46 protein-coding genes, 1 tRNA gene and 1 pseudogene (1 of these 48 running past the window's edge) are annotated in these 57671 nt (G+C 61.4%); 14 read left to right on the top strand and 34 right to left on the bottom strand.

Annotated elements, in window-relative coordinates; genetic code table 11:
- Positions 1-408 carry the 3' portion of an AsnC family transcriptional regulator gene (locus JO015_01805; GenBank protein MBV9997824.1) on the top strand. 171 nt of this gene lie to the left of the window's left edge, so 408 of the gene's 579 nt are visible here — the last part of the coding sequence; the start codon falls outside the window, past its left edge; the stop codon is at positions 406-408.
- 274 nt (positions 409-682) lie between these two features.
- Here the strand turns inward: JO015_01805 and pheA are convergent, their stop codons facing one another.
- From pheA to JO015_01750, 11 genes and pseudogenes are all read right to left on the bottom strand, one after another.
- Positions 683-1765, bottom strand: a complete 1083-nt coding sequence (gene pheA / locus JO015_01800; protein ID MBV9997823.1) for a prephenate dehydratase — start codon at positions 1763-1765, stop codon at positions 683-685.
- Positions 1725-2393, bottom strand: a complete 669-nt coding sequence (gene scpB, locus JO015_01795; GenBank protein MBV9997822.1) for an SMC-Scp complex subunit ScpB — start codon at positions 2391-2393, stop codon at positions 1725-1727. The genes pheA and scpB overlap by 41 nt, the downstream gene beginning before the upstream one ends.
- 36 nt (positions 2394-2429) lie before the next feature.
- The gene (locus JO015_01790) at positions 2430-3158 is read right to left on the bottom strand and encodes a segregation/condensation protein A (GenBank protein ID MBV9997821.1); all 729 of its coding nucleotides are present in this window, start codon (positions 3156-3158) and stop codon (positions 2430-2432) included.
- Between the two features lie 55 nt (positions 3159-3213).
- Complete coding sequence (gene acpS, locus JO015_01785) at positions 3214-3597, bottom strand: holo-ACP synthase (GenBank protein ID MBV9997820.1); 384 nt, start codon at positions 3595-3597, stop codon at positions 3214-3216.
- Positions 3594-4331 carry a pyridoxine 5'-phosphate synthase gene (locus JO015_01780; GenBank protein MBV9997819.1) on the bottom strand — a complete coding sequence of 246 codons (738 nt, stop codon included), beginning with the start codon at positions 4329-4331 and terminating at the stop codon, positions 3594-3596. Before JO015_01780 ends, acpS begins: the two co-directional genes overlap by 4 nt.
- A 362-nt stretch (positions 4332-4693) precedes the next feature.
- Positions 4694-6223 (bottom strand): bifunctional phosphoribosylaminoimidazolecarboxamide formyltransferase/IMP cyclohydrolase, encoded by a 1530-nt coding sequence (purH, locus tag JO015_01775; protein MBV9997818.1) that lies wholly within the window; start codon positions 6221-6223, stop codon positions 4694-4696.
- A gap of 370 nt (positions 6224-6593) precedes the next feature.
- Complete coding sequence (locus JO015_01770) at positions 6594-7385, bottom strand: SDR family oxidoreductase (protein ID MBV9997817.1); 792 nt, start codon at positions 7383-7385, stop codon at positions 6594-6596.
- 359 nt (positions 7386-7744) lie between these two features.
- Positions 7745-9256 (bottom strand): annotated as a pseudogene (locus JO015_01765) (regulator).
- Positions 9257-9287: 31 nt separating this feature from the next.
- Positions 9288-9983: a cysteine hydrolase gene (locus tag JO015_01760; protein ID MBV9997816.1), complete on the bottom strand. Its 696-nt coding sequence runs from the start codon at positions 9981-9983 to the stop codon at positions 9288-9290.
- 323 nt (positions 9984-10306) lie between these two features.
- Entirely contained in the window at positions 10307-10756 is a 450-nt protein-coding gene (locus JO015_01755; GenBank protein ID MBV9997815.1) for a winged helix-turn-helix transcriptional regulator, read from the bottom strand.
- Positions 10757-11147: 391 nt separating this feature from the next.
- Positions 11148-12110, bottom strand: coding sequence for an OmpA family protein (locus tag JO015_01750; protein MBV9997814.1), 963 nt, complete (start codon positions 12108-12110; stop codon positions 11148-11150).
- A gap of 172 nt (positions 12111-12282) precedes the next feature.
- Here JO015_01750 and prpB point away from each other — a divergent pair, with 172 nt between their 5' ends.
- Together prpB and prpC are read left to right on the top strand one after the other, a co-directional pair.
- Positions 12283-13164, top strand: coding sequence for a methylisocitrate lyase (prpB, locus tag JO015_01745; protein MBV9997813.1), 882 nt, complete (start codon positions 12283-12285; stop codon positions 13162-13164).
- Positions 13165-13167: 3 nt separating this feature from the next.
- Complete coding sequence (gene prpC, locus JO015_01740; protein MBV9997812.1) at positions 13168-14310, top strand: 2-methylcitrate synthase; 1143 nt, start codon at positions 13168-13170, stop codon at positions 14308-14310.
- A gap of 32 nt (positions 14311-14342) precedes the next feature.
- Here prpC and JO015_01735 read toward each other — a convergent pair whose 3' ends face one another.
- A complete protein-coding gene (locus tag JO015_01735) occupies positions 14343-15098 on the bottom strand; it encodes an SDR family oxidoreductase (protein MBV9997811.1) in 756 nt (251 codons plus the stop codon).
- Between the two features lie 245 nt (positions 15099-15343).
- On the opposite strand from JO015_01735, the gene JO015_01730 reads away from it, so the two are divergent.
- Together JO015_01730 and JO015_01725 are read left to right on the top strand one after the other, a co-directional pair.
- On the top strand, positions 15344-16267 hold the full coding sequence (locus JO015_01730) for an SMP-30/gluconolactonase/LRE family protein (GenBank protein MBV9997810.1): 924 nt from the start codon (positions 15344-15346) through the stop codon (positions 16265-16267).
- Positions 16268-16281: 14 nt separating this feature from the next.
- Positions 16282-18135 carry a glycoside hydrolase family 2 gene (locus JO015_01725; GenBank protein MBV9997809.1) on the top strand — a complete coding sequence of 618 codons (1854 nt, stop codon included), beginning with the start codon at positions 16282-16284 and terminating at the stop codon, positions 18133-18135.
- Between the two features lie 856 nt (positions 18136-18991).
- Here JO015_01725 and JO015_01720 read toward each other — a convergent pair.
- From JO015_01720 to JO015_01695, 6 genes are all read right to left on the bottom strand, one after another.
- Positions 18992-19825 (bottom strand): carbohydrate ABC transporter permease, encoded by an 834-nt coding sequence (locus JO015_01720; GenBank protein MBV9997808.1) that lies wholly within the window; start codon positions 19823-19825, stop codon positions 18992-18994.
- Positions 19822-20763 (bottom strand): sugar ABC transporter permease, encoded by a 942-nt coding sequence (locus tag JO015_01715; GenBank protein MBV9997807.1) that lies wholly within the window; start codon positions 20761-20763, stop codon positions 19822-19824. The genes JO015_01720 and JO015_01715 overlap by 4 nt, the downstream gene beginning before the upstream one ends.
- A 109-nt stretch (positions 20764-20872) precedes the next feature.
- A complete protein-coding gene (locus JO015_01710) occupies positions 20873-22183 on the bottom strand; it encodes an extracellular solute-binding protein (protein ID MBV9997806.1) in 1311 nt (436 codons plus the stop codon).
- A 111-nt stretch (positions 22184-22294) separates the two neighbouring features.
- Positions 22295-23800, bottom strand: coding sequence for an alpha-N-arabinofuranosidase (locus JO015_01705; GenBank protein ID MBV9997805.1), 1506 nt, complete (start codon positions 23798-23800; stop codon positions 22295-22297).
- A gap of 188 nt (positions 23801-23988) precedes the next feature.
- Complete coding sequence (locus JO015_01700) at positions 23989-24747, bottom strand: putative 4-mercaptohistidine N1-methyltransferase (GenBank protein MBV9997804.1); 759 nt, start codon at positions 24745-24747, stop codon at positions 23989-23991.
- 60 nt (positions 24748-24807) lie between these two features.
- Positions 24808-25977, bottom strand: a complete 1170-nt coding sequence (locus JO015_01695; protein ID MBV9997803.1) for a hypothetical protein — start codon at positions 25975-25977, stop codon at positions 24808-24810.
- Positions 25978-26551: 574 nt separating this feature from the next.
- Between JO015_01695 and aroC the strand changes: the two genes are divergently transcribed.
- The 3 genes from aroC (at position 26552) to gatB (ending at position 30246) form a co-directional block, all read left to right on the top strand.
- Complete coding sequence (gene aroC, locus JO015_01690) at positions 26552-27637, top strand: chorismate synthase (GenBank protein ID MBV9997802.1); 1086 nt, start codon at positions 26552-26554, stop codon at positions 27635-27637.
- Positions 27638-27648: 11 nt separating this feature from the next.
- Positions 27649-28488 carry a hypothetical protein gene (locus JO015_01685; GenBank protein MBV9997801.1) on the top strand — a complete coding sequence of 280 codons (840 nt, stop codon included), beginning with the start codon at positions 27649-27651 and terminating at the stop codon, positions 28486-28488.
- A gap of 300 nt (positions 28489-28788) precedes the next feature.
- A complete protein-coding gene (gene gatB / locus JO015_01680) occupies positions 28789-30246 on the top strand; it encodes an Asp-tRNA(Asn)/Glu-tRNA(Gln) amidotransferase subunit GatB (GenBank protein MBV9997800.1) in 1458 nt (485 codons plus the stop codon).
- A 72-nt stretch (positions 30247-30318) separates the two neighbouring features.
- Here gatB and JO015_01675 read toward each other — a convergent pair whose 3' ends face one another.
- The 5 genes from JO015_01675 to JO015_01655 form a co-directional block, all read right to left on the bottom strand.
- Positions 30319-32967 carry a M1 family metallopeptidase gene (locus JO015_01675; GenBank protein MBV9997799.1) on the bottom strand — a complete coding sequence of 883 codons (2649 nt, stop codon included), beginning with the start codon at positions 32965-32967 and terminating at the stop codon, positions 30319-30321.
- Positions 32968-33260: 293 nt separating this feature from the next.
- A complete protein-coding gene (locus JO015_01670) occupies positions 33261-33701 on the bottom strand; it encodes a 23S rRNA (pseudouridine(1915)-N(3))-methyltransferase RlmH (GenBank protein ID MBV9997798.1) in 441 nt (146 codons plus the stop codon).
- Positions 33698-34807: an Lrp/AsnC family transcriptional regulator gene (locus JO015_01665; protein ID MBV9997797.1), complete on the bottom strand. Its 1110-nt coding sequence runs from the start codon at positions 34805-34807 to the stop codon at positions 33698-33700. Before JO015_01665 ends, JO015_01670 begins: the two co-directional genes overlap by 4 nt.
- 173 nt (positions 34808-34980) lie before the next feature.
- Entirely contained in the window at positions 34981-35319 is a 339-nt protein-coding gene (locus tag JO015_01660; protein ID MBV9997796.1) for a P-II family nitrogen regulator, read from the bottom strand.
- Positions 35320-35375: 56 nt separating this feature from the next.
- A complete protein-coding gene (locus JO015_01655; protein MBV9997795.1) occupies positions 35376-36854 on the bottom strand; it encodes an ammonium transporter in 1479 nt (492 codons plus the stop codon).
- Between the two features lie 323 nt (positions 36855-37177).
- Between JO015_01655 and JO015_01650 the strand changes: the two genes are divergently transcribed.
- Positions 37178-37252: transfer RNA gene (locus JO015_01650), tRNA-Val, on the top strand.
- Positions 37253-37271: 19 nt separating this feature from the next.
- Positions 37272-37817 (top strand): peptidoglycan-binding protein, encoded by a 546-nt coding sequence (locus JO015_01645; protein MBV9997794.1) that lies wholly within the window; start codon positions 37272-37274, stop codon positions 37815-37817.
- Here JO015_01645 and JO015_01640 read toward each other — a convergent pair.
- The 6 genes from JO015_01640 to nusA form a co-directional block, all read right to left on the bottom strand.
- The gene (locus tag JO015_01640) at positions 37745-38704 is read right to left on the bottom strand and encodes a bifunctional riboflavin kinase/FAD synthetase (protein MBV9997793.1); all 960 of its coding nucleotides are present in this window, start codon (positions 38702-38704) and stop codon (positions 37745-37747) included. The two genes, JO015_01645 and JO015_01640, sit on opposite strands and share 73 nt — an antisense overlap.
- Positions 38705-38741: 37 nt before the next feature.
- Positions 38742-39464, bottom strand: a complete 723-nt coding sequence (truB, locus tag JO015_01635) for a tRNA pseudouridine(55) synthase TruB (protein MBV9997792.1) — start codon at positions 39462-39464, stop codon at positions 38742-38744.
- The gene (locus JO015_01630; protein ID MBV9997791.1) at positions 39442-40401 is read right to left on the bottom strand and encodes a bifunctional oligoribonuclease/PAP phosphatase NrnA; all 960 of its coding nucleotides are present in this window, start codon (positions 40399-40401) and stop codon (positions 39442-39444) included. The genes truB and JO015_01630 overlap by 23 nt, the downstream gene beginning before the upstream one ends.
- An 11-nt stretch (positions 40402-40412) precedes the next feature.
- Entirely contained in the window at positions 40413-40775 is a 363-nt protein-coding gene (rbfA, locus tag JO015_01625) for a 30S ribosome-binding factor RbfA (protein MBV9997790.1), read from the bottom strand.
- A gap of 83 nt (positions 40776-40858) precedes the next feature.
- Entirely contained in the window at positions 40859-43156 is a 2298-nt protein-coding gene (gene infB / locus JO015_01620; GenBank protein ID MBV9997789.1) for a translation initiation factor IF-2, read from the bottom strand.
- Positions 43157-43194: 38 nt separating this feature from the next.
- Positions 43195-44457: a transcription termination/antitermination protein NusA gene (gene nusA / locus JO015_01615; GenBank protein MBV9997788.1), complete on the bottom strand. Its 1263-nt coding sequence runs from the start codon at positions 44455-44457 to the stop codon at positions 43195-43197.
- Between the two features lie 184 nt (positions 44458-44641).
- On the opposite strand from nusA, the gene JO015_01610 reads away from it, so the two are divergent.
- Positions 44642-45379 carry an HAD-IA family hydrolase gene (locus tag JO015_01610; protein ID MBV9997787.1) on the top strand — a complete coding sequence of 246 codons (738 nt, stop codon included), beginning with the start codon at positions 44642-44644 and terminating at the stop codon, positions 45377-45379.
- Positions 45380-45440: 61 nt separating this feature from the next.
- On the opposite strand, the gene JO015_01605 is transcribed toward JO015_01610, so the two are convergent.
- Positions 45441-45761, bottom strand: coding sequence for a hypothetical protein (locus JO015_01605; protein MBV9997786.1), 321 nt, complete (start codon positions 45759-45761; stop codon positions 45441-45443).
- 1154 nt (positions 45762-46915) lie between these two features.
- Here JO015_01605 and rnhA point away from each other — a divergent pair.
- The 3 genes from rnhA (at position 46916) to JO015_01590 (ending at position 49060) form a co-directional block, all read left to right on the top strand.
- Positions 46916-47404, top strand: a complete 489-nt coding sequence (gene rnhA / locus JO015_01600; GenBank protein ID MBV9997785.1) for a ribonuclease HI — start codon at positions 46916-46918, stop codon at positions 47402-47404.
- Positions 47405-47561: 157 nt separating this feature from the next.
- The gene (locus tag JO015_01595) at positions 47562-47903 is read left to right on the top strand and encodes a hypothetical protein (protein ID MBV9997784.1); all 342 of its coding nucleotides are present in this window, start codon (positions 47562-47564) and stop codon (positions 47901-47903) included.
- 53 nt (positions 47904-47956) lie between these two features.
- Positions 47957-49060: a galactitol-1-phosphate 5-dehydrogenase gene (locus JO015_01590; GenBank protein MBV9997783.1), complete on the top strand. Its 1104-nt coding sequence runs from the start codon at positions 47957-47959 to the stop codon at positions 49058-49060.
- Positions 49061-49144: 84 nt separating this feature from the next.
- Here JO015_01590 and JO015_01585 read toward each other — a convergent pair whose 3' ends face one another.
- From JO015_01585 to JO015_01570, 4 genes are all read right to left on the bottom strand, one after another.
- Complete coding sequence (locus JO015_01585; protein ID MBV9997782.1) at positions 49145-51283, bottom strand: DEAD/DEAH box helicase; 2139 nt, start codon at positions 51281-51283, stop codon at positions 49145-49147.
- On the bottom strand, positions 51277-52605 hold the full coding sequence (brxD, locus tag JO015_01580; protein MBV9997781.1) for a BREX system ATP-binding protein BrxD: 1329 nt from the start codon (positions 52603-52605) through the stop codon (positions 51277-51279). The genes JO015_01585 and brxD overlap by 7 nt, the downstream gene beginning before the upstream one ends.
- A 488-nt stretch (positions 52606-53093) precedes the next feature.
- Positions 53094-55823, bottom strand: a complete 2730-nt coding sequence (gene pglZ / locus JO015_01575; protein MBV9997780.1) for a BREX-2 system phosphatase PglZ — start codon at positions 55821-55823, stop codon at positions 53094-53096.
- 18 nt (positions 55824-55841) lie between these two features.
- The coding region (locus JO015_01570; protein ID MBV9997779.1) for a hypothetical protein at positions 55842-57671 on the bottom strand (1830 nt) is incomplete at its 5' end.

Raw genomic sequence — 57671 nt, 5'->3', positions numbered from 1 at the left:
TTATCGCAGGCGGGCGCGCAGCAGTTCAATGCCCGTCAACTGTACATCGTTAAGTTCCGGGTAGGGATCACCTATCGTCAACTGGTGGAGGAAATCCGCCAGGAACCCAAGAAGACCACAGTGTTCACAGAGCGGATCTTCGAAAGCCACATCGCCGAAATCGACGGCAAGGTAGCGCTGCTGCTGTTTGTGGACGGCCATAACGACGTGGACATCGTGCAGCGGACCCATGAGGACCTCATTCCCAACCTCATCAGGAACCACGGTCCGGATTGCATTGAATCGGTGTCGACGATGCGCCTGCTGACGCCGGTTCGGATGATGCGTAATTACCTGCCGCTGGTGAACATGCGTGACGGCTATCTTGTGTCCGAATGGCCGGATGAGGGGATATATGTAGGAATGTGACGGGGGGTGTCGAGTAGAGTTCGGAGTTCGGGGTTCGGGGTTCGCCGTTCGGCGTTCGGAGTTCGGAGTTCGGAGCGGCATCCTGGGGATGCGGGTGCGAGTGTCAACCTTTGAGTTGCCGCCTGCTCCTCCCGCTCCTCTTAATCTGTGTCAATCTGTGTAATCTGTGGACGTGTTCTCTTTTCTGCGTCCTTCTGCGTGTTCCGCGGAAAGGTTGGACCGGGCTCTACGACGCCTCCGAACTCCGAGCTCCGAACTTAGCTGGCCCCGCCCGCTACCCGCTGCCGGTTTCCCCTTTCGGGTAGCTTCCCAGGACTTTTACGAACGTGCAATGGCGCTGCAGTTCCTGGAGGGCGGTGGTGACAACGTCGTCCTCGCAGTGGCCTTCCACGTCGACGAAAAAGAAGTACTCCCAATTTTTCCGCTTGGAGGGCCGGCTCTCGATCTTGCTCATGCTCAACTTAAGGCGGTTGAACGGTTCGAGCGCGGAATAGAGCGCGCCTGCCTTGTCCTGCACGCAAAACATCAGTGAGGTTTTGTCGCTACCGGTTCGCGGGCACGTCGTGTGCGAGATGACGAGAAAACGGGTGGTGTTGTTAGGACTGTCCTGGATCGAGCGCTCCACGATCGGCAGGTCGTAGAGTTCCGCCGCCATCGCTCCGGCCAAGGCGGCCGAGCCTGGTTCCTTGGCGGCAATCTCGGCGGCGCGCGTGGTGCTGGAAACTTCGATCAGCTCAACGTCATGCGCATTGTTTTGCAACCACTTGCGGCATTGACCAAAAACCTGCGGGTGCGAATAGATCCGGCAAATCTCAGAGGTCGGCGATTTTGAAAGCAGGTTGTTCTCAATTCTCAGCAGGATCTGGGCGCAGATCTTCAATTCGGAATCCACAAACACGTCGTGCGTATGGTTTACGGCGCCCTCGACCGAATTCTCGATCGGCACGACCCCGTAATCGGCGCGACGCCGGGTGACCTGGTCGAACACGTCGCCGATGTTGGCCTGAGGAAGGTAGCGTACCGACGCCCCGAATTTCGAACGGGCCGCCTGATGGGTCCACGTTCCCTCCGGGCCCAGGTACGCGATGAGCAGGTCTTTTTCGAGCGCCAGGGAGGCGGACATGATTTCGCGGTAAATCGCACGGATGGAGTGGCTCGGCAGGCGGCCCCGGCTCTTTCGGACCAGTCCCTGGAGGAGGCTTTCCTCCCGTTCGGGTGCGTAGATCGAGAGGCCGGCTTCCTTCTTTACGAGCCCGATCTCGTGCACCAGATCCGCGCGCTCGTTAAGCAGGCGGATCAGTTCGGTATCGATGCGGTCAATTTCTTGCCGGATTTTCGACAGCTTCGGTTCTTCCACTCGTCGTTTCCTCGTTCGGGTTTGATGCGGCGGCAGCCTCCTCCGGCTTCATCACGGGCAAAGGCAACTGCCTCAGCTCCGTCGCGTTCGGAAGTTCTTCCAGCGTTTTGAGGCCGAAATGTTCCATGAAATGCTGCGTGGTCTCATACAGGAGCGGGCGCCCGGGAATGTCGGCCCGTCCGGAAATCTTTACGAGGCCGGCGTCCAGCAGCTTCTGCATCAGACCATCCACCGCGACCCCGCGAATGGCCTCGATATCGGCCCGGGTGATCGGCTGCCGGTAAGCGATGATCGCCAGGGTTTCCAAAGCCGGCGCGCTCAGGCGCGCGGGGCGGAGTTCAGGAAAGAGCTGGCGTACCCAGACCTGGTATTCGGGCCGGGAAGTGAGCTGCCAGCCTGCCACTTGCTCGACCAGCTGGAAGGCACGGCCGAGTTCGGTGTACTCCCGGGCCAGGCCCGCCAGAATCGCTTTGATCTCCGGTTCCTGGATCTGGTTCAGCTCGGGAAGCGGGTTTTCTTCCTCCAAATATTCCGCTCCCGCTTTCAACACCTGCAGCATCTCTTTGGTCGACAGAGGTCGGGGCGCGCTGAAGAGCAGGGCTTCGACGACTGCTTTCAAAGGGATCATAACCTGATTTCGCGTAACGCCCGTAAAACTCAAGACTCAACCCATCCGCGCGATGAGGATCTCGGAAAAGGGTTCCCGTTGAACCACCCGGAGCTGCTTTAAGCGGATCAATTCAAGGAGCGCCAGAAACGTCACCGCGATTTCGGTCCGGCTCGCCGCAAAAGCGAAGAGGTCCGAGAATGCGACGGACTGCTCCCGGCGGGTGATGACCATAATATGTTCAATCTTGTCGGAAACCGTAAAATTCTCCTCGAAAATCTCCCGCAGATCTTCGCGTTTACTCTCGAGTCGCTTGAGAACCTTCCGGAACGCGTTGATCAGGTCGAAAATGCTTACCTCCTGCTTGAGCAAGGCATCCGGTGCGGCCGGGTTGGGTTTTTCCAGGATTCGCGGGATGAGTCCTTCCTGATCGAGTTCCCGCTGCTGAAGTTGCGCGGCGGCGTCCTTGAACTTCTTGTATTCTATCAACTGCCGGATCAGGTCCCAGCGGGGGTCTTCCTCTTCGGCATCCTCCTCGGCTGGTTGCTGGTGAACCGGGAGCAGGCTTCGGCTCTTGATATAGATCAGGTTTGCCGCCATGACCACGAACTCGCCGGCCACCTCGAGGTCCAGCATCCGAAACGTGTCGACGTACTCCAGGTATTGCCGGGTGATCCGTTCAATGGAGACGTCGTAAATGTCGACCTCCTCTTTTTTGATGAGGTAAAGCAGGAGGTCCAGTGGTCCTTCGAAAACCTCGAGCCTAACCTTGTACTCACTCTCCATAGTTCAGGTGCAGGTGCAGGTGCTGCTGCCGGGGCGCGCCCGCCGGTTCGCCGGTTTAGTCCTTCATGAGGAGCGCGTTGGCAACTGCATACCCTTCCGAATGGCTCAGGCTGATCAGCACCGTGTGGACGCCGAGCTGCGTGGCGAGCGCCGCTGCGCCGTTGTGGAGGACGACAAACGGTTCACCGCTGGCTTTGCGGCGGATCTCGATGTCGCGCCAGGTCACCTGGCCCGCGAAGCCGGTTCCAAAGGCTTTCGAGACCGCTTCCTTGGCTGCAAAACGCGCCGCGAAGTGCGGGTGCGGGTCGCGCATGGAGCGGCAATATTCCGCTTCGCCCGGATGAAAGATTCGTTCCACGAATCGTTCCCCATGCCGCTGAATGGCCTCGGCGATCCGGTGGTTCTCGACCACGTCAATCCCTATACCGAACACGGTCACGGGCGGGCGAGGAGCTGGAGCATCTCGCGCGCGGCAGCTTCCAGACCGATAGAAAGTGCTCGGGACACGATCGAGTGGCCGATGTTGAATTCGTTCCAGTGTGGGATCGCCAGTAACAGGTGCACGTTCGCGTAATTCAGGCCATGCCCGGCATTCACAATCAAACCTTTTTCGGACGCGTGACGGGCGGCCGCCTCCAACCGGGCAACCTCATCCGCGCGGAAATCGGGCATGACATTGGCAAACCGGCCGGTGTGAAGCTCGACCGCATCGGCCCCGAGTTCCACGCAGGCGTCGATCTGCTCCGGCGCCGGTTCGATGAACATGCTGACGCGGATGCCGGCGGCTTGCAACCGTTCGACCGTGCGGCGCAAGTTCTTGACGTTTCGGGCCACATCCAGGCCGCCCTCGGTCGTGACCTCCTGGCGGTGTTCCGGCACGAGGCACACGTCATCCGGTAACACCTGCAAAGCCGTTTCGAGGATCTCGGGCGTGTTGCCCATCTCCAGGTTGAGCTTCGTAATCAAACTGCGACGCAGCCTGAAAACATCACGGTCCTGGATATGCCGGCGGTCCGCACGCAGGTGGACCGTGATTCCCTGCGCGCCGGCCCGTTCGCAGGCGGATGCCGCCGCCAGAACGTCCGGCTCAACGTTCGGTGCGTCCGGCATCCCTACGTACCGGGCCTGCCGTAACGTTGCGACGTGATCGATGTTGACTCCGAGCTTAATCATGAGTGCGGAACGAGTAACGGGTAACGGGTAAAGTTCGGAGTTCGGGGTTCGGGGTTCGGAGTTCGAAGTTCGGGGTTCGGAGTTCGGAGCGGCGGCATGGGGGTTGGGTGCGAGTGTCAGCCTCAGAGTCGCCGCCAGGTCCTCTTAATCTGTGTCAATCTGCGTAATCTGTGGATGTTTCTCTTTTCTGCGTCCTTCTGCGTGTTCTGCGGATGATTCTGTCTTCCCGGCACGCCTCCGAACTCCGAGCTCCGAGCCCCGAACTCCGAACTCTCTCCCCCTCTTTCCGCCGTGGTCGCCGTGGCTCGCCGTGTGAACTCAGTCGTTGTGCCCGCCCTCCTCGCGGTGCCCGCCGTGTGCCGCTAGTGCCGGAAGTGGCGGATACCCGTGAACACCATCGCTACGTCGTGATCGTTCGCTGCGCGGATCACCTCTTCGTCGCGAACCGATCCGCCCGGTTGAATCGCGGCGGTCGCGCCGGCTTCGGCGGCTGCGATCAGGCTGTCCGGAAACGGGAAAAAAGCATCGCTGGCGACCGCGCTGCCTTTGAGTGAAAGCCCGGCTTCGTTCGCCTTCCAGATGGCGATTTTGGAAGAATCCACCCTGCTCATTTGTCCCGCCCCGATGCCCAGGGTGCGATCCTTGCCGGCGTACACGATCGCGTTCGACTTCACGTGCTTCACCACGCGCCAGCCAAAAAGCATCGCCTTCATTTCATCTGCGGTCGGCGGCCGGGCCGACACCACCTGGCGTTCGGGTTCCTGGACTTTAGCATTGTCCCGATCCTGCACAAGAAGGCCGCCGAGAACTGAACGGATGTCCGGTTGCGATTGGACCCGCTCGTCACGCTCCCGCGTGCGAATCAGGCGCAGGTTTTTTTTCTTCTGCAGCAGGGCCCGTGCTTCCGACTCAAAGTCGGGCGCAATAATCACTTCGCTGAAGATCTCCGAGATGGCCCTGGCCAAAGGTTCCGTCACCGGCCGGTTGGCGATGATGATCCCGCCGAACGGGGCTTGTTTGTCGGTCGCGAATGCCTTCATCCACGCCTCGCGCAAATCCGGGTCCGAACCGACACCGCACGGATTCGTGTGCTTCAGGATGGCAACCGACGGTTCCACGAATTCGTCGATCAGGTTGGCGGCGGCGTTGATGTCCAGGATGTTGTTGAACGAGAGATCCTTGCCGTGAAACTTCTGGAAGTAATCCTGGAAGTGACCGTATAACGACGCGTTCTGGTGGGGGTTTTCACCGTACCGTAAGCGGCTCTCCAGGGGCACGGAGGTGAGGAACGACCCGGCTGTTTCCTGTTCCCGATTGAGGTAATCGGAAATGGCCTGGTCATACTTGGAGGTGGTAAGAAAAACCTTGATGGCGAGCTGTTCGCGCAGTTTCAACGTCGTGGCGCCGTCGTGCTCCTCCATTTGCTTCAGCACCACGTCGTAATCGCGCGGATCGGTGACCACGGTCACGTCCTGATAATTCTTGGCGGCGCTACGCAGCATTGCCGGGCCGCCGATATCGATTTTTTCGAGGGCCTCTTCCCGGGTGATGCCCGGGCGTTCCACGGTCGCCTGGAACGGGTAAAGGTTCACCAGGATCAGGTCGATAGGCGGAATCCCATTCGCCTCGACCTCCCGCCGGTGGTCCGGGTTATTGCGCAGGTAAAGCAAACCGCCGTGCACTTTCGGGTGCAGCGTTTTGACGCGGCCTGACAGCATTTCAGGAAACCCGGTGTACTTTTCGACTTCAACGTGCGGGATGCCTTCGTCTCTCAGCAACGCCGCCGTACCCCCGGTCGAGACGATCTCAACGCCAAGTTCGTGCAGCCGGCGCACGAAAGGCACGATACCCTCTTTATCGTACACCGATACCAGAGCACGATGAATTCTCATGTCAGCGAGTAGCTTACCCGTGCGAGCTTGCTTGTCGACCCTTCGGGGGTATCGGGCAGCGGGGAAAATGCCACAAGTGGAGGAGGGTAACGGGTAACGGGTAGCGGGTGTCGCATGGGAGACCGCAAGCCGAAGTTGTTCCCGGCAGAGAGTGCCGCGCGTCGGCCCAGGAAGAACTGTCGGGAGTGAATTGGAGGCCTCGACGCCCCCGCCCGTTCTTCAACGGCGGTATGGAATCAACGCCATGCGCACGAGCCGTCGAAGTCACCCCTCCGCGGCATTTACTCGAACCGACACCCGCCATTCGTCACTCGCTACCCGTCACTCGCTACTCGCTACTCGTTACCCGTTACCCGTTACCCGCTACCCGTTACACGACTTTCAGCATGCCGCCGTCGACGAAATACGTCGCGCCGACCGAGTAGCTTGCCCGATCCGAGCAAAGAAAAACGAAGAAATGCGCCAGTTCCTCCGGGGTGCCGAACCGGTTGATGGGCGCATGCTCCCTTGCGACCTGCGCGAGATAACCCTCCCAATCTCCGCCTTTATCCGCGGTAAGTTGCTTGGCGGTCTTTATCCAGTCCGGCGTCAGGATCAGCCCCGGGTTGACGGTGTTGACGCGGATGTTCTCCTTGATCAGTTCATTGGCGAGGTTCTTGGAAAACATCATCAGGGCGGCTTTGGTGACGTTGTAGATCGGTTCGTACCAGAGCGGTTGCACGGCACAGACCGAGGCGTTATGCAGGATCACGCCGCCGCCCCGTTTCCGCATCAGGGGAACCAAACCCCGCGCCAGCCGGACGGCCGACATCACGTGAAGCTCCCAGTAGTATTGCCACTTCTCATCCGGCGCTTCCATGATGGTTTCATTACTGCCGGTACCGGCGTTGTTGATCAGAATGTCGACCGCTCCGAACTCCCGTTCAGCGGCCGAGACGACCTCCTGAACCGGCTTGGCGGCCGCGACGTCAGCCGCAACGCCGATCGCCCGGACCCCGTGCCGCCGGCTGATGCGTTCGGCTTCAGCGTTGAGCCGTTCCGGTTGCCGGGCCACCAACAACAGGTTTGTGCCTTCCGCGGCCAATGCTTCCGCTACCGCCAGGCCGATTCCGATGCTGCCGCCCGTGATGACGGCGGTTTTGCCTTTAAGGTTCAGGTCCATGGTTGCAAATCCGATCGAGGGCGTGTTGACGACGGTCACCGACGGTGATCCTGACCGGGCGGGCGGGCGGCGGTTTCCCCAACGTCCGGGAAACGCCAGACACCACCCGCCGAGCGATCATGCTGCTTCCGCCGAGCCATCATAGGGGGGATCGGCTGCAACGCTATTGCCCGGGATTGAAAAAAGCAACCGGCAAAATAGGCGCGCCCTGCTCTGAACCAAACCGCCGCGGCGCGAAACACCGCAGCCGTTCGGTTGGCAGGAAGGCAGACCTTCGCGGCTTACTCCGCCAGTTGCGGTTGCGGCGCCGGGCCCGGATGTTCCCGCGGCTCTGCCATTTTCGGCAGAACCACGGTGAGTTTCGCCACCGCGACCATGATGATCGCCACGGCAAGGTAGCTTACGGCCACTACGGGCGTTTGGCCGATGCCGATCTTCTCACCATGCATGAAACCGAAGAAGGTCAGGACCGCCCCGGCCAGGGCGAAGGCGCCGGCTTTAACAAATTGCCGGTCGATCATGAACACCGCGATCGCGCCCAGGATCAGCCCGCCCAAAATTGCACCGCCCCCAAGAACTTCCAGGCCGGGGTAGAGGACTCCGTTTTGGCCGAGTTTATCGAGACCGATCGCGGCGGCGCTCGTGCCGCCGGCTCCAAGGGCGTTATCGATCTGGGTCTTGCCCCAGGCGGCAAGATGCGGCGTGAACGCAAGGATGATGGCCGGCGCGTGGCTCTTAGGGGTTTCCTGGAAAGCCTGGGCGCCGATCAACATACCGATGTACAGAAGAATCGGTGAAATGGCCACGACAGGAATCACCGATACCGCCACCGAGATGATGCCTAACCAGGAAAGCAGGATCACCATGATGCCCGTCGCCGCGGAATAACCGATCCTGCCGCCCATCGCTTTCCAGCCGGGGTGCCCGATATAGACGGCGTTGATAAACGGGTTGCCCATCATGCATCCGATCAGGCTGACGACGCCGTCGGCCGTCAAAACCCTGGTGGTCGGAAAGCTGTCGCCCGCGACCGCGGCGCTCTCGACGTTATCCATGGCCTCAACCAGGTCATAAATTCCGAACGGGATCGCGGTGACCAGGATGACCCCCAGGAACTGGAAACCCGAAAATACGTGATCCGCGGCAGGCAGCGGAAACGAGAAGCCGAAATTCGTGAACGAGTGCGCAAGGTTTTCGAGGCTCAGCCCGCCATATCCCAGGCCGAATGCATTCGAGATCCACGCGATGATCGAACCGACGACGATCGCCACCAGACCGGCGGGAATGCCGCGGAAGTAACGGACCCCGCCGAACCAGCTCGCCAGGATGATGGCAAAACAGGTGATGCCGATAACCGGTGTCCTGAACATTTCAAGGGCCGGACGCATCGAGATGAACGTGATGGAGACACCGGCCAGGGTACCCAGCAGAGCGGCTCGCGGAGTAATCTTTCGGATGACGGGCGCGATAAAACCGCCGGCCATGAGCACGAAACTCTGGATGAAGACCCACGTCAGACCCGCTTCCCACCCTTTTACCGGATCGCCGGTTTTGAGGGCGATCGGCAGCATGATGACGAAGGTAACGACAAACATGTGAGGGACGCTGACGCCGGAAGGCAGCGCACAGACGTCCGTCCGCCCGGTGCGTTTCGCCAGGCGGTAAGCGAGCCACGCGTAATAGATCGTGCTCAGAAACAGCATCATCCCCGTTGCAGGGAGGATACGGCCGAACACCAGGGCGTCCGGCATTTTCAAGACGAACCGCAGTAACCCCGTCAGGACCAGCAGGTTGACGAGGATATTGGTTCCGAAGCCGAAAAAGGCGTTCCAGTCTCCGGGCGTCCAAAGGGCGGGTTTGGCGTTTTTCATAGGGGCTCTTGTTTTTCAGGGAGGCGTGGTTTTATATGACGGGAGAGGTTTGCTGAAGGGCGGCCAGGACTCGAGCGGAGTCCGACACCCAGCCGAAGATGCCGCCCTGCGCCTTGATCATCTTCAGGCCCGCTTCCTGGAACTCCGGAAAGTAGGACCCGACGCAATCCGCCGGGACCAGGCAGTCGTAGCCCCGGTCATTTGCTTCCCGGACGGTGGTATTGACGCAGACTTCGGTGGTGACCCCGGTTACTAGCAGCTTCCGGATGCCGTAATTTTGGAGGATGGCATGCAGATCCGTTGCGAAAAACGCGCCTTTGCCCGGTTTATCGATGACTGGTTCGGTGGGCAGGGGATAAAGTTCCGGGATGATGTCGTGCCCGAGCTCGCCCCGGATCAGGATGCGTCCCATCGGGCCGGGATCGCCGATCGTGCGCGTGCCATGGCCCCGTACTCGTTTGGCGGGTGGAAGATCGCTCAGGTCGGGCCGATGCCCTTCCCGCGTATGGATTACGGTAAGGCCGGCCGTGCGCCAGGCGGCGAGCAATTTCCGGTTGGGGTCAATCGTGCGGCGCAACTGCGAAACGTCGTTGCCGAGCATCTCGCCGAAGCCGCCGGGCTCCAGGAAATCGCGCTGCATGTCGATTATCAACAACGCGCTTTGGACGGGCACGAACTCGTAGGGGTAAGGGTCCGCGTCGATGCTCAAAGGGCGGCTTACGTTCATAGGATGGTGGTTCCGTTGCTGGGCTGGGTAGCGCCGGCGGAGGTGTCGAGGCGCTCAGGTGCAGAGAGCACCTATTATGCCAAGCCGAAAAACCGGCTTAAAAGGGGACTTGCGGTCCTTCCGGGTGGCCAAAAGGACGCAGGTTGCCAGTTAAAAGCCTGAACCGCGAGTAAGGTTAGCGCAGGGCGGTAAAGATAGCCGCCAGCAAAAGGATGCTAAGCAGCAGGCCGATGATGAAGCTGCCGGTGCAACCCCACGGGATAGCCGGCTTCATGGGGTGACTTAAACGCCTTGCCATGCGGGCGGATTCCCCGTGTCCGGCGTCATCGGCCGGGCTCTGAATCTGAATTGGAGTTATTGAGGGTCTGCAGCAGAACGCTCAGCTTCGGCCCGAGTTTCAGTAACTCGGCCCGGTGCGCGTGCGCCAGCCTTTCGAGCAGGGCATTGCCGCGCGGCGTCAGCCGGACAAACACCTGCCGGCGGTCCTGCGGTCCCGGTTGACGCTCAACCAACCCGTGCGCGCTGAGCCGGTCCACCAACCCGACCGCGCTGTGATGGGCTACAAGTAATTGTTGCGCTAATTCGCCGATAGTGATCGCGTCGCGGCCAGGGTAGCCGGCGACCGCCAACAATCCCTGATATTGCCGGGGCGTGAGTCCGACCGCTTCGGCTTCAAGCTCCGAGAAGCGCAGGAAGCGCCGGAGTTGGTACCGGAAAGCGGCAAGCCGTTCGTAGTCCGATTTACTTAGCCGCTGGGGAGAACGCGAGGACATCGGTCTGATAGACGTAAAGTAGCGCGGCGCCGAAGCAAAGTGGAAAATCAGGAGAGCGCTGGAGAAAATGCCACAAATGCCACAAGCGGAAAAATGCCACCAATGGAAGAGGTTCGGAGAGAAGAAAATGCCACAGATGGAAGGCGCTGATTCGCGGCATTCCTGGCACCTTCCGGCCTGTGGCGTTGGGTTAACACGCGGACGGCGGAAACGGTAGAATGTCAAGAATGCCACGAGTGACCGGCTTACCCGTTTGCGGCATTCGGCTTGTACGACTCTGCCGGTATCCCTTCCTTCCTCATTCGTCTGCTCTCAGGAAGGGGCGTCCGCTCTCCAAACCCCTTCCATTTGTGGCATCTTTCCGCTCGTGGCATTTGTGGCATTGTCCCCGCTACGGGACCACGGCCCAGATCTCGACGGCGCGGTTCTGTTCGGGTCGTTTACCATCGAGCAGGTCGGTGCTGCCCATCGCCACGGTGTGCATCACGTTAAGGATTCCCGCCTTTTTCAAAAGCCGGCTTACGCCGTCAGCCCGGTCTTGTGAGATTCGCAGGTTAACGCCGGGATCGCCTCCGCTGTCGGCGTACCCCGCGATCACCAGCACCAGGGTCGGATCGGCCAGTTTTTCCTTGGTGTCGCCCGCCGTGAAACTCCTGGCCAATTGGTCGGCCGTACTCCTGCTTAAGGTAGTCTTGCCGAGGTCGAAGTGGACGATTCTCAACCGTTCCATCCCGTGCGCGCTCTCGACTTTTTGCGACAGGCGATCCTTTTCCTGGGCGCTCATGCGCGGCATGGCATTGATGCGCTTAAGGACGTCGGCCCGGGTTGTGTCCACCTGCTGCGCAGACAAGGTCGGCGGTTTGGTGACTACGGATTCCTCTGCGGCCGGGCTGGCGGAAAGGACCGGGCCGGCCGGAGGAGATGCGCTGACCGGCGGGGTTGCCCCGGCGGATTCCGAACGCTCATTGACGACATTCGCAGGGGTGCCGCCCGGCGCCGGACTGGAGCCGGTGACCGGCGGTTTGGGTATTTCGGGAAGGCTGGTGGTATTGCCGTCGACCACCGCCGGTGCATGGTTCTGGTCGGGTTCGCCGACGATGGCCGGCAAGGGGGCTGCGTGGGAAGGTTCCTGGGACCGCCGCTGCCAGACCAGGAATGCGATCGAAGCCGCTACCAGGATTGCGAGCACGATGAGACCAGATAACCAGGGCGGCTTTTTGCGCCGGGGCGCAGCCGGGCCGAGCGGTTGGCCGCACTCCGGGCAACGGGCTTCGCCTTCGTACCGGATCATCTCGCCGGTATAGGCAAGACTACAACCAGCCTTGTTTAAACACTGGCCATATTGGACGGGCATGACGTGGGGTTTGCGCGGCAGCTTAGAGAAAAGCGCATCAGGAGTCTAGGAAGCAAGGCGGTTCACGTCACGAGGTTTTTAAGGGTGCCGTTTTGGCCTGCGGGCGCCCTCCCTTGGCACGGGCGGATAATCTTGCCGCAGGATTTCATCGAGGATTAAGTATAGTACGGTAATGTCTGTGTCCTCCCCAGGCTCGCAGTTCCGGGCCGCGCTGGAATCGGAGCGCCCGTTGCAAATCGTCGGCGTCGTCAGCGCATATGCTGCGCTGCTGGCGGCGCGCACGGGCTTTAAAGCCCTTTACTTGTCGGGAGCGGGCGTAGCCAACGCCTCGTTCGGGATGCCGGATCTGGGCCTTACCTCGTTGAACGACGTCTGCGAGGATGCGCGCCGGATCACGGGTGCAACGACGCTGCCGCTGCTGGTTGATGCCGATACCGGCTGGGGTGGGGCTTTCAACATCGCGCGGACCATCCGGGAATTATCCCGTGCAGGAGCTGCGGGCTGCCACCTGGAAGACCAGGTGCAAGCCAAACGTTGCGGGCATCGCCCCAACAAAGCCCTCGTCACCGCCGGGGAAATGGTGGACCGGATCAAGGCGGCGGTGGACAGCCGCGGCGACGACGGATTCGTCGTCATGGCCCGCACGGACGCGGTCGCCTCGGAAGGTCTTGAGGCCGGGATCGACCGGGCCGGCCGGTACGTGTACGCCGGGGCCGACATGATCTTCGCCGAGGCGCTCGGGTCAGCGGCCGATTTTGCCCGGTTCTGCCGTGCAGTCGACGCGCCTATCCTGGCTAACCTTACCGAGTTCGGCAAAACGCCGTTGCTGAGTCTCGATGAGTTGCGTCAGGCCGGGGTGCGGATGGTCTTGTATCCCTTGAGCGCTTTCCGGGCAATGAGCGCTGCCGCGCTCGCGGTTTATGGCGCGATTCGCCGGGATGGCAACCAGGTGCGCGTCGTTGACCGGATGCAGACCCGCAGCGAGCTTTACGAAGTGTTGGACTACCTTCGTTACGAACAAAAACTGGATGAGTTATACCGGAAAGAAAGTTAGCTTATGGCCACGGATTCTTCATCTGCCCAGGCTGTCCCGGCCTCTTCCGGCTTGCGCGGCCAATCCGCCGGATCGACGGCGATTTGCACCGTCGGCAAGGCAGGCGTCGGGTTGACTTACCGCGGCTACGCGATCGAAGATCTGGCTGCTCACAGTTCATTTGCGGAAGTAGCTTACCTGTTGATCTACGGCGCGCTTCCGGGGCGGGCCGAGCTCGACGCCTTTCAACAACGCCTGAAGGGCGCATCGTCGCTGCCCAAACCGCTGGAGCAAGTGCTCGAGCGCATTCCCCCCACGTCTCACCCGATGGACGTGCTGCGAACCGGTTGTTCGATGTTAGGCGTGCTTGAGCCGGAACACACGTTTCAGGAACAGGACCGCATGGCCGAACGGTTGCTGGCCGCGTTTCCCTCGATGCTGGTTTACTGGCATCACTTCGGCGCTACCGGACAACGGATCGACACTGAGTCTCAGGGCGATACGCTCGCGGAACATTACCTGGCCATGCTCCATCAGCGGCCGCCTGACCAGGAGGCCGGCCATGCATTGGACGTGTCCATGATTCTCTATGCCGAGCACGAATTCAACGCTTCCACGTTCGCCTGCCGGGTCTGCGCCGCCACCCTGTCCGATTTCTATTCCTGCATCACGGCCGGCATCGGGACCCTGCGCGGTCCATTGCACGGCGGTGCGAATGAAGCCGCCATGGAGTTGATCCGGAACCTCAAGACCCGCGAGGAGGCGCGCGAGGACGTGCTCGGCCGGCTCGGCCGCAAAGAGAAAATCATGGGCTTCGGCCACGCGGTCTACAAGATTTCAGATCCCCGTAACGCCATCAACAAAGCCTGGTCCCGCCGGTTGTCGGAGCAGGCGCCGGACGGTTACCTTTACGAGGTCTCCGACGAGATCGAGGCGATCATGCAACGTGAAAAAAAGCTGTTTGCAAATGCTGATTTCTTCAGCGCGACCGTGTACCATTTCCTGGGTATACCCACCTCGCATTTTACGCCGCTGTTCGTCCTGGCGCGCACGGCGGGCTGGGCGGCTCACATCAAGGAGCAACGGGACAACAACAAACTGATCCGGCCCAGCGCGGACTACGCCGGGCCGGACCCCCGGCCTTACGTTCCCCTGGACCAGCGCTGACGCGCGTGGCGTGAGACCCGGGACGCGGCGTCTCAGAGGGCCCAGCCGCCGTCGATGATGTGGGCCTGGCCGGTCGTGAAGGACGATTCGTCACTCGCCAGGTAAACCGCCAGGGCGGCGATTTCTTCCGGTTTACCGATCCGGCCCATTGGTTGGCGCGCGATGAACGCCTGACGGACCTCCTCCTCGGTGCGGCCTTCGCCGGCGGCCTGCCGGGAGATCCGCTCGGCCAGTGAGGGCGAATCCACGGTGGCCGGACAGATCGCGTTGCAACGGATCCCTGAGCCAACGTAGTCGGCGGCGATCGACTTGGTCAGCGCGATCACTGCGCCCTTGGTCAACCCGTAAATGAAGCGGTTGGGCACGCCTTTGATGCTCGAAGCCACGGAGGCCATGTTGATGATCGATCCCCCGGCGCGCTCCAGCATTCCCGGCAGGAAAGTCCGGATCATCCGGTACATCGACCGGCAGTTCAGATCAATTGAGAAATCCCAGTCTGCCTCGCTGCACTCCAGGATGGTGCCCGCGTGGACGTAGCCGGCTCCATTAAAAAGAATGTCGATCGGGCCGATCCTGGCCGCCAATTCCTGGATGGCCTGCGCGTCGCGCACGTCGAGGTGGACCGGTTCGCAGCCGCAGCGGGTCAACTCCCGGACGCCCGCCAGGTTGATGTCGGCAGCGAACACGTGAGCGCCTTCGCTTGAAAACGCTTCAGCAGTAGCCCGCCCGATGCCCTGCGCAGCGGCGGTCACGAGCGCCGTTTTGCCGTCAAGTCGTCGTTCGGCCATGTCGGGTACGGTGTAACTTTTCAGGCGTGGGGACTCAAGTAAAGCCCTAAAAAATGCTTGTCGCGGCGTCGGCCCGCGAGGCATAAGTACGCCAATGCCACTCAGGCATCGCCAGAACCGCTTCGCCTTCCCCGGCGGACCAGCACGGCCGAAGGGAACAAGCGCCTCAAGCCCATCCCGATCGGACGTTTTATCGGCTGCCCCGGCCGGGAAAATCCCGTCACCGCCGCCCTCGCGTTATCGCCATGACCCGCACCTTCGGCCTGCGACAGGATTTTGAACTCTACGACGAGCGTTTCATCCAGTTGACGGTCGGTAACGCCTGGGTGGAACGACTCCATACCGGGATGCGGTGGGCGGAAGGCCCGATCTACTTCGGCGACGGTGATTTCCTGCTCTGGAGCGATATCCCCAACAACCTTATGTGCCGTTGGGTCGAGGGCCACGTGAGCGTGTTCCGGCAACCGTCCGGGTTTGCCAACGGCAACACGCGTGACCGAAGCGGCCGGTTGATCACGTGTGAGCACGGCAACCGGCGCGTCTCCATCACCGAACCGGACGGGACGGTGCGGACGCTGGTCGACCGTTTTGAGGGCAAACGGCTCAACTCGCCCAATGACGTGGTGGTGAAATCTGACGGGACCATCTGGTTTACAGACCCGCCTTACGGGATCCTGAGTGATTACGAAGGGTATGCGGGCACCAGTGAGTACGGGCGCGCCCACGTCTTTCGGTTCGATCCTCAAAAGGAGGCGCTCACCGTCGTGGCGGATGATTTCAACAAGCCGAATGGGCTGGCGTTTTCGCCGGACGAATCCCGCCTTTACATCGCCGATTCAGGGAGGTCCCACACCCTGCATGGCGAACACCACGTCCGTGTTTTTGACGTCGCACCGGACGGGAAACTGCTTAACGGCCGGGTTTTCGCCGAGGTGTCTCCCGGCTTGCCGGACGGGTTGCGCCTGGATGCGCTCGGCAACGTGTGGGTAAGCGCGTCTGACGGTGTCCAGTGTTTTGATGCGGAAGGATGGTTGCTGGGTAAGATCAAGGTGCCCGAACCGGTGGCCAATTTAACCTTTGGCGGGCCGCGGCGAAACCGGTTGTTCATCACGGCGACGACGTCCCTGTACAGCGTTTACGTCGGGGTCCGTGGCGCCCAAACGCCGTAGCCGGCCCCTCAATTATGGATGTACTTTCTCTCGACTACCCGCGCCCCCAGTGCCGGCGCCCGGAATGGCAATCGCTTAACGGACCATGGGATTGCGCATTTGATCCGCAACGGCTTTGGAACGTGCCCGCCGAAGTGCGTTTCGATGGCGAGATCACGGTTCCTTACGCGCCGGAAACGGCGCGGAGCGGTGTGAATGACCAGCAATTTCACCCGGTGACCTGGTACCGGCGGCGGGTGAGCGTCGCGTCGCCGGCCAGTCGCGTTTTCCTGCACTTCGGCGCCGTGGACTATGCGGCCCAGGTGTGGGTGAACGATCACCCGGTGATGCGGCATACCGGCGGGCACACCCCTTTTTCCACGGAGTTGACCTCCTTTTGCCGGGATGGCACGGAGTTGACCGTGGTGGTGCGCGCGGAAGACGACCCTTTGGCGCTGGACCAACCGCGCGGCAAACAGGACTGGAAACTCGAACCGCACTCCATCTGGTACCCGCGCACCACCGGCATCTGGCAGACCGTCTGGCTCGAGCAGACGCCGTCAACCTTCATCCGGCGCGTGGATTGGACGGCCTGCCTGGAGGATTTCTCCCTGACGCTGGACCTTCAGGTGGATGGACCGGTGCAGCCCGGCGACGCCGTGCGGGTGGAACTCTTCATCCGGGGCGAACCCCTGCTGGAGGATACTTACCGCCTGCAGGGGGAATCGTTGCGCCGTACCCTTCACCTGCCGGACGGCGGTTTGTACGACGTTCGCCGTGAACTGTTCTGGAGCCCGGAGCATCCCGAATTGATCGACGCAAAAATCACCCTCTTGCGCGATCATGCTCCCTTTGACGCCGTTGAAAGCTATACCGCCATGCGAGCGGTACGTTTCGAGCACGGCGCGTTTATCCTGAACGGTCTTCCTTACCGGATGCGCCTGGTTCTGGATCAGGGGTATTGGCCCGAAGGGGGACTGAGCGCCACGGCCGAGGAACTGCGCCGCGACGTCATCCTTACCAAGCGATTGGGATTCAACGGGGTTCGCAAGCACCAGAAAATCGAGGACCCTCGGTTTCTTTACTGGTGCGACGTCCTCGGCTTGATGGTGTGGGAGGAAATGCCGAGCGCTTACCGGTTTTCACAGCGCATGATGGATGCGGTTACGACCGAATGGCTGGAAGCGGTAAACCGTGACCGGTCGCACCCGTGCATCGTCGCGTGGGTGCCTTTCAATGAGTCATGGGGGTTGCCGGACCTTCCCACCAATCCTCAGACCCGGGCTTTTTGCCGTGCGCTCTACCAGTTGACCAAAGCGGCTGATCCGACCCGCCTCGTGGTGGACAATGATGGGTGGGAACACCTGGAGACCGATCTGATGACGGTGCACGATTACACGGACAAACCCGGGGTGCTGATCGAGCGTTACGGTACGGCAGAGAGGTTTGCCTTTACGCTCGAACACGTCCGGCCGTGCCGCCGCCAGTTGCTCCTGACACCTTCGAGCTCGGAACGGCGGCAGCCGCTGTTGCTGACCGAGTTCGGCGGGATCGCGTACGCCTTGAACCAGGAGGGCTGGGGCTACAGCCGGGTGCTCAGCCAGAGGGGTTTCATCGCGCGGTACGCCGGGCTGCTGCGAGCGCTGAACAAGTGCGACGACCTGGCCGGTTTTTGCTACACGCAGTTGACCGACACTTACCAGGAAATCAACGGCCTGCTGACGGCCGACCGCCAGTTCAAGGCCGACCCCGGCGTGATCGCCGCGGAAACCCGTGGACCGCGTTCGGCGCAGGAACAGGAGGTGAACCGGCACCCCAATCCGCTCGGCTACACCGAGGCGTGGTTGGAGAAACAGCCGAAATGGGTCGAGGAGATCACCGTGGCCTGAACGACGCGCGAGCAAGGCAGCATGCTGAAAATCACCGGCAGCCCGCGGCCCGGACCCGGAGTTGCAAGTGCCGCGTTCGCACGTAACGGTGTGGGATGACTGCACAAGAATATTCCCAGCTTTTGCAGCTCTTGGATGATGAACGATTTTGTGGGGTTTACGTCGGGAGAAAACGGTTGGCGGGGAATGACCTTGCGGTGATCGTGGAAGTACCGACCGGCGAAAGATACCTTTTCAACACGTCGCAGGATTTCTGCCGGTGGTACCGGCATCAACGGCAGCGGCGGTGGATGTTTCGACGCGTATGCGATTACCCGATAGCTGGGAAATGCCACGAACGGAGAGTGCCGGGTCACACGGCGGGCACAGCGGGTTGGGCGGGCACAACGTAGGAGTTCACACGGTCACACGGCGGCCACAGCGGGTTGGACGGGCACAACGACAGAGGTTCACACGGCGAGCCACGGCGACCACGGCGGGAAGCGGAGGAGTTCGGAGTTCGGTCACACGGCGGGCACAACGTAAGAGTTCACACGGCGAGCCACGGCGGGAAGACAAAATTACCCGGCACCCCGATACTCGACCCTTAATTCAGTCCCTGGCAAGGATTACGCCGTCTTTGGCCCGGGGCGGCGGCGAGAGTGATGGTTGCTAAAGTTCCCGGTTACTGCCAACCGCCGCCCCGGGCCAAAGACGGCATAGGTTCCCGGCGTGCCTAACCAGCGGCCCTCATTTGTGGCATTTGTCTTCCCGCCGTGTCCGCCGTGGCTCGCCGTGTTCGCTGTGTGAACTCAGTCGTTGTGCCCGCCACACCCGCCGTGTGACCGTGTGACCGTGTGGCCGTGTGGCCGTGTGGTCAGCCTTTGATTCCGGCCGCTGCCATCACGCCCTGGGTCACTCGTTTCTGGAACATAAGGTAAGCGACCGCCGTCGGGATAGAAGCCATCACCGCGATGGCGGACGTTTTAGCGAAGGCGATACCGTATGCGGATTGAACCTGGGTCATGCCGACCGGGATGGTCAGCATCGGCGTTGAGTTGGTGATGATGAACGGCCAGAAGAAGTTGTTCCAGGTGCCGATAAAGGTAACGATGCTCATCGCCCAGATGATGCTCCAGTTAAGCGGCACATAGATTCTAAACAGAATCCTGAATTCGCCCGCCCCGTCGATAACGGCGGCGTGCCGGAAGTCCCCGGGAACTGCGTCAAAAAATTGTTTGAACACGATCACCGACAAGGGTGCTGCAATTTGAGGGAGAATAAGTCCGGCGTAAGAATTTACAAAATGCAGCTTGTTCATCAGCATGAACAGCGGGATTGCCATCGTGCTGAACGGGAGCATGAACCCGACAAGAAGCAGTGCATAAATCAAGGGCTTGCCCTTGAACTCAAGCCGGGACAGCGCATAGCTGCACATCAAGGCAAACCAAATCGACAGGAACGTGACTACCCCCGCAACGATCACCGTATTCAGGTACCAGCGAAAAATCGGGCTGTTTTGAATTACGTAAATAAACGATTCGAGCGTCGGAGGGGACGGGGCCAGTGTGGGCGGCATCGCGATGGTTTGCGTTTCCGTCTTTAAGGACGTGGCCGCAATCCAGTAAACGGGGAAAAGCCAGATCAGCGCTAAAACTACCGTCAGGACGGTACAGATTGCGCCCAAGGGCGAGAAGCGCTTCGGTTTCATTGTGAACGCCTGAATCGCAGTAACTGGAACTGAAGGGCTGAGACCAGTATGATGATAAGGACCAGCATGATTGCGACTGCGGAAGCGTAGCCGCCCCGGTTCTGCTGAAAGGCCTCACGGTACATGTAGAGAAGCACTACCGTGGTTGAGTTGTAGGGTCCTCCGCCCGTGAGCAGGTACACCTGGTCAAAAATTTTGAACTGCGCGATGAGTTGCAGTACCAGCACGAGGCTTGCAACCGGCCAGATCAGCGGGCAAGTGATTTTGAAGAAGCGCTGGAAACCGTTTGCACCGTCGATCGCTGCAGCCTCGTAGAGATCGCCGGGTATGTTTTGCAAACCGGCGATGAAAAGAAGCATGTTGAAGCCTACCGTCCACCAGATGGTCACCAGCGCCACCGCGGGCATGGCCCAGCCGGGGTCTTGAAACCACGCCACGGTCGTACCCGCAAAAAAATTAAAGATCCCGAAATTCGCGTCCAGAATCCAGAGTGCCGCCGTGGTCACGACGCTCACCGGCAGGATGAAGGGCAGGAAAAATGCCGACAGGATCGGCAATCGGAGCCGCTTCAAGCGGACAACCAGTAACGCCAGGAAGAACCCTACCGCCGTATTCGGCACGACCGTCAGGATAACAAAATAGACGGTGTGCGCGACCGAGGCCCAAAATTCCTGGTCGCGCATCAACTCGACGTAATTTCTGACTCCGATGAACCCGCCCTGGCCGGCGATGTCCGAGTTGGTCAGACTCAGGTAACAGACCTGGATGGCAGGATAGATCAGGAACAACCCGTAAAAGAAGAGAAAGGGAGCGACGAAAGCCCAGGCGACCGGCCATTTCCTCCGGCGCGGCGTTTGGGGGCGCGTTTGCGGACGGTCCAGTTCGGTCGCGGTGGTCGCGGCCAGGGCGGTCTTTCCGGGCGGGTCAATGTTGCTCATAACGGGCCTCGGTCCTTACTGGCTTGCTTCGTTCCTGCGCTCGCTGGTGCCGGGGCCGAACGTCTGACCGTGCGGCCCCTTGAGCGCCCTTTTTCCTTAAAGGCCGGCGCTAGCGTTGCTGCTCCTGCGTCGCAAATTTCTGGAGTTCGGCCGTGAACTGCTTAACGCCCTGGTCGACCGTAATCTGCCCGTCTACCGCCGGAACCAGGAAGTTGCTGATGGCGGTGAAGGTCGGACCGCCCACACCGAAGATCGGCAGGCTGGGCTCAAAGGAGACGTCCTGGGCCGCCTGGGGGCTGTACTCGTTGTTGGGCGACAGCTGTTTGTAAGCTTCACTCTGCTGAACGGGCAGGTAGGCCGGGATATGGCCGCCGCCGGCCCAGGTTTGCTGCTTAACGACGAAGGCAATGAACTTCAGCGCGGCCTGAACCCTCTCCGGAGACGCCGGCGTCTTGCTGTTGTTCGGAATGGCTAATTGATGTGAGTCGGCCCAGGTGTCAGGAGCGTCGTAAAGTTTCGGGAAGGCAACGATCCCGTACTCAAACGGAAGTTTTCCCTGCTTTTGCAAGTCGACGAGCGTCGGCAGCTCCCAGTTGCCGTTGAACATGAACCCGGTTCGCCCGGCAGTAAACAGGGCCACCATCGAGGCATAAGACGTGTTTTTCGGGATCAAACCCTGCTTTGCCCAATCGGCCATCGTCTGGAGGGCTTTCGCCCCCTGAGCGTTGACGTCGTCGAAGCTTAACTGGTCGCCCTTCACAAATGCGCCCTTCTGCTGCCTGAAAAGGGTGTACCAGACGCGCCAAAGCGAAGCGGGATCCTGCGGGTGAATGTTTGCCGAGACCGGAATCAGGTGCGTCTTGGCTTTAACGTCGGCGAGCATCTTCGTGAACGAGTCGATGCCGTCAAGCCCGGTTGGTTTGCCGTCTGAACCCAGCAGGCCGGCCTTTTGAAGCGCGGTTTTGTTGTAGTAGAGAACCAGGGTATGAATATCGAGCGGGACACCGAAGAGTTGGTCGGTCTGCCCGAACTTCTTACTCTCCTCAAGGGACTTCTCGATCAGGGATTGCTGGAAATCAGAGGGCTTGAGACCGGCCTGCTCGAGTTCCGCCGGGGACAATGCCCGCAGATCCTTCGCGAGGATGCCGGCGGGAAAATGGGACAAATGGTACGTCATGACGTCCGGCGTCTGGCCGGAGACAACGGCCGTATGGACCTTGGTGTAAAACGGTTCGCCCCAGGTCAGGGTCGACTCGGCGACCTGAATTTCGTTCTGGCTTTTGTTGAAGTCACTGACGATCTGCTTCATCCGCACGCCGTCGCCGCCACCGAGAAAATCCCAAAAAGTCAGGGTAGTCGGCGCGGCTTGGGCAATTGCCGAGAGGAAGCAGGCGGTTAGACAACAAATCGTTGTTTTCATAGGGGGAATTTCGAATCTGGATGTTGGAACTTTTGGGCTGAGAGAGCAAGGCCCTGCAGTCGTCAAACGCGTTACTTTTCCTTAATTTAAATTTTCTCTAATTTTCCCTAATTAATAGGACAACGTCAGCATCGCCCATGAGAGCGGACGCAGGCTGGCCAGGACGGCGTCACCCTTGACGGTAAAGTCCTCGTAAGGGGCCGGCTGAACCGCGTTGGGCGTTTTCAAAGTATTCGTCGCCAGCAAATCATCTCCGAAGATCTGCAGGCCGTTACCGCGGGTGAGGGCTGGAAACCCGCGCAACGCGACGCTCACTTCCAGCGGCTTGGACGTTTCACGGTTCAACATGAAAAGAACCACGGTTTTGCGGTCTGCATCGTGCACCGCGGTGGCGATCACGTGGTCGATCAAACCCGCCGTTCTCGTCTCTACCTGCGTGGATTGAATTTTCGTCCGGAGGACGGTTCCGCGCGCATTCTGAGCGACGAGTTTGAACGGGTGAAAAATCGTCTGCCGCCAGGCCGCTCCGCCCGGCTCGGTAAAGATGGGCCCGATCACGTTAACCAACTGGGCCAGGCAAGCCGACTTGACCCTGTCCGCGTGGTTCAGCAGGGTGATAAGGGCGCCCCCGACCATCAGGGCATCCTGCAGGTCGTAAATTTCTTCGAGCAGCCGCGGGGCTTCAGGCCATCCGGGTAACGCGCGGTCTCGGGGTTCGCGCGCTTTGTACCACACGTTCCATTCGTCGAATGAGAGCATGATCCGCTTCGCGGCCCTGTGCTTGGCCCGGACCGCGTCACAGACCGCCAGGGTATCCTGGATGTACCGGTCCATGATGTCGGCGCTGGCCAGGAACTCCTGCACGTCCTTGTACGGGTTCTTGTAGTACATATGCAGCGAGACAAAATCCGCCACCTCGTAGGCGTGGTTCAGCACCTCGTACTCCCACTCGCCGAACGTCGGCATGAACGGCTCGGAAGATCCGCAGGCCGATACCTCGATGGTTGGATCCACCCATTTCATCAGTGTTGCCGTACTTTTCGCGATGCGCCCGTACTCGGTGGCGGTTTTCTGACCGATCTGCCAGGGCCCATCCATTTCGTTGCCGAGACACCAAAACTTAACGGCATGCGGATCTTTGTAGCCGTGCGTGGCGCGGAGGTCACTCAGAGCGGTTCCCCCCGGATGGTTACAGTACTCCAGGTAAGCGCGTGCCTCATCGGGACCACGCGTGCCCAGGTTGACGCCGAGCATCGGTTCGGTGCCGGCCAGTTTGCACCAGTCGATAAATTCGTTGGTTCCGAACGTATTGGGTTCGGTGGTGAACCAGGCGAGATCGAGCTGGCGCGGCCGTTCTGAAACGGGGCCGACGCCGTCTTCCCAGCGGTAGCCCGACATGAAATTACCCCCGGGATAACGGATGATCGTCGGGCCGAGTTCTCGAACCAATTCGAGCACGTCGCGTCGAAAGCCGCGGGCGTCGGCGGTGGGATGACCCGGTTCGAAAATGCCGGTGTACACGCACCGACCCAGGTGTTCGACAAAAGAACCAAATAGACGCCGGTCAACCTGCGACACGATAAAATCGGCATCGATAACAATCTCGACGTTGCTCATGACGGAAAAGTTCGGTGGGGGTGAGGAGATGACAGGGCTGATTATACAATCTTGCTATACCTCCTTCTAACGCTAATGAAAATTAATGGGGCGACTCCTGGACGCGGCGTCGGGAACTCTGCCGCCCGCGCGTAAGGTGCCGCGAGGCGCGTGTCACCCGCTGAATGGCGTCCGTAAGGAATTGCGAGTCACCCGTCCCGCCGCCACACGGAGGCTTGCGCCACGCTCCACTGGTACTTTCGAGCGTGTTCGCGGATGAGAAACGGGAGGTCCGCGGTGTGAAGCAGTCTGCAGCCGGGCTCCAGGAGGGTGCGCAGGGACGCGAGGGTTTCAAGCCGTCGCCCTTGGGAATCGAGCTTCCCACCCAACCAGGCGTCAGCGGGTGTGAAATCGGGAAGCCAGGTGTACGGCGAAGCGACGATCAGCGTGCCGCCCGGCCGGAGATACCGCACGCAGTTCTGAAGCAGGCTTTGGGGTGATCGGACCCGGTCAAGCAGGTTTGCCGCCAGAACCACGTCGAAGGTGCCGAGGCGGGGATCGTGGAGCGTCGCGTCACCGGTTTGAAACCGGCACCGGTGACGGTCAAGGCCGGCCGGCAGTGAACGCCGTAACGGGGTGGCGACGGTGCCTTCCTCGAGCCGGAAGAAACTGATCTCGCCCTCTCGCTGCATCGTCCGGGCCGCGTGGATAAAGTTTTGTGAAAGATCAATGCCGATGGCTTCTCCGGCATAGCGGGCCAGCTCAAACGTGGAACGACCGACTGCGCACCCGAGATCCAGGGCGCGCGCGGGTTCCACGAAGAATGACGTGAATGCCGTAACGCAACGGACCGGGTAAAAGAGGGCATCCTGCGGGCCGAACGGAAAAGGCAGTTGGTCCTCCGCCGTTCCGTAATGGAAAAGGAGGTATTGCTGGAGGAGAACGTCGGTTTCGTAGATCGACGGCATAACCTGCAACGGGATTTTCCGGCGTAGCCGGAAAATCCCGTTGCGTTTCGGACAGAACGCTCAGCTGGCGAGCAGCAGGCCGGCCATGTAAGCGGCGGGCATAAAATCCTCGATCAGGACCACCGTCTCGCCGTTGCGATGCATGCGCACCTGCGGCACCTGGACTTCCGGCGTCTTGTGCGGCGCGAACAGGATGTCGTCGTGCGTGGCGTTCCTGGCGTCGTGAAATTTATCCGGCGTGAGATGCCCGCCCAGGTGATCGCTTCGCCCGGTCGCAATGTGCATCGTACCGAGAATCTTCTCATCCTGGATATCCCGGCCCGAGACGGGCAGGAGTTGCGTGCCGAACCCAAGTTCGCCGATTTCGCCGGCTGCAGGGTCACCGGCGATTTTTCGGCGGTGCGCCTCTACCGTTTCAGGGTTGCCGCTCAACAACCTGGCGTCCACGACGCGCCCTTCCGCCACCGTCATGATCGCGAGGGTGCCGTCCTCGTACTTGAGAGGGAACCGGCCGGAGGCACCGGTGGGCACGTAGTAAATCTCGCCCGCAGGCAGATTGGCGATGTCGGGTCCGCCGCGACACAAACCATGGCTCTTCTGCGCCTCTTGATTACCCAGGTCGAGGTGAAGGGTGAGCCTCTCGCCCTGGACTACAAAATCGATCTCGGCCCAATCGGCCTTGGTCATGCCCGAACGCAACTTCTCCGCGTTCCTGCTGACCTCATTGTAATCCACCGCCAGGCCGGAACGCAGAATCGTTTGGTTCACCCCGTGCAAGGTGGCGCCCCTGAACCCGTACCGTTTGGCAAAAGCGGTCAGCGGAGCCGTGGCCGAGTACGTGGAAATGCAGAGGATCAGGTCGTAACGGGGATAGATATCCTTCTCCAGGCTGAGTTCCCTCCCTTCCGAATCTACGGCCAGGTCCGGCAGTTCAAGGTTGCTGCCGCCCGTGATCTTGTAGGCATACATGGCGCCGCCGGTCAGGCCCAATTCCGCGAGCACGCCATTCTTCAGACTCTGATAAAAGTTGTCATAAGCATGCCGCTGAATGGCCAGATCCGGGTTTTTCAGGAACTTGAACCCTTGGAGGTCGTGCGGGTCTTCCAGGTCGATCAGAATCGCAATCCGCTCCCCCGGCTTCGGATTAAAAACGGTCTTGAGCAGGCGTGATAAACTGAACGGCGGAAAGCTTTCAGGAACCGTCAGTCTGGGCTCGGCAGTCATCGTCATAAGGAATTATCCTTTCAGGGGTATAATCATGGGCCCGATCGGTCACCGTGCAAGTTACAAATGGGTGTCGGGTGTCGGGTAGAGTTTGGGGTTCGGGGTTCGGGGTTCGGAGTTCGGTCACACGGCGGCCACAGCGGAAGAAAGCGGGCACAACGTAAGAGTTCACACGGCGACCACGGCGGAACACGGCGACCACGGCGGGAAGAGGAAGAGGGGTTCGGAGTTCGGGGTTCGGAGGCGTCGTAGAACCGGGTCCGATCTCCCCCCGAGGTCAGGCTCACCCGGTGGGAAAACGAAACGATCCGAAGAACCTGCAGAAGAACGCAGAACAGGATCCAGCAATCCCGAACTTGACACGAGCAGCTGGCACCCATGATGCCGCTCCGAACTCCGAGCCCCGAACTCCGAACTCTTTCCCCCCTCTTCCCGCCGTGGTCGCCGTGGCTCGCCGTGGTCGCCGTGTGAACTCTTACGTTGTGCCCGCTTTCTTCCGTTGTGCCCGCCGTGTGACCGTGTGATTCTTTTACGCTTGTGACATTTTGACGGCTTCGGGCTAAACTGATGGCTCGCTTTCATGTCTTCCCAGTTTGGAGTTCTTTTCCGGGTTGCGACCTGGGGTGAGTCCCACGGCGGGGGCGTCGGCGTCGTCATTGACGGGTGCCCGGCGCAAATTCCTCTCGGGCCTGAAGATCTTCAGGCTGATCTGGACCGGCGACGTCCCGGGCAAAGTGAGATTGTCACACCCCGGGCGGAAGCCGACCGCTGCGAAATTCTGTCCGGCGTATTCGAGGGCCGCACGCTCGGTACGCCGATTGCCGTCCTGGTTCGCAACACGGACGCGCGCCCGGAGGCTTACCGCGAGATGGAACACGCGTTTCGGCCCAGTCACGCCGACTACACCTACCAGGCGAAGTACGGGATTCGGAACTGGCAGGGCGGGGGACGGTCTTCGGCCCGTGAGACGATCGGGCGAGTTGCCGCCGGTGCGATCGCGAAGAAGGTGTTGCGCACCCATTTACCGGCGTTTGAGACGGTGGCATTCGTGCAAAGCGTGCATCGGATCGAAGCGCAGGTTGATCCCGGATCGGTCACGAGCGCCGAGGTTGAGCGATCCATCGTGCGTTGTCCTGACCCGGAAACATCGGAACGGATGATTACGCTCATCAAACAGATGCGCAAAGAGGGTAATTCGGTGGGCGGCGTGGTGTCCTGCGTGATCCGCGGCGTGCCGCCCGGGCTGGGTGAACCCGTCTTCGACCGGTTGGAAGCGGATCTGGCCAAGGCCATGCTCAGCTTGCCGGCCACGAAAGGATTCGAGGTCGGTTCGGGTTTTGCCGGTTCCCTGATGACGGGGGCGGAGCACAATGATGCGTTCGAAATGCGCGCGGGCCAGGTGCGGACTGCGACGAACCGTTCCGGCGGCGTGCAGGGCGGCATCAGCAACGGGGAAGACATCGTGTTCCGGGTTGCCTTCAAGCCGACCGCCACCATCCTGCGGCCCCAATCGACGGTGAATGATCAGGGACAGGAGGTGCAATTGGCGGCCCGCGGGCGCCATGATCCCTGCGTGTTGCCGAGGGCCGTGCCGATGGTGGAGGCGATGGCGGCGCTGGTACTCTGTGACCATTGGCTGCGGCAACGGGCCCAAAATATGACCTGACCCGGACGTCCGTGACTCCAACGCCCGATCCTCATTGGCAGGCCGGTTGCATGCTCGTGCTCGCCTTCTGGTGCCTCGTTTCACTGGTTCGCGGCTGGGCAAACGGGCCCTTGCGGCTGCTGGTGAAACCGGCGGCGCTGCTTCTGACGTGGATCGTGGTGCATACGTTTGGCGCGACCGCCGCCGGCCTGGTGGCGAGATCAACCGGTTGGCCCGCACCTGTATCCTCCCTGGTGGGAGCCGGCGCCCTTGCCTTCGTCGGTTACCAGGTCCTGTACTTGATCGGACGAACCGTCTTCAAACGCACCCGCGACTACGCGGAGCCGCTCACCCGAACCATCTTCGGCGTCACCGGCGGTCTGTTGGGTCTGGCGTTCGGCTTGTTCTGGGTCTGGGCCGTAGTGCTGCTGATCCGGCTCACCGGCCACTTTGCAGCTGAGCAGTCAGCCGGTGCTCTGGCGCACGGTTTGGCGCCTGACCCGTGGGTGACCAACGCGGTTCGCCTCCAGGCTTCGATTGAATCCGTCCTTGGCAAATCGCTTGTGGACGCCTGCGACCCGGTGCCGCGACAGGTGTATCAACGGCTGGATCAGATCGCCCGGGTGATCGCCAGCCCGATTGCTCTGGAGAGGTTGATGACCTACCCGGGCTTCCAGCGGGCCTGGGATGATCCCCAGGTCCGCGCGCTCGCCGCCGACCCCGCTGTCGCCCGTGCCCTGGAGCGCGGCGACTTCTGGGCGGTGCTGGCCAACCCGAGGCTCTGGGACCTGCTGAACCGCCCGGACTGGCGGGAAATCTTTTCCGGCCCGCAGTTCGACGCCGCCCTGCGGTATGCGCTGGAGGAAAGGTAAGTTCGGTCGCACGGCGGGCACAGCGATTAGGCGGGCACGACGACGGAGTTCACACGGCGAACACGGCGGGGAGAAGGGGAAAGCGTTCGGAGTTCGGGGTTCGGGGTTCGGAGCGGCAGAGAATGCCACAAATGAAGAGGCGCCGCGGGCCGTCGCCTTAATCTGTGTCAATCTGTGTAATCTGTGGATGATCCTGTCTTCCCGCCGTGGCGCCGCGTGATTCTTCTCCGCTGGACCCGTCGGCTGATGAAACGCCTTTCAATCTGTGTAATCTGTGGATCGCTGGTTTCGAGTCGAGAAATGAAAAGTGATTATGCCGCCACGATCGGTCTGGAGGTGCACGTCCAGCTCAAGACCAAAAGCAAGATGTTCTGCGGGTGCAAGGTGGAGTACGGCGCCGAGCCCAACGTTTATACGTGCCCGGTCTGCCTGGGCTTGCCCGGCGCCCTGCCGGTGATGAACCTGGAGGCATTAAAGCTCACGGCGCTTACCGGGCTCCTGTTGAAGTGCCGGATCGCGCCGGTCTGTAACTTCGACCGCAAGAATTATTATTACCCGGACATGCCGAAGAACTACCAGATCTCGCAGTATGCCCTGCCGATCGGCGAGCAAGGCGAAGTGCCGTTGTATGATCTGGCGTACCCGAAGGATGCGCAGAAAAACATCGCCAACCCGGGTAAAAGCGTCCGGCTTACCCGGATCCACCTTGAGGAGGACGTGGCCAAGAGTTTCCATTTTGAAACCAGCACCGGAATCGATTTCAACCGGGCCGGCACACCGCTCATGGAGATTGTTTCGCAGCCGGACATCGAATCTCCGGAGGAGGCGTTCGCTTACCTGACTTCACTGAAACAGGCACTGATTCACGGCGGGGTGAGTGACGCTGACATGGAAAAAGGGCAACTCCGTTGTGACGTGAATGTGTCCGTGCGAAAACATGCCGACGCCGCGTACGGGGCTAAGATCGAGCTTAAGAACCTGAACTCGATCAGCGGGGTGCGCCGTGCGCTTGCGTTCGAGATCAACCGCCAGATCGAAGCTCGTGAACGGGGGGAAACGCTTCGCCAGGAAACGCGCCGGTGGGACGACGATCTTGGCGAGACCACCCTCATGCGCACCAAGGAATCGGCTCACGATTACCGCTACTTTCCGGATCCCGATCTTTTGCCGGTCAGGACGGAAGTGTTTATGGATGAGGTGCGTTCGCGTTTGCCGGAGACACCCTGGGAGAAGCGTGAACGGTTCGTAAAAGATTATGGGGTCAGCGCGTACGACGCGGGCGTTCTGGCCGATGACGTGGCGCTCTCGGCCTATTTTGAAGCTGCAGCGCGCGGTTCGGCGCGGCCGAAGTCGGTTGCCAACTACGTCATCAACGATCTGTTGAGCGCGTTGGGCGCGGCAGACAAAAGCGTGGAGCAATCGCCGGTCAAGCCCGAGGACCTGAACGCGCTGGTGACGTTGATTGACGAAGGCAGGATCAACAGCAAGCAGGGCAAAGACGTCTTCGCGGAGATGTTCGCCACCGGCGTCGATCCGCATACGATCGTGCGTCAGAAAGGGTTGCAGCAGGAGAGCAACCTCGGGGCGATCGAGGCGCTCTGTCAGGAAGTCATCGCGGCCAATCCCAAGGTCGTGGAGGATTACCGGGGCGGTAAATCAGCTTCGATCAATTTCCTTAAGGGCCAGGTCATGAAACTTTCCAAGGGGAAAGCCAATCCGGCGCTCGTGGGAGAAGCGTTGCAAAGGCTGTTATCGTAGCTACCCGGGGCGGCTCGGGCGAGTCCCGGGTGCCGGGGAGCCTGGATGCCCGCCGGCGCTATGCACGCGTCGTTATCCGCCGAGGGTGCCGGGGGTGGAGTCCGGTGCTTTGCCGCTGAGCCGTTTGTTGACCCAAGCGTCCAGGGCGGGCTCAATGGCAGCCTCCAAATCCACCTTGAGGTCGTGCAACATCAGCGCGTCGCTGAGGCGGGAACTCGGGATCACGCCGGAAAAGTTTTGCGCGGCGCTCAGAAACTCCTGGCGAAATTGCGGGGTGTTAAGACCAAACGCGAGTGCGCTGACCAGATCTCCGTTGCGCCAAAGTTCGGCGTTTTCGAGCAGGTCCGGCCGGCCCTTGAGGTAACGCCACACGAGATCGGCGTGTTCACCTGCCTTGGCGACATTTGCCAGGATAATGGTGAATGAGGCCAGGTTCATGTTGGGGAGCGCCGCCTCCTGTTCGAGGAACATGCTGACCAGGTCCGGGTCCAGGGCGGCTCCGAGCGCGTCAAGGCAAAGCTGCTTGTCCGCCGGGGACGATTCCTTCCGGGCAAGCTCCTGAAGCGCCTTGAACGTACCGTCGGAGGAATACCGTCCCACCAGCCGGAGCACGGTTCCCTTCAGACTTGGCGGAACGGCGGCCGGATCCTTTTGCAGCGCCTCAAACCGGCGAAAGGCTTCATCGATAATGGCGCGGTCGCCGAAGTGTCCAAGCGTTTCGATCAGGTCCGCTCGTTCCTGGCTGCGCTCGGCCGGTTCACCGGCGACCGGTTCCCAGCCGAGGCGCTCGAACCGGTCACCCAGCAAGGTGCACACGCAGCTCTGGAACCGTTCTCGCCCGCTGTCGCCCGTTTCTATCTGGTCCAATGCGATGAGGGCGTGGCGAATGGCTCTCCAGACATTCAAGCTGCGGTCGTCGCGCCAACGATCAACCAAGTCCATGAAAACGGACACCGGCGTGCGTTGGGTCTGCACCGTTGCAAAAACGTCGGACAACAGGTTGACCCGGTCGCTTTCGTCAAGAAGATCCGAACGTTTTTCGAGATCCCCGACCAGGGCGGGTTCGTACCAGATCCGGAAATAGCCGAGCGCGCCGGGATTCGCCTTGATCGCCGCTTGGCAATGACCCGTCTCGAAGTTCTCCGTGACCTTCTGAAGGAGGGCGTACCGGGTTCGTTCGGCCGGAGCCACGTTCAGAATACCGACCGGAATGGTCCATTGTTCCGGTTCACCCGCGGCTGCCTCCTGCCGGAGGGTCAATCGCATCTGCTCCAGGCTGACGATGCGCCGGTCGTTAATGCATTGGGAGGTAATCTTGACCAGCGGTAAGCCGGGCTGCGTAAACCACCGCGCGGCCCACACCGCCACCTCGCGATTCGATTTGCTGTCGATCGACGACCAGAAATCCTGGCTCTGCGCCGTGCGAAGCGCGTACGAAACCAAAAACGATTTCAGCCCGTCATGAAACGCGGCCTCGCCCACGAACGCCTCAATCATCCTCAGCAGGCGTTCCGTTTTCAACGGGGCGTAGCCTTCATAGGCCTGGAACGCTTCCTGCGGCGAGTGAATCGGGCGCTGGATCGGCTGGCTGCCGTCACCGGCGTCGTTGAGCATCAGGTCGTCCAGTTGCGGGGTTTGCGCGAGCCAGAACTTCCAGTCCGGGTGGAAGTGTTCGGTTGCCTTGGCCTGTATCCAGGAGGCCAGTCCCTTTCCGAGCCAAAGGTCGCTCCACGACGCAAAGCCGACGAACGCCCCGAGCCATTGCTGCGCCATGGCGCGTGCGATCTGTTCAAAGACCACCCTTTCCTGCGCCAGGGTGGTTTGCCCGGGACTTAATAAAACCGTGCCGGAAGGGTACGTGACCGCGCCCCAGCCGATCGCGGTGCCGCTCCACGGGGACGGCAGGGCAACCTGGTCGAGTTTGGGAAGCGGAAAGGGCGCGTCGAAGTAATCCTCATAGTATTGCAGCAGCTGTTTGGTAAGACCCAGCGCGTATTGCGCCAGAGGCTCGCTTCCGGGCAGGGTCAGGATCCGCAGAGTCGTTGTCGGCAGATGTTCCTGGACGGCGGTCAACTCCCCGCAAACCACCGAAACCAGGTAGACCGGCATCGGGGGCGCCTCGGCAAAGATCACGACCTTATCGGTGCCGACCGGTTGCTCAGCGATCGTGGGCAGGTTGGAAACGGCCTCGTTTTTACGGGCGGTTCTGATCGAAAGTTGGATCCTGGCACGCAGGCCCGGCTGGTCAAAACAAGGGAAAACCTCACGGGCAGAACAGGGGGCGAGACGACTTGCCAGGATCGGCGGCGCGTCGGGAGCGCCGGTAGGCGGCACGAAACAGAGCCCGTGCGGTTCGCGGTGGATCTTGCCCCGGAACCTCAAGCCCAGGTGATACTCCCCTGGCGGGACCTCCTGCTCGGCAACCAGCCTCAACTGTTGCGCGACGTCGTCGGTTTCGGGTCGCAAGGCCAGTTCGCCCGAAGGGGTGCGCAACACCGCACGGCTGATCTCCAGATCCACCGCATCCAGGGTGATGTCGCGAACCGTGGCGCGGACCTGGAGTTGAATATCTTCCGCGCCTTCAAACCGCTCTGCTTCCAGATTGGGCTCCAGATGAACCAGGTAACGCAACGGAATCGCCGGCTGGCTGGTCGGCGCTGATTCAGGTTCCGACCCAGCGGCCGCTTGCGACCGGCCATACTCAGAGGAAAAGATCAACACGCATACAATAAGGATTCGCAACCGCATCGTGGACGGGGGGAGAAAGGCTTGTTGAAGAGACTTCAGGATAACACCGGCCGATGCACCAAGCCAGCGGTCGAAAGCGGGTAACTGGACATGCGTGCGAGGTACCGAAACTTGCAAGAATCGTCACAAGTGCCACAAGCGGAAAAATGCGAACCTTGGAATGAAGAGGGTATATGCCGCCGCAGGGTGTCCCGCTGCGTGCGCGTAATCTGTGTACATTGTGTTTCTTTTCCGCGTTTTTCTGCGCGTTCGCTGCGGAGGAAGCCTCACTCCCGGTGGTAAGGTTGGCCTGCCAGGATCGTGTGCGCGCGATAGATTTGTTCCAGCGCGACCAGCAACGCCAATTCGTGCGGCAAGGTCTGCCGGCTGAGTGACCAGAGTAAATCCGCCTGGGCCCGAACTTCGTCGGTGACTCCGTCAGCACCTCCGACCAGCAGGGTCACGGCCTGGGGGGAAAATAGAGCCCAGTTTTCCACTTTTGCGGCAAACTCCCGGCTGGTGAACTGGGTGCCGCGCGGATCGAGCAGGAGGCGAAGCTGACCCTTGGACGTTTCCAGCAGCGCGAGTGATTCCCGGCGCGCATCACTCGCCGGGACGATTCGCCAATCGACCCGCGCGAACCGCCGGATTCGCCTTTCGTACTCGGCGATCCCGGCGAGCGCATACGGCAGCCTGGGTTTGCCGACGGCAGCAATACGCCAGGTCACGTTCCGGAGGGGAACTGGCTGAGCCAGGCGCGGTAAACCGCCGGCGAAATCTCAGACGGCTTGATTTCCGACCGTCCGCCCCAGAAAACGTTGGTGTAAGAAACCGGGATGCCGCAAGCCTGCAGGTGTTCGTCGATCGCCTTTTTATGCTCAAGCAGGCGCGGCTTTTCCGTTCCGTGCGCCACGGCCATCACGTTCACGTTGCGGAACTCCGGGCCGGCTTCCCGCCAGTAACAATGCGTCAGGATTTCGTGACGGCCGATCTCCGAACCCGCCCTGGCTTCCAGGCCCGGCGGGACGGCCCAGTGGAACAAGGCATTGAAGCGGGTCACGCGTACCCCGGTGGAGGAGGGCTTGACGTGTTCGAGGAAGGTCGAGAACCGGCCGATCACCCCCCGGCGATTCAGGGCCTCGGCGATTTCGCAAAACGTCTCTAACGGCAGGTCGGCCTCCCGGGCCCGGGCCACCCAGGGGTGAGGCCTGATCTCGTCCGCCGTGAACTCTCGTTTGAGCGACGTAAGGACGCGCCATTCCACTTCACTCAGCTTCACAAGCTCGGTGCTGATCATTGCAGCCGGCAGATCGGCGCGAGCCCCGGGTTCGATGGTCCGGCGGCGCACGTGACCCACGCCGAGAGTAAAAATACCTTCGGCGCGCATCGTACGGAACTTTTCCGCCCCGATCACGGGGCTTAACCGGCGGCAGTGTTCCTCCAGGCTGAACCCGGCGGGCACCTTGAGCGTCGTCCAGAGGCGGTATTCGCTACCGGCCGTCTCCGCATCGGTCGACCGGATCACCACGTGGCCGGAAAAAGGGTCTTGTTGAAAGAGGAAATCGAAGGCGGAGTCAAGCTTGTGCGGAGGAACTTTCCAGGCCACCAGGGCGCCCTCGGCCAGATTGGTCGCCAGGATGGTTTGCCGGACGCGGCGGATCGTTCCCGCCGCCAGCATCAGTCGAATGCGTTCCAGGATCGTCGCCTCGGCCACTCCGCTGAGTGCGGCAATCCGTTCAAACGGTTCCCGGTGAAAGCCGGTGATCTTATCTTCGGAAACCGCGAGGATGCGCGCATTGACCGGGTCCAGGTGTTCGACGGCCGTGTACGTCATGGTGGCTCCGAGGGTATCACGGGACAGGCGCATCGCCAAGGTGCCGCAAACTCCCGCGCACCGCCGCTGCGTCCGAGAAGATCCGGGATAAGAAGGTAAGAAAGAAAAAAAGAGGCGGAGGCGCTTCCGCGCCTGCGCCCCCTTCATCCATCAGCGCCCTTTCAAGAAAATCGCTAGATCGCTTTTTCTCCAGTCTCGTCAGTGCGGATGCGAATGGCTTCCTCGATCGGATACACAAACACTTTGCCGTCACCGATTTTACCGGTCTTGGCCGCTTTCACTACCGCCGCCGTCGCCGAGTCAACCATACCGTCGGCCAAAACCACTTCGATTTTGATCTTTGGCAGGAAATCGACCGTGTACTCACTGCCGCGATAAATTTCCGTGTGACCCTTCTGGCGACCGAACCCCTTTACTTCGGTCACAGTCATGCCTTCTATGCCGAGGTCGGAGAGGGCTTCCTTTACCTCCTCCAGCTTGAATGGCTTGATGATGGCTTCGATTTTTTTCATGGGCGAAATCCGTGTTCGCAGAATGGCGATGCTGTCATTGGCTCGCTAAACTTAGGTTAACTGATATATGCCTCTTCACCGTGGTCGGAAATGTCAAGGCCGGCGGTCTCCGTGTCAGGGCTCGGCCGCAAACCGATGATGGCCTTGATCACGAACGCAATCACGGCGGTCGCAACCGTCGACAGGACGAGGGTGACGCAGACCGCCTCGACCTGCGACATGAAGAGCGGGCGGAGCAGTTCATCCTTAAGGTTGCTGTTTACTTCCTTGGTGGCCAGCAGGCCCGTCAGCAGCGCGCCCATGGTCCCGCCGACCCCGTGAACGCCGAACGTATCCAGGGCGTCGTCATACCCTAAAGCCGGTTTGAGAGCGGAAACGGCGAAGTAGGGGAGAACCGCGGCGGCGACGCCGATGATCATCGCGCCCGAAGCGTTCACGAAACCGCAAGCCGGGGTGATGACGACCAGCCCGGCGACCGCACCGGTGCAATAGCCGAGCACGCTCGCCTTGCCGCGCAGCACTTTTTCCAGCATGGCCCAGGTAAAGGCGGCTGTGGCAGTCGCAAGCGTCGTGGTCATGAAAGCGTTCGCCGCAATCCCGTCAGCCGCAACGGCGCTGCCGGCGTTAAACCCGTACCAGCCTACCCAGAGCATCCCGGTCCCGATCATGGTCAGCACCAGGTTGTGCGGCGGGATCGGTTCACGCTTGAACCCGAGCCGGGGACCGAGGATGAGGCAAAGAATCAGGGCGCTCCAGCCCGACGTCATGTGCACCACCGTTCCGCCGGCGAAGTCGATCGCCTTGATCCCCGAATTTGCGTTCGAGATGCCGTTCATGAACCCGGAGACGCCCCAGATCATGTGCGCCATCGGGAAGTAGACGAGGAACATCCAGCACAGCATGAAGAGCATGAGGGCGGAGTACTTCATGCGTTCGGCGATGGCGCCGACGATCAGCGCCGGCGTGATGATCGCGAACATCAGCTGGTACATCGAGTACACGTTCTGCGAAACCCAGTACGCGTAATCGGTGTTGGGAGAAGAATCGACGCCGTGCAGAAAGAAAAATTCGGAACCTCCGAAGAACGGGTTGTTGAAACTTTTGCCGAACACCAGGCTGTAACCGAACGCCCACCAGAGTATCGTCACCAACCCCGTGATCCCAAGGCACTGGGCGAGCACGGAGAGCACGTTCTTCTCACGCACCAAGCCGCCGTAAAACAGCGCGAGGCCCGGCAGGGTCATGAAGAGAACCAACGCAGCTGCGGTCATCATCCAGCCATTGTGGCCGGGTCCGGAGGCGGGTTGGATGGTCTTCGGCCCGGCTGAGTTGCCCAGGTAGGCCTCGAGATTCGCAACACGATCCTCCATGGTCGGGCTGGCAGCCGGTGCAGGCGACGCGGCGGGCGTGCCGGCCGTCATGGGCGTAGGCGATGGGGTCGGCGCCTGCGCCTTGCTGGACAAAGGCACCAAAAGCAGGGTTGCCGCAAAACCAGCGACGGCAAGGCCCGGCAAGTGCTTGAGAAGTTTGCGCATAGTGATTTGGGTCAGGTTTGAAGGGTACGGTTACCGGTGCAATCGCGAGGCGGCAGTAGCCGCCGGGCGGCTGCACCGATGGGCATCTAAACGAAACCTCATCGCTTTCGATGCGGATTGGTACGGAGAGCAAACCCTGTGCCAGCAATTCGCAACGCGCCCGGAGGAACGCGTCCCCCTGTATCCGGTGAAAAGCCCCTAGTTCTGACGGCGCATAATGGATAAAAGTCACCAAAATGTCTCGTTTTGTACAAACCCCGGCCCGGGTTGACCTGAGCGGGAAAGGGCGTTATTTAGGTGGCTCGACTGGAATCAGAGTCGGAGCACGGTTAGCTTAGCGGTAGAGCGACTGGTTTACACCCAGTAGGTCGGGGGTTCGATTCCCTCACCGTGCACCAGTCGCCGGAAGGGAGTTTTATGATTCGTACGTTTCTTCTGCTGGCGGCCGTGACGTTAGCCTGCAGAGCGGGATCGGAGGCCCAAACCGCGAATCCGGGCCCCGTTCGCATCCAGGTACCGCGCGTGAATGTCAGGCCGGTCTTACCGGCGAACAACTACGTTTACCAGTACCCAAACGGCTACGTGCCTTACACGCCGTTGATTACCGTGCGCCGGGCACCCATTCCGGGAACACCGGCACCGGGCGAGACCCGGAACTTGTCCAATGATCCCGACCCGGCGGACCACTTGAACGGGTTGCTGCTCAGCCGTATCCCGCGGGCCCGGTCCAACCAGCTTAATTTCCCGGCCCGGTCAGACGTGCGGTACGGCAACCGCCTGGTTGCGAACGTGCAGCAAGACCTGCGCCGGCTGGGGTATTACGCCGGGGCGGTGGACGGGAGTTCTGGTCCGGAGACCGAGGAGGCAATCCGGCGCTACCAGGTCGCTCATCACCAGCCGGTTACCGGCCTTTTGGATAGCGGCATGCTGTCGCAGTTGGGAGTCGTCACGCGATCCCGGTAGACGGCCCTGGCGCGGATGACGTCCCTTTCGATTTGTTTCACCAGATCGGTGAGGCTGTTGAACTTTTGCTCGGGACGAAGGAAGACGAGGAACTCGACTTCCACGTCTTCACCGTATATCTGGCGATCAAAATCGAAAAGGTGCAACTCGAGGAGGCGTTCGCCCGGCCGTTCCAGGGTCGGCCGGAGGCCGATGTTGACGACGCCCCCGTACTCCTGGCCCGCGTACCGGGCCCGAGCGGCATAGACGCCGTCCGGCGGAAATTGCTCATTGTGAGCACGGAGGTTAGCGGTAGGAAACCCGAGTTGCCGTCCGAGCTGATTGCCTTCCGCCACCGTGCCCAGGATGGTGAATGGCCGCCCGAGGAGCCGCCCGGCAAGCGCCAGATCTCCGCGCTGCACGACGGCGCGGATGATGGTGCTGCTGACTGCCTGGCCGTCAACGGCGACGGCGGGCACCTCGGTCAAGGTAAAGCCATGCGCGCGGGCAAGGGAATCCAGGGTGGAAATGTTTCCGGACCGGTTAGCGCCGAAGGTCCAGCCCTTGCCCACGCAGATTTGCCGTAACGGTCTGGCGCTTTCCACCAGCACGCGGACGAATTCCTCGGGCCGGGTTTGTGAGAAGCCGAGCGTAAATTCCTGGATCAGCAGCGCCTGGACACCGAGCGTACCGATCAACTGCTCTTTATGCCGCGTCGAAGTCAGCAGCCGCGGGGCGGCCTCCGGTCTCAGCACCCGCATCGGATGGGGATGAAACGTGAGCACCACGGCGGAGCCGGCGCTCTGGCGCGCAGCCTGGGTCGCAGCGGCGATGACTGCCTGATGCCCCAGGTGAATCCCGTCAAAAACGCCGATAGCGAGGTGAACCGGGCCCGGTACCTTCGCCAAATCTGGGATTCGGTGGAGGATCTGCATCCGAAAAACTCTATGCCCCACGCCTGCGTGAGACGTCCGGCAAAGACAAGATTTTAGTGCCCAGGTACTCCGGGGAGCCGGACTTGAGCTCATCCAGCGTGGTGGCGCGGTCCACCGAGAACCGGCCGGACTTGGTGCGGCGCAACGCCCTCAGGTGCGCCCCGCAGCCTAGTTCTTCCCCGATGTCGTGCGCATAGGTCCGGACATAAAATCCTTTGCTGCAGATGACGCGGAAGTCGATGTCCGGGAGGCCTACCGCCTGAATTTCGTGTGCATAGACGTGGACGAACCGCGGATCGCGGGCCACCACTTTGCCTTCCCGGGCCAGCTTATAAAGCGGCACCCCATCCTTTTTTACAGCCGACACCATGGGCGGCAATTGGTAAAAGTCCCCGTGAAACTTGGCAAAGGCGGCCCGGAGGCTATTCTCATTTACGTGCGAGTAATCGCGGGTTTCGAGCACTTCGCCGTCCCGGTCCTGGCTTGAGGTGGTCTCACCCAACCGCATCGTGCCGACGTACTCTTTGTCCTCGCTCATGAGCAGGTCCTGGATCTTGGTGCCCCGGCCGATCACGACGAGGAGAAGCCCGGTGGCAAAAGGGTCTAAAGTTCCGCAATGGCCGACCTTTTGCGTCCCGAGCCGCTGCCGGACGATGGCAACGACGTCGTGGCTGGTCATGCCCGGGGCCTTGTCGACCAGGAGAACACCGTCAAGAGCGTTGGCTAATTTCACGACTGATCCTTTGTAAAACGCGATCCACAACCTGTCCCAGTTCGCCTCGGATTCGAGCGCCTGCGGCGAGCCGGTGGCCGCCGCCGCCGTACTCACGGCAGACGCTGCCCACATCAATCTCCGGGTTTTTTGAGCGGATGCTGACCCGAATCCGTTCGTCTGGCAACTCCTCAAAGAATGCGGCGGCCTGCACCGTGTCCACGGACCGGATCGCGTCGATCAGGCCATCCACGTCCTCGGAGAGAATGCCCAGGCGCGCCTTGGTCGCGTTGTCCAGGATGAAAGCCGCCGTTTGCCCGTCAAATCGGGCATGGGTAAGGAGTTCGCCCAGCAACACCGCGCGCCGGCGCGGATAGCTTTCATAAAGGGAGCGGCAGATGGTTGCGGCGTCGACGCCGCGACGGAGCAGATCCGCAGCGATTTCATAGCTTCGTGCGGTAGTGTTTGGGTAACGAAATGAGCCGGTGTCAGTTGAGACGGCAACATACAATGCGGCGCCGCTGGCCACCGGGAACGGCAGTCCCTGGCCGGTAAGCAGGTCGTAAACGATTTCACCGGTGGCGGCAGCCGCAGCCTCGATAAAGTTGAGATCGCCGTAACCGGGATTGCTCGCGTGGTGATCGATATTTATCCACTGCTTCGCCGCGGTCACTGCGTCCGGGCAGCGTCCGAGCCGCTCTTTCGAGGCCGTATCCAGGCAAACCACGACATCAAAACTTTCCGGATCCTCCGGCGGCCTCACGACGAGTTCGCTTCCCTCCAGAAACCGGAGGTTACTCGGGCAGCCGTCCTCATTCCAGGCAGAGACGCTCTTATCCAAGGCGGCCAGTGATAACGCCAGCGCAATCTGCGACCCGATCGCATCGCCGTCCGGCCGCACGTGGCTTAGCAAAAGGATCCGCTCAGCCGGGAGCAGGGCATCACGGATCGTTTCCAATGTTGAACCCATCAGCCCTGGCCGTTTACGTCCTGCTGTTCATCAAGGTCTTGGATGATCTCAAGGACGCGGTTGCCGCGCTCGATGCTGTCATCGAGCTGAAAATGCAGGTGCGGGGTATACTTCAGGACAACGCGTTTGGATAAGGCGGCCTGGAGGGGCGTCCGGTGATTTTCCAGATCGGTGATCACCTGGCGTTTATCTTCGGCACCGCCGATGACGCTCACGTACACGTGACATTGCCTCAGATCGGGGGTAATGCTGACTGCCGGGATGGTAACGAGCGCCTTTGAGCTGAGCAACACCTCGCGTGAAACCAAGTCGCTCAACTCGCGCCTGATAACTTCATTTACCCTCTCTAACCGATGTTTCATATGCCTCCGTTTGTCTCGCTGTTTTACGAGACAATGCGACCCTTGGCAGACGTGGCCCGCCAAGGGTCCGATCTCTTTGCCGATCAAAGTTGCTGCGCGATCTTCTCGAGGTTGTAGCACTCGATCACATCGCCGACTTCGTACTCCGAGTAGTCACCCAGCTTGATGCCGCATTCAACCCCGGCACGCACTTCCTTCACGTCATCCTGGAAGCGGCGCAGCGTGGCGATGCCGCCATCGTAGATGGGCTGGCGACGGCGCAGAACCCGGGCCCGGCCGTTCCGGACGATCCGGCCGTCGGTAACGTAGCAACCTGCAACGGTACCCTTCGACAGGTCGAAGACCTGCCTGACTTCGGCATGTCCAAGCACCGACTCCCGCACTTCCGGATCGAGCATGCCGACCATGGCTTCCTTCACCTGGTCAATGAGTTCGTAGATGATGCTGAACAGCTTGATCTGAACGCCTTCGCGCTTGGCTGCCGCCGCCGCCTGGTTCTCCGTCTTGACGTTGAAGCCCACGATGACCGCGTTCGAGGCCGTGGCCAGCAGGACGTCAGATTCGGTGATGGGCCCAATGCCGGTGTGGATAATCTCCAGGTCGATCTTCTTGCTTTCGATCTGGTTCAGGGAGGCACTGATGGCCTCCGCGGAACCTTGAACGTCGCATTTCAGGATCAACTGGAGCACCTTGTGACCGTCGTTCAAGCTGTCGAACAGGCTCTCGAGCGTGGCCCGCTGCGGCATCGCGAGTTTCTGGGTCCGTTGATCGGCCAGCCGCTCTTCGCTGAGGGCGCGCGCGGCACGTTCGGACTCCATCACGAGAAATTCGTCTCCTGCATTCGGCAGGCCGGTAAACCCGAGTACTTTAACGGGAGTTGAAGGGGAGGCCGACTTGGTGTTCTTGCCGTTGTCATCGATCAACGATTTGACCTTGCCCCAGAAGTTTCCGCAGATAAAGGCCTGGCCGACTTTCAAGGTGCCCATTCGCACGATGACCGTAGCCGTAGGCCCGCGTCCGGCTTCCAGCTGCGCTTCGATCACGGTCGCGCGCGGCGGTACGTCGGGACTGGCTTTCAATTCCATGATCTCGGCCTGCAGCAACAGCATCTCAAGCAGGTGATCGATGCCGATGCCCTTGGTGGCGGACACGGGACAACAGATCGTTTCACCGCCCCAATCTTCCGGCGTTAATCCTCGCTCCTGAAGCTGTGCCTTGACCCGGTCGACATTGGCCGAGGACAGGTCGATTTTGTTGATGGCGACGATGATCGACACTTTGGCCGCCCGGGCGTGGTTGATCGCTTCGATCGTCTGCGGCATCAAACCGTCATCGGCAGCCACCACCAACACCACAATGTCGGTTACGTTGGCGCCGCGGGCGCGCATCGCCGTGAACGCCTCGTGGCCCGGGGTATCAAGAAACGTGATCCGCTGGCCGTTATGCACGACGCTGTACGCGCCGATGTGCTGGGTGATGCCGCCCGCTTCCCCGGCGGCGACCCGGGTCTTCCGGATCGCGTCCATGAGCGACGTCTTGCCATGGTCAACGTGTCCCATGAATGTGATGATGGGCGCGCGCGGGTGCAGTTCTTCGGCCTTCTGGATTACCGGCGGGGGCGGTTCTTCAACCACGGCTTCCACCTTGTGAACGCCGGCGCCTTTCTCACGTTTTTCGACTTCGAAAACGTAACCGTGCTTGCGGCAGATCGCCGCCGCCACGTCGGGTTCAACCGTGTGGTTGATCGCCGCAAAAATGTTCATCTCCATCAGGTCGTGGATGAGCTGGAACGGCTTCAACCCGATCTGTTGAGCCAGTTCGCGCACGATGATCGGCGGCTTGATGTGAATAACCTTTTCCCCTTCCGGGCTGCTGGCCGGCGGCAGCGGTGCCGCCGCCGGGGGCGGCTCCGGAGCCGCTGCGGCCGGGGCGGGAACCGGTTCCGGCGCTTTCGGGGCAGGAGGTTGCGGGACGCGGATTCGCGAGATGGGTGGAAGAACCGACGGCCGTGTCGTTCCCGTTGCGCCGGTGCCGCCGGTGCCTTTCCGATCCGGCTTTTCGTCGATCAACGAGACCGACTCGGGACGCAGGGGTGGCGTGGTTGGGGTTGAAGCCGGGCTCGAGGCCGCTGGCGCTGGCGCGGGCGTCGCGGGGGGAGCCGCCGGCTTTGGTTCCGGCGCGTGTTCCCGGGGAACCCGGATCTTGCTGATGGGAGGAACACCACTCCGCGCCGGCCTGGACTCGGCCGGGGGCGTTTTTTTCTTGGGCGAGATGAGGTCGGTGGCCACCGTACGCTCGGCCGGTTTCGATGGAACGGGAGCTTCGGGCTTGTTCTTAGTGGTACTGGATTCTTTTCTGGAACTGGTAGCGCGTGTGGCCATGAATGGGTTCTTGTAAGATGTTCATCGCTCCATCTCGTTTAGATGGACGCCATATTTCGGTCGTGTTCTTTGCGCGCAGCCTGGTGGATATGACGCGCGCGGTCGAGGTCGACACTCAGGATGCCGGCGATGTCTTCGGGGTCCACCTCGAGCACGCCTTCGATGCTATTCACCCCGGCCCGGGCAAGGGCGCGGGCAGTTTCTTCGTCCACTTCGAGGGCTTTAGCAAGCGTCGTAATCGCCTGGTTGATCTTAAGTTCAAACGCGTGGCTGGCCGATTCGTCTTTGGAAATGTTGATTTCCCAGCCGGTCAGTCGCGACGTCAAACGCGCATTCTGGCCGCGCCGCCCGATCGCCAGCGAGAGTTGATCTTCGTCAACCGTCACCTGGATGGCGTGCCGCTGATCGTCGACCGTGATCGATTTGATTTTTGCCGGCTTCAGCGCCTCCATCACGAATTCGCGCGGGTCGGCGCCCCAGCGGATGATGTCGACCTTTTCCTGGTTCAATTCGCGGACGATGTTCTTGACCCGCGAGCCGCGCATACCGACGCAGGCCCCCACTGGATCCACTTTCTCGTCCGATGACCATACCGCGATCTTCGTACGGTAACCCGCTTCGCGCGCGATCGCTTTGATCTCCACGGTCCGGTCGGCGATCTCGCTGACCTCCACCTCAAAAAGGCGGCGCACAAAATTGGGGTGGCTGCGCGAAATGATGATTTCAGGGCCGCGATTGGAGAATTCCACGGCCACCACGTACGCGCGAATACGGTCCCCGATGCTGTAATCCTCGGTGGCAACCCGTTCGCGGGCGGGCATGATCGCCTCAAATTTACCCAGGTCAACGATGACGTCGGAACGTTCGAAACGCCGCACGGTGCCGCTGACGATTTCGCCGGCCCGATCCTTGAATTCCTCGTAAATCAACTCGCGCTCAGCCTGGCGGATGCTCTGCAGAATCGCCTGCCGGGCCGTCTGGGCGGCAATGCGGCCAAAGCCTTCCGGCGTGACTTCCACCTCGATCTCATCGCCGATCTGTGCGTTCGGTTTGACCTTCCGGGCGCGCGCCAGGCCAATCTCATCGTGGACACTTTTGACTTCGTTCACCACGATTAGATTTGCCAGAGCCGTAATCTCGCCCGACCGTGGGTTGATGGTGATCCTCAGATCACGTGCCGGACCGACGCTCTTCTTTGCGGCTGTGAGCAAGGCACGAGACAACGCCTCAAGCAACACTTCGCGCTTGATACCTTTCTCCCGTTCCATGTAGTCCAACACCGCCAGAAGATCGCTGTTCATAAACAATAAGGGACCGATCAAACCCAATTACTTCTGTACAACCCGAAGCAATCTGGCCAGACTCGGTCGAGTCGCTCAACTTAAAACTGAATGGAAGGAGCGTCAAGCCAGCCGGCGAGGACTGATGACCGGTTATTCCCTCCGGTCATGCGGCTGCGGACGCCGGCTCCGGCGGTCTGAACCAATGCAGTTTTCAGTTGTCACCTTCGACGCGGTGGGAACCCTCATCGAACTGACCCGTCCCCCGGGAACCATCTACAGCGAGGTGGCCGGCGAATTCGGCCAGGACTGGGACGCCGGCCGGGTCCAGCAGGCATTTCGCCGTGCCTGGAAGGAAACGCCGCCGCCTGCCGATCTGGCGGGTCCTCGCCCGGATGACGACCGGCTGTGGTGGCGCCGGTTGGTGGTGCGCACCCTCGCCGTTGCGGGGTATTCTCTGCCGGAGTTCGACACCTATTTTGAGCGCGTTTACCGCCGTTTTGAGCAGCCGGGAATCTGGCGTGCCCGAGCGGGTGCGAACGACACGTTGCAGGTGCTTCACGGCGCCGGATTGCGCCTGGGTGTGCTCTCCAATTTTGACGGCCGCTTGCACGCGGTGCTGCGCACGCTGGAACTCGCACCGTACTTTGAACACGTGATCGTCTCAAGCGAGGTCGGCGCCAACAAGCCGTCGCCCCTGATCTTCCAGGCGGCACTGGCCCGCTTCGGCGTGCCGGCCGCCCGGATGCTGCACGTCGGCGATGACCCGGACCTCGACGAGAAAGGGGCCGCCGCGCTGGGCATCACCACGTTTCTGGTCAGGGAGCCTGAGCACGGGCTCGGCCGCATTCCGCGAACGCTCGACCTGCCGGCATCACCTGCGCCACCTTCTTCTTCGTCGGCGGCGCACGGCTGGCCCGGCGTCGGCGCCGGGGAGGCGTGAGATCCCGGGCTGCGGGTGGCGCTCTTCAGAGTTCCGGTACCCGCCACCCACCCAGACGGATTTACCGGGATAACCGCCAGAACCTTTTCCCGTCGGGAGAGGTCGCCTGCGGATTCGGAAGATCGCCGGTCTCAGACATCGGAAACGCCTCAAACTCCGTTAAATGTCGGCCGAAGGGAGAAATGACCAGCTGGTTGATGATTTCAAGATCCGCATCATCGATCAATTCACGGAAGAGGGCGTCCTCCTCGGCGTGCTTACGGTCGGGCCTGGTCCTGAGTTCCTCAACGGCCGTCTTCGGAATGGCGACGAGGACGCTTCCGAGCAGGGCACGCGTATCAGGTGCGAGAAGGTGGGCTTTACGGTAAATGAACTCGCTCATGTTTTTTCTGTATTTCTTATGATCGTCTATAATGTGGGCCCGGGAATGTTTCAGTCGGTTTTTTACATTGGCGATTCCGAAGCAATGGGCGGTGTAACCGTCCAAAGGCCACAGTCCGAGCCTGCCCGTGCGGCGCTCAGATCTGCCGCCCGGTTCGCGTGCGGTCCGCTGGGACGCGGTCAGGCGGATTCGATGTTGGATCGCGCTGAAAAGGCTGAGCCTCCTCCCAAGTCGTCACGCGCATCCTGAAGGAGAAGGTCCTTGCCCATCGGCGGTCCACACCTCAACGCGGGTTGGGGAGCACCAAATCCTCGCCCAAAAGGTTAGAGTCCGACCCCGTGTTCTCGCGAATCAAGTCGTCCAGTTCTTCCATGCGCACGCGGGCCGTCACCCGATCGGTGCGGAGTTTCTTCGTTCAGCGCCGGCCACCTCCTCACCCAGTTCCTGGGGAGGATTGTACGAACCCTCCAGGCGGTAAAGGGGCGGATAATCCTTAGGTAATGGAGCCTCGCACAGGCGCTCCAGCTCTAAGTAATCCGCAGCCAGTGCCCTATTAGACCGTATGAATGGTCTAGGCCCGACGGGTCGGCAGACGGTTTGATGGCCTGAAGGGCCAAAGGAACTTAGCCCAGGGTTTCACCCTGGGAAGGCGGTTCCCCTCTGATCCGGCCCTGAAGGGGCGGTAGAAAGCGTTGCCGACGGGTTCTGCCGCCCCTTCAGCAAATCCAACCCGGCGGGGCGGGCGTTTGTCAAGGTGGGCGTACGGACGTGACGCCTTAGGAGGGCTCGATCGTGATTTGACGGTTACCCAGGGTAAACCCTGGGCTATGTTCCTTTGGCCCTTCAGGCCATCAAACCGTCTCCCGGCCCGTTGGGCCTAAGACCGATTCAACTAGCTACGGGGCATCATCCGGCGCCGACATCCTGGCGACATTACTGTCTGAATGGTAGATGGTAGAACACGGCACGCCCCGGAATGTCCCGGTCCATCAGCTCGGGGGGGCGGACTTAACGACCGGCAGGATGTCAGGCTGAACTCGTCTCTCCCGCTTTTCCGGGAGCGGATGGCGCACTCCGGGTGCTATGACCATGAATGAGGCACAGGAGCGAGAATCCCTCGCCTTCGAGCGCGGGGGAATGTCAAATGAAGCGGCGTGAAACGAGTAACCATATACACGGATGGTGCGTGCCAGGGCAACCCAGGGCCCGGTGGATATGGCGTGGTGCTCATTTATGGAAACGCTCGCAAAGAGCTAAGCGCCGGATACCGCTGCACAACCAACAACCGAATGGAGCTGACTGCCTTAACAAAGGCTCTGCAAGCCCTGAGAGAGCCGTGTCAGGTGGAGATCATTTCCGATTCCAGATATTTGCTGGATGCCCTTACGCAAGGATGGATGGCTAAATGGAAAAGAAACGGTTGGAGGACGGTGACAAAACAACCCGTCCGTAACCGGGATCTCTGGGAGGAACTTGACCGTCTTCTGGCTCGACACGAGACATGCCACCGGTGGGTGAAAGGTCATGCGGCCACGGCCGAAAATAACCGTTGCGATGCACTTGCCGTGGCTGCATGCCGGGCGAGCGCCTTATTGGTTGACGAGCCGTATGAGGCCGAGACCGCGTCTCCGAGTCCGGATTGACGAATGGTCCCAACCGCAATTCCTTAAGAAAAAAGGGGCCGGGCAGATGACCAAACCATTCTGGAAAGGTGATGACGGGTATTCGCGCAAGGAAACCCCAGCTTGTGCAGAGCGCTCGGCCGGCCGGCACCCTCTCCTGGCATCGAGGTGAACCGCCATGATCGCGAAAGGAGGTTTCACTTACCGGCGATTTGAGGTTTTGGAGGTCGTGTCTGCAGGCCAGAGTCAATCCTCCGGCGATTTCATCCTGGGCGTTCCTGAAGGGCGATACCCGGAGTTTGATCAAGCGACCCCGCGAGACTGGCAGTCCTGGCAAACCATGCTTCGAGAGATCCTCACGACGGACGATCAAAAGAGGCTCGGCGACGAACTCGGCCGGGGTCTCACCGCAGCGACGCAGTTTGGGCTCTTGCCGGTTTCGGATCACGCAGAGCTCATCGAAATGCAGCCCACATTTGAAGGGGATGGGCGAAAACGGTTTTGGGTTCGCCGGTATTAGCGCCCGGTCGTGCCGGCAGGATGAACGAGAGAGCGAGCGCCTGAGGAGAAGCTATGAAGAATGAGACCATGCAAGCGCTGGTGTGGATAGGGCCGCGCCGCATGATGGAGCGGGCCGAACCGATGCCGGCGCCGGCACCGGGTGAGGTGCTGATCTCGGTCGGAGCCGTCGGCATCTGCGGCTCGGAACTGAGCGGCTTCCTGGGCCATAACAGCCTGCGAGTACCGCCGCTGATCATGGGACACGAAGGCGCCGGACGGGTTGTGCAGGCGGCAGGGGAAACCTTTGCGACCGGTGACCTGGCCGCGGCCGGCGCCCGGGTGACGTTCAACCCGCTGATCGTCTGTGGCGCCTGCGATCGGTGCCTGGCGGGCCGCTCAAACCTCTGCCGCCAGCGCCGACTGGTCGGCGCGCATCGTCCCGGTGCATTTGCACAGTACGTTGCCGTGCCGGCACGCCAGTGTTACCCCTTGCCCGAGCGCCTGTCCCTGGTGGCAGGGTCGCTGGCGGAGCCACTCGCGTGCTCGGTCCGCGCCGTCGCCCTGGCCGGCGTACAGCCGCACCAGCGCCTGCTGATCCTTGGCGCCGGCCCGATCGGGCTATGCACCCTCGCCGTCGCTCGCGCCCGGGGCGTCGAGCAGATCATTATCAGTGATGTGGCGCCGCAGCGGTTGAAGGTTGCGCTGCGCTGGGGCGCGCGTGACGCGATCAACGCGCGCGAGCAGGACGTCGCGGCTTTCGTCCAGGAGCGCTACCCCGGTGGCGTCGATTGCGTGATTGATGCGGTGGGCGCCACGCCCGTGCGCGCGCAAGCGATTCGCTCAGTGCTGCCGGGCGGGCGCGTCGTGCTGATCGGCCTGCACGACGAGGAATCGGTGCTGCCTGCCAACTACCTCATCCGTCAGGAGATCGCCATTACCGGCAGCTTTGCCTACACAGAGACCGACTTTACCCAGGCGATCGGTTTGCTGGTGCGTGGCGTCGTGCGGCCGAGCTCCGACTGGCTGGAAGAACGCCCGCTGAGCGATGGCCCGTCCGCGTTTGCTGAGCTGGTCGACGGCAAGGCCAGGGCCGCCAAAATCGTTCTGACCATGGACGCACCCGTGAATGGACCGGACGCCAGTTCCGCGTTCTCCCCGAAAAGAGAAAATCCATGACCTCCCCCCCGCAACGAATCAGCAACTCCGAAGCAGGACACAATCCTGCGCACTTGCTCGGAAAAAGCGGGAAGAACTTGCGAATTACGAATCGGTCTTGGACTGAGCCCTGATTTCTTCGGCACAATCGTGAGGAATTCCAAACGCCTGGGCCAAGCCCCTCAGCTCAGCCCGGCCATAAACGGCCCGTTTGGCGAGTGCCGGAGGCAGGCACGCGGAAAACTTGAGTTGATCGAGAAGCTCCTGCGACCCGGGTAGTCGCTCGATGAGATTCGGAGCGCCGAGAAGCTCTTCGACCGTAGTCCGAATGGCAGTCACGTCGGTACTGGCGGGAAACGAGATCTCGAAGTCATCCCAGGCCAACTCCTGTTTTAGTTCCCTTTCCAACACGCTGCCCAGAATCTCGTTCAGCGCGTTTCCGGCAAAGGTGCTCCACCGGATCCGGCTTTCGGCAGCGTCATGGTAAATTCGACCGGCTTCGCCGGCGACTTGATGGAACTGCTCCTTTTGGTTGGCCATTTCCGTTTTGGCCCGCGCGGACCAGCGGGTTGATTCGCCGGATGCCAACACCAGTTGGCGTATGCGCTGGGCGATAACGAAGGTAAGACCGCGCCGGACGCCACGCCATCGGACTTTGCCGCGCCCTTCGCTTGGTGTCACAAAGACGCGCCGCTTTTTCCAGTCGATTTCCAGCAGGTCCCAGCTCCGCCCGGCGAGAATCACGGGATGCCTCCGGCTGCCGTCGTTGGAAGCGAGCGCCAGCCAGTCCAGGGTCCCGATCGGGTGGTTGCCATGCAGGACCTCAAAGTCAGGCGAGGAAGTAAACACCGACATCAGTTCCAGAAAATGCCGCCGGCCGAAGCGCTTTTCGCCTTCCTCGCCCATTGCAAGCCAGACCCCGTCAAAGCCGAGGATCCCCGTCCTGATAAGGTGGCCCAGAATCGCCTCGCGTTCCTCGTTTCCCATTTCTCGAAAAACCGGCAGGCGTCCGATGCCGGGTTGCCAGCCGTCACGCGCAAGGCCGCGATGCTGGAGCGAAAGGGCGAGAAGTTGCTGGGCAAAAAGGTGGAAAGGCTCGCGCGGCGAATAAATCGGCTCGACGAAACCCTCCTCCCAAAGCGAAATCAGGGCTGCGGCGTGCAGCAGGGCCGCGGGATTCGTGGCCAGGAAAAGGCAGTTTCGCACCGTGCCCTCGCGCCGCCCGGTTCGCCCGAGCCGCTGAAGGAACGAGGCGACGGTCGCGGGTGCATCGATCTGGATCACCCGGTCGAGATCACCGACGTCAATCCCGAGTTCCAGCGTGCTTGTGGCGACGATGACGCAATTCTCGCCTTCGGCAAAGGCCCGTTCCGCTTCCCGGCGCCGCTCCAGGCTGAGCGAACTGTGGGAGACAAACGCGCTGACCCCCTGCGCCTTGAGGTGAACGGCCAGTTCCTCGACGCGCCGCCGGCTGTCGCAGAACACCAGCCGCTTCCGGCCGCGGTGCAGCCTGGAGATCACCAGGGCGGCGTTTTCCAGGTTGCCGGTGTAGTCCAGCAAAACGTCCGCTTGCGCGGTTCCTCCGGACTCTGCTACCACCCCTTTACGGCCGGCACAATGTCCGGCCAGCCAGTCGAGCAGTCCCTCGGGATTACCCACGGTCGCCGAGAGGCCGATCCGCTGGAGTTCCCTGCCGGCGAGGGCGGAGATGCGTTCCACAACTGCCCGCAGGTGAATGCCCCGGTCGTCGCCGGCAAACGCGTGAATCTCGTCCACGATCACGACTCGAACGTCCTTGAGCAACGTCCTTGGCCCCTGCCGCGACGAGATGAGCATCACCTCCAGGGACTCAGGCGTGGTCATCAGGCAGGCGGGGGGCTCGGATTCGATCCGGCGCCGTTCGCCCGGCGCAGTGTCACCGTGCCACAGGCAAACCCGGTGACCCACCATCCCGAAGTAGACTCCCAGCCTCGGGTGCAGGTTGTTCAGCAAGGCTTTGAGCGGGCAGAGGTACAGGATGGACGTGCCCGCCCAGCCTTCCGTAAGAAGGCGCGACAGCACCGGCAGCACCGCAGCCTCCGTCTTGCCGCCTGCGGTCGGGGCGAGCACCAGGAGGTGGGCGCCTCCCAGGATCGGTTCGGCCGCTCGCTCCTGCAAGGGGCGCAGGGCTCGCCAGCCCAGGGTATTGACCAAATGATGCCGCAGCAGCGGGTGAAAACGCTCCGAGGGGGGTGGGTTCACCATCGCAGCGGGATGTCATCAACGGAAGCCGCGCCGAGGGCCGCCCGTTCCGCGTCGTTCAGTTCCAAGCCGTCAATGACCGGTTTGTAGTGTTGCCTCGGGTCAAAATCCTCAAACTGCTCCACACGATCCAGGACATCGGCCACCAGTTTCTTGAGAAACAAACGCGGGGCGAGCCCGACCTTGCCTCCCAGTCCCCCGCAGATCCCGCCCGCGAGGGTAGCGATCAAGCCGTCATCAACGATGGTAAGAACGCGCGCCTGCCGGGGGCTGCCGGCCGCAAAGATGTCCCGGACCTTTCTGCCCACCTCCAGAAGAGATTGATTGTTAAAGGGCAGGAGTCTGATCTGAGGGGCCCGGGGGTTATCAAACCTGCCTTCGGGATCGAAGTCCGTGTGCAACCGTTGCGCCAGCGGGGGTAGTTTTTTGGCGCCTTGCGGGCCGTCGAAGAAGGACGGGGTTCCCGTGATAAGAAGGAACAGACCCGGGAACCGGCCGCTGTCCACCTCGTCGATGAGCTGCCTGAGCGCGTTGAGGGCTTTTTCACGCACGTCGGAACGCACCCGCTGGAGCGTTTCAATTTCGTCGAGAACCAGGATCAGGCCCGGGTAAGCCGAATCTTTCAGGACCCGCAGAAATCCCTGCAGGAAACCCAGGGCCGCAAAATGATCCACTTCGCCCCTGACGTTGGCCTTGCCCTTGATGCTGCCTGAGACGTTCGGCTGCCCCGACAGCCACGACAGCAAGCCCTCGGCCGTGGGAAGGTCACCATCCACCAGCGCCTTCCGGTACGCCCGGAGCACGCTGGCGAACTGTGGCCGCACCCTGGCCACCTCGCCGAGCCGTTTCTCCATTAGCTCGGAGGTCTTCGACAGCAGTTCCGACTGGTTCAGTTCCTCACCCGAATGGGCGGCGATCAATTCTTCTTCCAACGTGAAAAACCAGCCATCAATCACTTGGCGAAATGCGCCGAGATCGGTTCCCGGCACGCTTAAACGTTCCATCATGCGGCGGTAAACAGTCTCGAGCCGGTGAAGCGGCGTTTCGGTTTCGGAAATCTGCACTTCGGAGCACGCGAAACCCCGAGCTTTAGCCCGCTCCTGCAGCCAGCGCGAAAAAAAGGTCTTACCGCAACCGTAATCGCCTCGGACGGCCTTGAAGGCGGTGCCGCCGGTTGCGACGTGATCGAGCAACTCGTCCACCGTAGGGACAAAACGCTCGAGGCCCACAGCCAGTTCGCCAAGCCCTTTGCTGGGTACCGTGCCGCGCCGCAAGGCTTCAAGCAGCTCCGTGCGTTTGCGGGCGGATAGGGGAGGGGCGTTCATGGTGTCGATCACACGGCGGGCACGGCGGGTTTGGCGGGCACAACGTAAGAGTTCACACGGCGAACACGGCGGAACACGGCGACCACGGCGGGAAGAGGGGGAAAGGGTTCGGAGTTTGGAGTTCGGGGTTTGGAGTTCGGGGTTCGGAGTTCGGAGCGGCAGAGAATGACACAAATGCCACAAGCGGAAAAATGCCACAAATGGGGGAGGTGTCGGGTGCCGGGTATCGGGTGTCGAGTGCCGGGTAAATAAATAGAAGCCAAATAACCTATACCTCCGCCGTGGTCGCCGGGTGAACTCAGTGTTGTGCCCGCCAAAGGCCGTCCCTTTAATCTGTGTCAATCTGTGTAATCTGTGGATGTTTTTTCTTTTCTGCGTTCTTCTGCGTGTTCTGCGGATTCCTTTTCCCTTCTCGCCGTGGTCGCTGTGGCGCTCCGTGTTCGCCGTGTGAACCTCCGTCGCCGTGCCCGCCCCCTCGCCGTGTGACGTTAATCCGGAAGCTCGAACTGTCTGGCCAGCAGCTTGCGATCGACCCGGACGGTTTGAGAAGCACGGTCCTCCTCAAGGACGGGGTAACCGTCCACGTTGAACAGGCGCCCGAGTAACGAGAGCAGTCCGGGCAACCGGAACGGCGGCAATCGTAGATCGGCCGCCAAGGTAGTGAATAACACGGCGTTGCCGTGTTTTTCCATTACGGTCAGGAAGGACACTACCTGGTCCTCCTTGGGGGTGAGTTTACCCATCGATTGCGCCTGTTGCTTGAAGACCGGCGAATCCAGGAGGCGCTTCAACCACGGCGCAGGCACACCGGATTCGCTTCCAGGCCCTGGGGCGGCACCGCCAAACAGCGGCAGGTCGGCCAGTTGGGCCTCCTGCCGGGCGGGCTTCGGTTTCGTGCGCCGTGACGACGTTTTCGGCAACGGACCGGTGCTCTCGCCGAGGTACTCCCTCCATCGCCACCACACAGGCGCAAAAGGCTCGGGAGGCAGCCACCCATCCAGGGCGTCGGTTCGGGCCTCCAGCACCGCCAGAGGAATCACCATCTCGAGGTCGGAAGCGCCCCCGTGGTAACCCCCTTTCTTGCTTGCGTAACGGACAGTCTCCTCACAGGCCGCAATTAGAGCCTCTTCGCCCGTGGCCGCCTTGATGCGTTCGCCTTGAATGAACAGTTCTCCCGGACCGGCCGGTCTGTCGCCGCCATCCCGGTACCGGTCGCCCCCGCCGGAGGATTCTGTCGTCTTCACCGTTTGGTTAAGGTCCGGGATATGGCCGTGATCGCTCGTCAGCACGATCGCACGGCCGGCCTGCGTCGCCGCTTCCAGCGCCGGCCCTAAGAACCGGATCTTATCAATGCGCCACTCGACTTCCAGTTGATCTCCCGCGCTCAACTGGTCGTCGACCACGTTCAACAACACCCCAACGACCCGTTGTGAGGGGGAAGCAATGGCCTTGCGCACCGGCTCGGCCAAAAACGATTCTCCCGGGCCGGCGAGATCCGCCTTCAAGAATAATTGGGGCTTGCCTTTGCCGGCCGGGCCGGCCAGCGCCGGGTGCTCGCGAAAAGCGACCTGCTCGCCCCGTTTATCCGAGCCATCCAGCTTGCCCGAAAACAGGGCTTGCCGGGAAATGTTCGTGACCGAGGGCAACGCAGCCAGTACGGGCCTCGCCAACGGTTCCTGTTCACTGCCGCTGGCGGCCGGCAGCCACCCGCGCCGGGCGAAGTCTTCGAGCATCTCGCAAAAAACCGGCCCGCTCATACCGTCCAGGACGAGGAGCAGCACGGGGCGCTCTTTGGCCAGGGGCGCCACGACCTGCTCCACCACGCGCTCCACCGTGAGAAGGTTTTCGGCGCCGGCGCCACCGCCCTCCTCGTTCCAGGCGGCGAGAAGGGTTCCGAAGTGCCGCTGCTGTTCCCGGCGGATCGTTGCCGCCTGTTTGGCGATGTTGTGATAGACCTGAGACAGCTCGTGATCTGCAGCGTCGCCTCCGAACAGCGCGAAGCGCGCCCGGTCCACGAACGACAGCTCGCGCAGGTAACCGTCCATCGCGTCCTCCAACGAGCGGGGGACGTTCGGTTCGCGGTCGTGTTGTTTGAGCCAGAGGGCCAAACGGCCCGCCATCTCGGCCCGCGGGAGACGTTTCTTATGGTTAGGATCCGCTGACAGCGCATGGTTTTGGAGCGCCTGGTAGCAGGCCCCGAGTGCGGCGCCGGCTTGCCCGGCCTTGCGCCGGCCGTAGCGCTGGAGCGTCTCCGCGAATGCCTTGGTCCGCTCCGCAAAGCCCAAGGCGGAGAAATCGGAATCAATGGCCAACGATTCGACCTTCAGCGCCTTGAGCAGCTGGTCGAGCCGCCGGGCCAGGTCGGCCCGTTGGAACGACGATAATTCGTTGAATTCTTTGACGATCGCCGCCGCGGCCAAGTGCCAGGCCATCGCGGGGCCCGCACCGATTTTCTGTTTTCCGAGGTAATCTTCGATGCGGACGCGTCCCTCCAGCCGGGCCTCTTCGTGGCGGCCGCCATCCTGGAAAAGGACTCCCAGGGCAAGGCCGATGGGCACCAGCGTTTCCGCGTGGCCGCCGGATTCCGCGGCGTCGATGAAATGCGTTGCTTCACCGGCCCGCTCCGCCACCCAGGCGAAAAACGCTTTACGGAGCTCCGGTTCCAAGCCGCGCACCTCAAGCCATTGGGCTTCATCGAGGGACCAGCGCAGCAAGGTCGTGAGGTCCGGCCGGCGATGAACGAGCTCAGGGTTTCCCAACAGGACGCTCCACGCCAGGTCCATGTCCAGAATGCCGGCCGGGGAGGTGACCCCGCCCCGTCCCGCGGCAGCCGCCACCAAGGCCTCGACCAGTTTGGGATTGGCCAGGATGCGAGGGTCGATCGAGGCGGCCTGGAAAAGTTCGCGCAAGCTTTGGCGGGTATCCACCGACAACAGCCGCTCTTTGGTCAACCTGGCGAGCAGGTCTTCGCCGAGATGCTCGTGGCCGACCCGGAACAGCAGCACCAAGCCATCATCGCCGGACCGGCGGGCCAGCAGTTCCCGGGCTTCGAGGTCGGAGCGGCATTCCGCCACTTCATAGGCCCGGCCATCCACCTCGAGCCGCCGGTTGCCGCGGAATTCCTGGTCGGTCCGGATGCCGAAAGGGGCACCGTCGAGGTTCTTTTTGCGCCAGTTGCGGATTTGAGCGGCGAGTTGCTTGTCGGTCAGAACGGCCATGTGGTTTGCGGTCAGCCTTTAGTTTTCCCGGCCCGGATCGGTGCTCAGCCGGCAGTCGATTCCGTAACCGGGAATCCGAAATTGTCCGGTGCCGGAATCTATCTCGGCATCGCCGGCCCCAGCCAGCAGCGCGGCCAGGTTTTGGGTTACGACTACCGGGCCCAATTTTCCACCGGCATGAACGTCCCGAACCTGGACGACCGCGAGCAGCTTCTCTCTCACGCCGATGGGAACCCACCCGGGCACGTCGTCTCCCTCGACCTGGCTCCGGCCCCACCGGGAGATGAGGCCGGCCCGCTTTTCCGTCACTTGCGGCACGGGCTCGGTGACGCCCGGCCCGGGACCATCTTCATTCCTCTTCGGCTCTTTCTGCACCAACGAGCTCAGCAGCCTGATGGCCTCGCGGTTAATCGTGTCGAAGGCAGAACCGAAAGGCACGGCGTATTCGTTGTGCCGGAACGCTTCGAAAAGGTCATCGCGTAACCGCCGTCCTTCTTCCCCGGCCTTGCCCTCGAGCCTCGACACGGAGTTTACGGCGGTCAGGTCAGCGCCCTTGACCTTATCTGCGACGTTGCCGGCTTTCTTCAGGCTGGTGCCGATCGCGGCGAGGGCCGCCTGCAAGTCGAGGCGAGCGATCGCTTCGATCAACGCGGCGTCACTCCGGTCTCGGATCGACAACGCCAGTTTGACTCCTTCCTGTGCCGTCACCAGCCGCTCGAAGGCCTGGCCGGTGCACCCGAAGTCGGCAGCCCGCTGTTCCAGGGCCGCCTTAAGTTTCGGAGCCGTTTCCTGAAGCTTGAGCCGTTCAACCTCAGCCTTAACCGTTTCGCTGAAGCGCGCCACGTTCTGGCCGCTCATGAAGGAGGGTAGCCCGGCGACACCCAGGGCGGTGTGCACGATCTCGACCGCCCGCTCCCAATCCGGTTCCGCCGGCAACGCCTGCTGAGTGAGGGCGCATTCATCGGGCCACTTGCCGCCTGGTTCCGGGGTGAACGGGCCGCCGTGAAGGGTGAACGAGCGGTTGGTCTGCTGTGCAAAGGAAAGGATCACCAGGTCCTGCAACAACGGGGGCAAGCCCATCGGCTCCGATTCATCCATCCAGCGGCGCAGGTCCTGCACCCGGATCCTGTCGAGGCCTTCACCTTTCGCGGCGGCTCGCTGGAAGTGGTCTTTCCACCGTTCCCCCATCACAAAATGGTCTTCGCCCATCTCCCCGAGTTTCAGGGGATTGGCGATCTGCCTCACGAGGGCGCGATCCGCCTTCTCCACGCGGAGTCGCCGCTCCTTGGTGCGCAGGGTGCCGGTGACAACCTCCAGGACTTTCTGCACGGCTCCCTTGGTAATCTTCAGCTCCTTGTCAAACTCCGGGTGCCCCGGGTACTGGCTCGCCAAGGCCTGATGCAGCAGGTCAACCAATGCGCGAGAGAGGTGCGTCTCACCGGGCACGTTCAGCTCCAGGCCCGGGCTAAGCGACTGAAAATGTTCTTCACCGCCGATCGATTGCATGCCGTCCAGCACGCCGCCGGGATCATTTTGAAGACCGTAGGCGACGTTAAGGTAAGTGATCAGGCGCTGTCCCAGGGCGTCGCGCTGGTTGGTCAGAATGGAGCGCGCCGACTCCCGGTCGACCTGGGAAAGGTCGCGCACGTAATCCGCAAAACGGTTCTGAGAAAGAATGTGGTCCAGCCGCACCAGTTGGCCGAGGTCCTTCTGCGCCTGCGAGCCTAACAGAGACGGGAGCCAGACGAGGGTGCGCGCGCTGCCCCGGTCGGTCCGGAATCCTTCCAGCCTGGCCAGGCCGTCCTTGGGTCCGCGGTTTTCCCGGTCAATCGGGTAGCCCACCACCAA

It is taken from the genome of Verrucomicrobiota bacterium, assembly GCA_019247695.1.
In the GTDB taxonomy this organism is placed as follows: domain Bacteria; phylum Verrucomicrobiota; class Verrucomicrobiia; order Chthoniobacterales; family JAFAMB01; genus JAFBAP01.
The sequence above is the reverse complement of the archived record's forward strand: the minus strand, read 5'-3'. Positions and strand labels throughout refer to the sequence as shown.

Coding starts and splice junctions, on each gene's coding strand:
- scpB (MBV9997822.1), bottom strand. CDS start 2,393: ATGATCCCTTTGAAAGCAGTCGTCGAAGCCCTGCTCTTCAGCGCGCCC.
- JO015_01790 (MBV9997821.1), bottom strand. CDS start 3,158: ATGGAGAGTGAGTACAAGGTTAGGCTCGAGGTTTTCGAAGGACCACTG.
- JO015_01780 (MBV9997819.1), bottom strand. CDS start 4,331: ATGATTAAGCTCGGAGTCAACATCGATCACGTCGCAACGTTACGGCAG.
- purH (MBV9997818.1), bottom strand. CDS start 6,223: ATGAGAATTCATCGTGCTCTGGTATCGGTGTACGATAAAGAGGGTATC.
- JO015_01770 (MBV9997817.1), bottom strand. CDS start 7,385: ATGGACCTGAACCTTAAAGGCAAAACCGCCGTCATCACGGGCGGCAGC.
- JO015_01760 (MBV9997816.1), bottom strand. CDS start 9,983: ATGAACGTAAGCCGCCCTTTGAGCATCGACGCGGACCCTTACCCCTAC.
- JO015_01755 (MBV9997815.1), bottom strand. CDS start 10,756: ATGTCCTCGCGTTCTCCCCAGCGGCTAAGTAAATCGGACTACGAACGG.
- JO015_01750 (MBV9997814.1), bottom strand. CDS start 12,110: ATGCCCGTCCAATATGGCCAGTGTTTAAACAAGGCTGGTTGTAGTCTT.
- prpB (MBV9997813.1), top strand. CDS start 12,283: ATGTCTGTGTCCTCCCCAGGCTCGCAGTTCCGGGCCGCGCTGGAATCG.
- prpC (MBV9997812.1), top strand. CDS start 13,168: ATGGCCACGGATTCTTCATCTGCCCAGGCTGTCCCGGCCTCTTCCGGC.
- JO015_01735 (MBV9997811.1), bottom strand. CDS start 15,098: ATGGCCGAACGACGACTTGACGGCAAAACGGCGCTCGTGACCGCCGCT.
- JO015_01730 (MBV9997810.1), top strand. CDS start 15,344: ATGACCCGCACCTTCGGCCTGCGACAGGATTTTGAACTCTACGACGAG.
- JO015_01725 (MBV9997809.1), top strand. CDS start 16,282: ATGGATGTACTTTCTCTCGACTACCCGCGCCCCCAGTGCCGGCGCCCG.
- JO015_01720 (MBV9997808.1), bottom strand. CDS start 19,825: ATGAAACCGAAGCGCTTCTCGCCCTTGGGCGCAATCTGTACCGTCCTG.
- JO015_01715 (MBV9997807.1), bottom strand. CDS start 20,763: ATGAGCAACATTGACCCGCCCGGAAAGACCGCCCTGGCCGCGACCACC.
- JO015_01710 (MBV9997806.1), bottom strand. CDS start 22,183: ATGAAAACAACGATTTGTTGTCTAACCGCCTGCTTCCTCTCGGCAATT.
- JO015_01705 (MBV9997805.1), bottom strand. CDS start 23,800: ATGAGCAACGTCGAGATTGTTATCGATGCCGATTTTATCGTGTCGCAG.
- JO015_01700 (MBV9997804.1), bottom strand. CDS start 24,747: ATGCCGTCGATCTACGAAACCGACGTTCTCCTCCAGCAATACCTCCTT.
- JO015_01695 (MBV9997803.1), bottom strand. CDS start 25,977: ATGACGATGACTGCCGAGCCCAGACTGACGGTTCCTGAAAGCTTTCCG.
- aroC (MBV9997802.1), top strand. CDS start 26,552: ATGTCTTCCCAGTTTGGAGTTCTTTTCCGGGTTGCGACCTGGGGTGAG.
- gatB (MBV9997800.1), top strand. CDS start 28,789: ATGAAAAGTGATTATGCCGCCACGATCGGTCTGGAGGTGCACGTCCAG.
- JO015_01665 (MBV9997797.1), bottom strand. CDS start 34,807: ATGACGTACACGGCCGTCGAACACCTGGACCCGGTCAATGCGCGCATC.
- JO015_01660 (MBV9997796.1), bottom strand. CDS start 35,319: ATGAAAAAAATCGAAGCCATCATCAAGCCATTCAAGCTGGAGGAGGTA.
- JO015_01655 (MBV9997795.1), bottom strand. CDS start 36,854: ATGCGCAAACTTCTCAAGCACTTGCCGGGCCTTGCCGTCGCTGGTTTT.
- JO015_01645 (MBV9997794.1), top strand. CDS start 37,272: ATGATTCGTACGTTTCTTCTGCTGGCGGCCGTGACGTTAGCCTGCAGA.
- rbfA (MBV9997790.1), bottom strand. CDS start 40,775: ATGAAACATCGGTTAGAGAGGGTAAATGAAGTTATCAGGCGCGAGTTG.
- infB (MBV9997789.1), bottom strand. CDS start 43,156: ATGGCCACACGCGCTACCAGTTCCAGAAAAGAATCCAGTACCACTAAG.
- nusA (MBV9997788.1), bottom strand. CDS start 44,457: ATGAACAGCGATCTTCTGGCGGTGTTGGACTACATGGAACGGGAGAAA.
- JO015_01610 (MBV9997787.1), top strand. CDS start 44,642: ATGCAGTTTTCAGTTGTCACCTTCGACGCGGTGGGAACCCTCATCGAA.
- JO015_01605 (MBV9997786.1), bottom strand. CDS start 45,761: ATGAGCGAGTTCATTTACCGTAAAGCCCACCTTCTCGCACCTGATACG.
- JO015_01595 (MBV9997784.1), top strand. CDS start 47,562: ATGATCGCGAAAGGAGGTTTCACTTACCGGCGATTTGAGGTTTTGGAG.
- JO015_01590 (MBV9997783.1), top strand. CDS start 47,957: ATGAAGAATGAGACCATGCAAGCGCTGGTGTGGATAGGGCCGCGCCGC.
- JO015_01585 (MBV9997782.1), bottom strand. CDS start 51,283: ATGGTGAACCCACCCCCCTCGGAGCGTTTTCACCCGCTGCTGCGGCAT.
- brxD (MBV9997781.1), bottom strand. CDS start 52,605: ATGAACGCCCCTCCCCTATCCGCCCGCAAACGCACGGAGCTGCTTGAA.
- pglZ (MBV9997780.1), bottom strand. CDS start 55,823: ATGGCCGTTCTGACCGACAAGCAACTCGCCGCTCAAATCCGCAACTGG.